This window comes from Marinomonas pollencensis (genome assembly GCF_003387375.1).
GTDB lineage: Bacteria > Pseudomonadota > Gammaproteobacteria > Pseudomonadales > Marinomonadaceae > Marinomonas > Marinomonas pollencensis.
This window is the reverse complement of the sequence record NZ_QUNG01000010.1, coordinates 57672-115342: the sequence shown is the minus strand read 5'-3', so window position 1 is coordinate 115342 and position 57671 is coordinate 57672. Positions and strand designations below refer to the sequence as shown.

The 57671-nt window shown below is 45.0% G+C and carries 62 protein-coding genes (1 of these 62 only partly in view); 53 read left to right on the top strand and 9 right to left on the bottom strand.

The features are described from left to right. Window positions 1-9: 9 nt before the first annotated feature. The 10 genes from ndk (at window position 10) to DFP81_RS13915 (ending at window position 10437) form a co-directional block, all read left to right on the top strand. Window positions 10-417: a nucleoside-diphosphate kinase gene (ndk, locus tag DFP81_RS13960; RefSeq protein WP_115898507.1), complete on the top strand. Its 408-nt coding sequence runs from the start codon at window positions 10-12 to the stop codon at window positions 415-417. Window positions 418-561: 144 nt separating this feature from the next. Continuing rightward, window positions 562-1677 carry a dual-specificity RNA methyltransferase RlmN gene (rlmN, locus tag DFP81_RS13955; RefSeq protein ID WP_115898506.1) on the top strand — a complete coding sequence of 372 codons (1116 nt, stop codon included), beginning with the start codon at window positions 562-564 and terminating at the stop codon, window positions 1675-1677. Between the two features lie 44 nt (window positions 1678-1721). Continuing rightward, on the top strand, window positions 1722-2450 hold the full coding sequence (locus tag DFP81_RS13950) for a hypothetical protein (protein ID WP_115898505.1): 729 nt from the start codon (window positions 1722-1724) through the stop codon (window positions 2448-2450). A 1-nt stretch (window position 2451) separates the two neighbouring features. Then, on the top strand, window positions 2452-3465 hold the full coding sequence (locus DFP81_RS13945; protein WP_245959174.1) for a RodZ domain-containing protein: 1014 nt from the start codon (window positions 2452-2454) through the stop codon (window positions 3463-3465). 8 nt (window positions 3466-3473) lie between these two features. After that, window positions 3474-4586, top strand: coding sequence for a flavodoxin-dependent (E)-4-hydroxy-3-methylbut-2-enyl-diphosphate synthase (gene ispG / locus DFP81_RS13940; protein WP_115898504.1), 1113 nt, complete (start codon window positions 3474-3476; stop codon window positions 4584-4586). 9 nt (window positions 4587-4595) lie between these two features. Continuing rightward, on the top strand, window positions 4596-5879 hold the full coding sequence (hisS, locus tag DFP81_RS13935; RefSeq protein WP_115898503.1) for a histidine--tRNA ligase: 1284 nt from the start codon (window positions 4596-4598) through the stop codon (window positions 5877-5879). Between the two features lie 40 nt (window positions 5880-5919). Continuing rightward, the gene (locus DFP81_RS13930; protein ID WP_115898502.1) at window positions 5920-6561 is read left to right on the top strand and encodes a YfgM family protein; all 642 of its coding nucleotides are present in this window, start codon (window positions 5920-5922) and stop codon (window positions 6559-6561) included. A gap of 2 nt (window positions 6562-6563) precedes the next feature. Next, on the top strand, window positions 6564-7697 hold the full coding sequence (gene bamB / locus DFP81_RS13925) for an outer membrane protein assembly factor BamB (RefSeq protein ID WP_115898501.1): 1134 nt from the start codon (window positions 6564-6566) through the stop codon (window positions 7695-7697). An 89-nt stretch (window positions 7698-7786) separates the two neighbouring features. Next, the gene (gene der / locus DFP81_RS13920; protein WP_115898500.1) at window positions 7787-9124 is read left to right on the top strand and encodes a ribosome biogenesis GTPase Der; all 1338 of its coding nucleotides are present in this window, start codon (window positions 7787-7789) and stop codon (window positions 9122-9124) included. 200 nt (window positions 9125-9324) lie between these two features. Continuing rightward, window positions 9325-10437, top strand: a complete 1113-nt coding sequence (locus tag DFP81_RS13915) for an enoyl-CoA hydratase/isomerase family protein (protein WP_181903099.1) — start codon at window positions 9325-9327, stop codon at window positions 10435-10437. Here DFP81_RS13915 and DFP81_RS13910 read toward each other — a convergent pair. Further along, window positions 10430-10585: a DUF2496 domain-containing protein gene (locus tag DFP81_RS13910; protein WP_115898498.1), complete on the bottom strand. Its 156-nt coding sequence runs from the start codon at window positions 10583-10585 to the stop codon at window positions 10430-10432. The genes DFP81_RS13915 and DFP81_RS13910 overlap by 8 nt on opposite strands. A 157-nt stretch (window positions 10586-10742) precedes the next feature. On the opposite strand from DFP81_RS13910, the gene DFP81_RS13905 reads away from it, so the two are divergent. From DFP81_RS13905 to DFP81_RS13895, 3 genes are all read left to right on the top strand, one after another. After that, window positions 10743-11405 (top strand): class I SAM-dependent methyltransferase, encoded by a 663-nt coding sequence (locus DFP81_RS13905; RefSeq protein ID WP_245959173.1) that lies wholly within the window; start codon window positions 10743-10745, stop codon window positions 11403-11405. 146 nt (window positions 11406-11551) lie between these two features. Beyond that, the gene (locus DFP81_RS13900; protein WP_115898497.1) at window positions 11552-13825 is read left to right on the top strand and encodes a YgiQ family radical SAM protein; all 2274 of its coding nucleotides are present in this window, start codon (window positions 11552-11554) and stop codon (window positions 13823-13825) included. 294 nt (window positions 13826-14119) lie between these two features. Then, window positions 14120-14719, top strand: coding sequence for a DUF6198 family protein (locus DFP81_RS13895; RefSeq protein ID WP_115898496.1), 600 nt, complete (start codon window positions 14120-14122; stop codon window positions 14717-14719). Window positions 14720-14871: 152 nt separating this feature from the next. On the opposite strand, the gene DFP81_RS13890 is transcribed toward DFP81_RS13895, so the two are convergent. Beyond that, on the bottom strand, window positions 14872-15984 hold the full coding sequence (locus DFP81_RS13890; protein ID WP_115898495.1) for an SO_0444 family Cu/Zn efflux transporter: 1113 nt from the start codon (window positions 15982-15984) through the stop codon (window positions 14872-14874). Between the two features lie 5 nt (window positions 15985-15989). Continuing rightward, complete coding sequence (gene zntR / locus DFP81_RS13885; RefSeq protein ID WP_115898494.1) at window positions 15990-16433, bottom strand: Zn(2+)-responsive transcriptional regulator; 444 nt, start codon at window positions 16431-16433, stop codon at window positions 15990-15992. Between the two features lie 460 nt (window positions 16434-16893). Between zntR and DFP81_RS13880 the strand changes: the two genes are divergently transcribed. From DFP81_RS13880 to DFP81_RS13830, 11 genes are all read left to right on the top strand, one after another. Then, the gene (locus DFP81_RS13880; RefSeq protein ID WP_115898493.1) at window positions 16894-18660 is read left to right on the top strand and encodes an ATP-binding protein; all 1767 of its coding nucleotides are present in this window, start codon (window positions 16894-16896) and stop codon (window positions 18658-18660) included. Continuing rightward, window positions 18657-20003: a cobyrinic acid a,c-diamide synthase CobB gene (locus tag DFP81_RS13875; RefSeq protein ID WP_115898492.1), complete on the top strand. Its 1347-nt coding sequence runs from the start codon at window positions 18657-18659 to the stop codon at window positions 20001-20003. Before DFP81_RS13880 ends, DFP81_RS13875 begins: the two co-directional genes overlap by 4 nt. Before the next feature lies 1 nt (window position 20004). Continuing rightward, window positions 20005-21168 (top strand): cobalt-precorrin-5B (C(1))-methyltransferase, encoded by a 1164-nt coding sequence (locus tag DFP81_RS13870; protein WP_115898491.1) that lies wholly within the window; start codon window positions 20005-20007, stop codon window positions 21166-21168. Beyond that, window positions 21165-21941 (top strand): precorrin-6A/cobalt-precorrin-6A reductase, encoded by a 777-nt coding sequence (locus DFP81_RS13865; RefSeq protein ID WP_115898490.1) that lies wholly within the window; start codon window positions 21165-21167, stop codon window positions 21939-21941. Before DFP81_RS13870 ends, DFP81_RS13865 begins: the two co-directional genes overlap by 4 nt. After that, window positions 21938-22630, top strand: a complete 693-nt coding sequence (locus DFP81_RS13860) for a precorrin-8X methylmutase (RefSeq protein ID WP_425453667.1) — start codon at window positions 21938-21940, stop codon at window positions 22628-22630. The genes DFP81_RS13865 and DFP81_RS13860 overlap by 4 nt, the downstream gene beginning before the upstream one ends. Further along, entirely contained in the window at window positions 22630-23949 is a 1320-nt protein-coding gene (gene cbiE, locus DFP81_RS13855) for a precorrin-6y C5,15-methyltransferase (decarboxylating) subunit CbiE (protein WP_115898489.1), read from the top strand. Before DFP81_RS13860 ends, cbiE begins: the two co-directional genes overlap by 1 nt. Then, entirely contained in the window at window positions 23949-24698 is a 750-nt protein-coding gene (cobI, locus tag DFP81_RS13850; protein WP_245959172.1) for a precorrin-2 C(20)-methyltransferase, read from the top strand. Before cbiE ends, cobI begins: the two co-directional genes overlap by 1 nt. After that, window positions 24695-25453 carry a cobalt-precorrin 5A hydrolase gene (locus DFP81_RS13845; RefSeq protein ID WP_115898488.1) on the top strand — a complete coding sequence of 253 codons (759 nt, stop codon included), beginning with the start codon at window positions 24695-24697 and terminating at the stop codon, window positions 25451-25453. The genes cobI and DFP81_RS13845 overlap by 4 nt, the downstream gene beginning before the upstream one ends. 235 nt (window positions 25454-25688) lie before the next feature. After that, complete coding sequence (locus tag DFP81_RS13840; RefSeq protein ID WP_115898487.1) at window positions 25689-26000, top strand: 4a-hydroxytetrahydrobiopterin dehydratase; 312 nt, start codon at window positions 25689-25691, stop codon at window positions 25998-26000. 144 nt (window positions 26001-26144) lie between these two features. Further along, window positions 26145-26813, top strand: coding sequence for a PAQR family membrane homeostasis protein TrhA (trhA, locus tag DFP81_RS13835; protein ID WP_115898486.1), 669 nt, complete (start codon window positions 26145-26147; stop codon window positions 26811-26813). A gap of 12 nt (window positions 26814-26825) precedes the next feature. Beyond that, window positions 26826-27164, top strand: coding sequence for a thioredoxin family protein (locus tag DFP81_RS13830; RefSeq protein ID WP_245959171.1), 339 nt, complete (start codon window positions 26826-26828; stop codon window positions 27162-27164). A 7-nt stretch (window positions 27165-27171) separates the two neighbouring features. On the opposite strand, the gene DFP81_RS13825 is transcribed toward DFP81_RS13830, so the two are convergent. Then, window positions 27172-27429, bottom strand: a complete 258-nt coding sequence (locus tag DFP81_RS13825; RefSeq protein WP_115898485.1) for a hypothetical protein — start codon at window positions 27427-27429, stop codon at window positions 27172-27174. 257 nt (window positions 27430-27686) lie between these two features. On the opposite strand from DFP81_RS13825, the gene DFP81_RS13820 reads away from it, so the two are divergent. The 21 genes from DFP81_RS13820 to DFP81_RS13725 all read left to right on the top strand — a co-directional run bounded on the left by DFP81_RS13820 (window position 27687) and on the right by DFP81_RS13725 (window position 44257). Next, a complete protein-coding gene (locus DFP81_RS13820; RefSeq protein ID WP_115898484.1) occupies window positions 27687-28169 on the top strand; it encodes a MarR family winged helix-turn-helix transcriptional regulator in 483 nt (160 codons plus the stop codon). An 80-nt stretch (window positions 28170-28249) separates the two neighbouring features. Next, entirely contained in the window at window positions 28250-28999 is a 750-nt protein-coding gene (locus DFP81_RS13815; protein WP_115898483.1) for an RIO1 family regulatory kinase/ATPase domain-containing protein, read from the top strand. A gap of 162 nt (window positions 29000-29161) precedes the next feature. Continuing rightward, on the top strand, window positions 29162-30169 hold the full coding sequence (locus DFP81_RS13810) for a hypothetical protein (protein ID WP_115898533.1): 1008 nt from the start codon (window positions 29162-29164) through the stop codon (window positions 30167-30169). Between the two features lie 28 nt (window positions 30170-30197). Next, window positions 30198-31241: an NAD(P)H-dependent flavin oxidoreductase gene (locus DFP81_RS13805; RefSeq protein WP_115898482.1), complete on the top strand. Its 1044-nt coding sequence runs from the start codon at window positions 30198-30200 to the stop codon at window positions 31239-31241. Between the two features lie 154 nt (window positions 31242-31395). Then, on the top strand, window positions 31396-32961 hold the full coding sequence (locus tag DFP81_RS13800; protein WP_115898481.1) for an ABC transporter substrate-binding protein: 1566 nt from the start codon (window positions 31396-31398) through the stop codon (window positions 32959-32961). Continuing rightward, window positions 32961-34016, top strand: coding sequence for an ABC transporter permease (locus tag DFP81_RS13795; protein ID WP_115898480.1), 1056 nt, complete (start codon window positions 32961-32963; stop codon window positions 34014-34016). The genes DFP81_RS13800 and DFP81_RS13795 overlap by 1 nt, the downstream gene beginning before the upstream one ends. Beyond that, window positions 34013-34858, top strand: coding sequence for an ABC transporter permease (locus tag DFP81_RS13790; RefSeq protein WP_115898479.1), 846 nt, complete (start codon window positions 34013-34015; stop codon window positions 34856-34858). Before DFP81_RS13795 ends, DFP81_RS13790 begins: the two co-directional genes overlap by 4 nt. After that, window positions 34848-35684, top strand: coding sequence for an ABC transporter ATP-binding protein (locus DFP81_RS13785; protein ID WP_115898478.1), 837 nt, complete (start codon window positions 34848-34850; stop codon window positions 35682-35684). Before DFP81_RS13790 ends, DFP81_RS13785 begins: the two co-directional genes overlap by 11 nt. Beyond that, window positions 35681-36367 (top strand): ABC transporter ATP-binding protein, encoded by a 687-nt coding sequence (locus tag DFP81_RS13780; protein WP_115898477.1) that lies wholly within the window; start codon window positions 35681-35683, stop codon window positions 36365-36367. Before DFP81_RS13785 ends, DFP81_RS13780 begins: the two co-directional genes overlap by 4 nt. 47 nt (window positions 36368-36414) lie before the next feature. Beyond that, the gene (locus DFP81_RS13775) at window positions 36415-37074 is read left to right on the top strand and encodes an NADPH-dependent FMN reductase (RefSeq protein WP_115898476.1); all 660 of its coding nucleotides are present in this window, start codon (window positions 36415-36417) and stop codon (window positions 37072-37074) included. Further along, window positions 37064-37519 (top strand): gamma-glutamylcyclotransferase family protein, encoded by a 456-nt coding sequence (locus DFP81_RS13770; protein WP_115898475.1) that lies wholly within the window; start codon window positions 37064-37066, stop codon window positions 37517-37519. The genes DFP81_RS13775 and DFP81_RS13770 overlap by 11 nt, the downstream gene beginning before the upstream one ends. A gap of 175 nt (window positions 37520-37694) precedes the next feature. Next, window positions 37695-38366, top strand: a complete 672-nt coding sequence (locus DFP81_RS13765) for a phosphatase PAP2 family protein (protein ID WP_147299455.1) — start codon at window positions 37695-37697, stop codon at window positions 38364-38366. Window positions 38367-38590: 224 nt separating this feature from the next. Continuing rightward, entirely contained in the window at window positions 38591-38893 is a 303-nt protein-coding gene (locus DFP81_RS13760; protein WP_115898473.1) for an ElaB/YgaM/YqjD family protein, read from the top strand. A gap of 97 nt (window positions 38894-38990) precedes the next feature. Beyond that, window positions 38991-39371, top strand: coding sequence for a hypothetical protein (locus tag DFP81_RS13755; RefSeq protein WP_115898472.1), 381 nt, complete (start codon window positions 38991-38993; stop codon window positions 39369-39371). 21 nt (window positions 39372-39392) lie between these two features. Next, a complete protein-coding gene (locus tag DFP81_RS13750; RefSeq protein WP_115898471.1) occupies window positions 39393-39770 on the top strand; it encodes a hypothetical protein in 378 nt (125 codons plus the stop codon). An 82-nt stretch (window positions 39771-39852) separates the two neighbouring features. Next, on the top strand, window positions 39853-39975 hold the full coding sequence (locus tag DFP81_RS18520; RefSeq protein WP_281272041.1) for a hypothetical protein: 123 nt from the start codon (window positions 39853-39855) through the stop codon (window positions 39973-39975). A gap of 287 nt (window positions 39976-40262) precedes the next feature. Next, the gene (locus tag DFP81_RS13745) at window positions 40263-41873 is read left to right on the top strand and encodes an ABC-F family ATPase (protein WP_115898470.1); all 1611 of its coding nucleotides are present in this window, start codon (window positions 40263-40265) and stop codon (window positions 41871-41873) included. Between the two features lie 149 nt (window positions 41874-42022). Further along, window positions 42023-42412: an MmcQ/YjbR family DNA-binding protein gene (locus DFP81_RS13740; protein WP_115898469.1), complete on the top strand. Its 390-nt coding sequence runs from the start codon at window positions 42023-42025 to the stop codon at window positions 42410-42412. 28 nt (window positions 42413-42440) lie between these two features. After that, window positions 42441-42851 carry a GFA family protein gene (locus DFP81_RS13735; protein WP_115898468.1) on the top strand — a complete coding sequence of 137 codons (411 nt, stop codon included), beginning with the start codon at window positions 42441-42443 and terminating at the stop codon, window positions 42849-42851. Window positions 42852-43112: 261 nt separating this feature from the next. Further along, window positions 43113-43865 (top strand): NUDIX hydrolase, encoded by a 753-nt coding sequence (locus DFP81_RS13730; protein WP_115898467.1) that lies wholly within the window; start codon window positions 43113-43115, stop codon window positions 43863-43865. A gap of 74 nt (window positions 43866-43939) precedes the next feature. Continuing rightward, the gene (locus DFP81_RS13725) at window positions 43940-44257 is read left to right on the top strand and encodes a DUF1294 domain-containing protein (protein WP_115898466.1); all 318 of its coding nucleotides are present in this window, start codon (window positions 43940-43942) and stop codon (window positions 44255-44257) included. A 102-nt stretch (window positions 44258-44359) separates the two neighbouring features. Here the strand turns inward: DFP81_RS13725 and pstB are convergent, their stop codons facing one another. Genes pstB through pstS form a run of 4 tightly spaced genes read right to left on the bottom strand, consistent with a single transcriptional unit; the run spans window position 44360 to window position 48109 of the window. Then, window positions 44360-45178: a phosphate ABC transporter ATP-binding protein PstB gene (gene pstB / locus DFP81_RS13720; RefSeq protein WP_281272040.1), complete on the bottom strand. Its 819-nt coding sequence runs from the start codon at window positions 45176-45178 to the stop codon at window positions 44360-44362. 14 nt (window positions 45179-45192) lie between these two features. Continuing rightward, a complete protein-coding gene (pstA, locus tag DFP81_RS13715) occupies window positions 45193-46038 on the bottom strand; it encodes a phosphate ABC transporter permease PstA (protein WP_115898465.1) in 846 nt (281 codons plus the stop codon). 9 nt (window positions 46039-46047) lie between these two features. Beyond that, a complete protein-coding gene (pstC, locus tag DFP81_RS13710; protein ID WP_245959170.1) occupies window positions 46048-47052 on the bottom strand; it encodes a phosphate ABC transporter permease subunit PstC in 1005 nt (334 codons plus the stop codon). Window positions 47053-47056: 4 nt separating this feature from the next. Next, on the bottom strand, window positions 47057-48109 hold the full coding sequence (gene pstS, locus DFP81_RS13705) for a phosphate ABC transporter substrate-binding protein PstS (protein ID WP_115898463.1): 1053 nt from the start codon (window positions 48107-48109) through the stop codon (window positions 47057-47059). Window positions 48110-48676: 567 nt separating this feature from the next. Between pstS and DFP81_RS13695 the strand changes: the two genes are divergently transcribed. Next, entirely contained in the window at window positions 48677-50845 is a 2169-nt protein-coding gene (locus tag DFP81_RS13695) for a malate synthase G (protein ID WP_115898461.1), read from the top strand. A gap of 66 nt (window positions 50846-50911) precedes the next feature. On the opposite strand, the gene DFP81_RS13690 is transcribed toward DFP81_RS13695, so the two are convergent. Next, complete coding sequence (locus DFP81_RS13690; protein WP_115898460.1) at window positions 50912-51811, bottom strand: ArgP/LysG family DNA-binding transcriptional regulator; 900 nt, start codon at window positions 51809-51811, stop codon at window positions 50912-50914. Between the two features lie 123 nt (window positions 51812-51934). Here DFP81_RS13690 and DFP81_RS13685 point away from each other — a divergent pair, with 123 nt between their 5' ends. The 7 genes from DFP81_RS13685 to DFP81_RS13655 all read left to right on the top strand — a co-directional run. Further along, window positions 51935-52711, top strand: coding sequence for an ABC transporter ATP-binding protein (locus DFP81_RS13685; protein WP_115898459.1), 777 nt, complete (start codon window positions 51935-51937; stop codon window positions 52709-52711). Window positions 52712-52765: 54 nt separating this feature from the next. Next, window positions 52766-53536, top strand: a complete 771-nt coding sequence (locus DFP81_RS13680) for a transporter substrate-binding domain-containing protein (RefSeq protein WP_115898458.1) — start codon at window positions 52766-52768, stop codon at window positions 53534-53536. 45 nt (window positions 53537-53581) lie between these two features. Further along, complete coding sequence (locus tag DFP81_RS13675; protein WP_115898457.1) at window positions 53582-54532, top strand: ornithine cyclodeaminase family protein; 951 nt, start codon at window positions 53582-53584, stop codon at window positions 54530-54532. A 42-nt stretch (window positions 54533-54574) separates the two neighbouring features. Beyond that, entirely contained in the window at window positions 54575-55648 is a 1074-nt protein-coding gene (locus DFP81_RS13670) for a 1-aminocyclopropane-1-carboxylate deaminase/D-cysteine desulfhydrase (RefSeq protein ID WP_220342980.1), read from the top strand. Window positions 55649-55721: 73 nt separating this feature from the next. After that, window positions 55722-56411: an ABC transporter permease gene (locus DFP81_RS13665; RefSeq protein WP_181903098.1), complete on the top strand. Its 690-nt coding sequence runs from the start codon at window positions 55722-55724 to the stop codon at window positions 56409-56411. A gap of 4 nt (window positions 56412-56415) precedes the next feature. Next, window positions 56416-57141, top strand: coding sequence for an ABC transporter permease (locus tag DFP81_RS13660; RefSeq protein ID WP_220342978.1), 726 nt, complete (start codon window positions 56416-56418; stop codon window positions 57139-57141). Window positions 57142-57315: 174 nt separating this feature from the next. Continuing rightward, on the top strand, window positions 57316-57671 hold the 5' end (the start) of the coding sequence (locus tag DFP81_RS13655) for a leucine-rich repeat-containing protein kinase family protein (protein ID WP_115898529.1). 892 nt of this gene lie beyond the right edge of the window; the window shows 356 of its 1248 coding nt (coding positions 1-356); the start codon lies at window positions 57316-57318; its stop codon lies off the right edge, out of view.

Here is a 57671-nt window from a genome sequence, read left to right as displayed (position 1 = left end):
AGTTATATCATGGCGTTGGAACGTACTCTTTCTATCATCAAACCAGATGCTGTTGCAAAAAATGTAATTGGCGAAATCTACACTCGTTTTGAGCGTGCTGGTCTTAAAATTGTTGAAGCTAAAATGATTCAACTAGACGACGAATTGGCTGGCGGTTTCTACGCTGAGCACAAAGAACGTCCATTCTACAAAGACTTGGTTGGCTTCATGACATCTGGTCCTGTTGTTGTTTCTGTTCTTGAAGGTGAAGGCGCTGTTCTTCGTCACCGTGAACTAATGGGTGCAACTAACCCTAAAGAAGCGGCTGCTGGTACTTTGCGTGCAGATTACGCGGCTTCTATCGATGCCAATGCGGTTCACGGTTCTGATTCTGCTGAATCAGCTGCTCGTGAAATTGCTTACTTCTTCGGTAAGTAATTGACTGCTAGGACCTTTATGTCCGAACTGATTTGTAAAAGCGGGCGCTAGCCCGCTTTTTTTCAGAGGCTTCTGAAAAGATCTTTCTTTTCAGAGGCTTTTTTCGTTTACACTTAATGCTATACACAGCAAGCGATCTTTATTATGACTGACATCAAAAAAGTAAACCTATTGGGTTTATCTCCAACAAAACTGATTGAGTATTTTGAATCTATTGGTGAGAAAAAATTCCGTGCCACTCAAGTGATGAAATGGATTCATCAAAAGGGCGCTGAAAGTTTCGAAGAGATGACGGATGTCAGTAAAGTTTTGCGCGCTAAGTTGGAAAAAACTTGCGAGATTCGTGCCCCTGAAATTGTTTCTCAAAATATTTCAACGGACGGTACCCGTAAGTGGATTATCCGTACCGAAGGCGGCAAGAATGATTGCGTTGAGACGGTGCTTATCCCTGACGGTGATCGCGCGACCTTGTGTGTCTCCTCTCAGGTTGGTTGTTCTTTGGATTGCAGCTTTTGCTCAACAGGTAAACAAGGCTTCAACCGCAACTTAACGCCAGCGGAAATTATTGGTCAGGTGTGGATTGCGATTAAATCTTTCGGACCGATGGATCCAAACGGTCCTCGTCGCGTGACTAACGTGGTGATGATGGGCATGGGTGAGCCTCTGATGAACTTTGAGCCTGTGGTTGATGCAATGATCTTAATGATGCATGACCATGCTTATGGCTTGTCTAAGCGCCGTGTCACTTTAAGCACCTCTGGTGTCGTACCAAAAATTTATGAGTTAGTTAAACGTACCGATGTGTCTTTGGCTATTTCTTTGCATGCACCAAACGATGCGTTGCGTAATGAGTTGGTGCCCATCAATAAAAAGTATCCGATTGCTGAGCTGATTGAGTCGTGCCAGCATTATTTGGCGAACCTCCCTGATAAACGTCATATTACGATTGAATACACCTTGATGTCCGGTGTGAATGACAATGAAGACCAAGCTCATCAGTTGGCCGAGTTGCTGAAAGATTTAGAGTGCAAAATCAATTTGATTCCATTCAACCCTTTCCCTAACTCTGGCTACGAAAAACCATCGAACAACCGAACGCGCCGTTTCCAGAAAATTCTGGCAGATGCAGGCTATACTGTAACCGTACGAACCACTCGCGGTGATGATATTGATGCGGCTTGTGGCCAATTGGTCGGTGATTTTCACGATAAAACACGTCGTAGTCAGAAATACATAGAACTGCGCGAAGTGAATAGTTAGCCGAATCATTCAAGGCTCATTTAATGTAAGACAAGGATGTCTTCATGAAAAATCACTTAGTAATGACAATGATGGTGACATCATTGCTGCTCTCTGCCTGTGCCTATCAGCCTGTTAGCCAGAACACACAGAGCTATTCTGATCAGCAACGCTTATCTCTAGTGCAAGCTCATCTATTGTTAGGACAGCTGCCGTTGGCGAAAGCGCAACTGGAGCAGATATCTGATACACATCAGCAGCGAGAGTATTGGCGTCTGTTGAGTCTTTATTGGCTGCGCATAGGAGATCAATCAAACGCTTTACAGGTGCATCAGCAAGGCTTGCAGCGGTTTCCAAATGATGACTTTCTATTGAATAATCTAGGGGTTCTACTTGGGGGGGAGCGACAATGGTTTGAAGCTTGTCTTGTGTTTCAAAAAGCCACCCAGAAGGGACTGTCAAGACGCCAGTCAGTGTGGATTAACTTTTCCCGCTGTGAATTACGTCAAGATGACGTAAAAAACGCATGGCAGGCTTTAAAACGAGCAAAAGAAATCGCAGATTTGCCTCTTATTGGTTTGATGACGGAGCTTAATCTTGTTTTAATACAGGGTAACCTTAGTAAGGCTCGCCTCATTTTAAATAATATCCAGGCTGAAACAGAAAATGCGCAAAACACCGCGTATTTTGATGAATATAACTGTCTGTCGCGGCAGATTATCGCACGCGAAACTGACCCTACAATTTATTCATTCGCGAGCACTTCGATTTGCTTGGATAGCTCAAGGTATTAACATGACAACTGAATTTCAAACTGATGTTTCTCTTAACGACAGTAATACAACGAATATCGATATAGGTAAGCGCCTCCAAGCAGCTCGAATTGAGCGCCAACTTGATGAGCGACAAGTTTCGACAGAGTTGAAAATTCCAATCGATCAGGTTCGTGCGTTGGAAGACAATCGGTTTGACTATTTCAGGTCAACGACTTTTGCCCGAGGCTATCTCAAAGGCTATTGTCGTTTGCTGGGCTTAGATGTGAACGAAATCTTATCTGCCTTTGACGCATTAACGATGACCAAGGCAGAGTCCAATATTAAACCTGTTGATAAAGTCATCAATAAACAAGCTGGCTTTGGCGATCCCTTTGTCATTCTTATCTCTATTGTCATCATTGCGGTATTGGTTTTCTTGGCGTTTTGGTGGCCCTCCTTTTCGAGTAGCAATTCTGCCGTCATTGATAAAAGCGAGACACCGGATCAGGCTCAAGTTGAAATGCAAACGGATCAACAAGAGACAACACCTAATTTAGTTTCGCCAGCCCAAACGGAAACGACTGATCAGGATGATACACAAAGCACATTGTCGCAAAATGCGGATCAAGCTGCAGTGGACAGTGCCGTGGCGAAAGAAGACTTGCCAGTACAAGAAGAGACGGTCAGCACAGGCCTCTCTGCTGAAACCATCGCAATTTTAGAAAAAGCTGGGGTGAACCCAGAAAAAGTGGAAGAAGCTACAAAAGAAGTGCCTACAGAAGAGATCGTTAGTACTCCTCAAGAGCCGTTGTACAAGGATGATATTGACGTAGCATTTAGTGCCGACTGTTGGATAGAAGTCCGTGATAGTAGCGGTAAGATTTTATATTCAGGGGTAAAAGCGGCGGGCAGTAAATTAGCCGTTACTGGTACGGCACCTTATCGAGTTGTTGTTGGTTATGCTCGTGGTGTTTCCTCGTTTAAATTTAAAGGTGAAGTCTTCGACTTCTCTTCATACACTCACAAAGATCTGGCTCGTTTCGAGCTCAAGTAGAGAAAACTATGCATTTTGAATCGCCAATAAAACGTCGTCAATCGCGTCAAATTATGGTGGGGAATGTGCCTGTTGGTGGCGGCGCCCCTATTAGTGTTCAGAGTATGACGAACACAGAAACCTGCGATGTGGATGCTACCGTTGCTCAAATTAGATCCATTGTCGATGCCGGTGGTGACATTGTTCGTGTGTCTATTCCATCGATGGATGCCGCGGAAGCATTTAAAGAAATTCGTAAGCAAGTATCTGTTCCTCTCGTAGCTGATATCCATTTTGATTATAAAATTGCTCTTAAAGTGGCTGAGTATGGGGTCGACTGCCTACGTATCAATCCAGGCAACATAGGCAATAAAGATCGGATTCGTGCAGTGGTCGATTGCGCGCGCGACAAGAATATTCCAATTCGTATTGGTGTAAACGCCGGCTCGCTCGAGAAAGATCTGCAGAAAAAATACGGCGAACCGACACCTGATGCCTTGGTTGAGTCTGCTTTTCGTCAGCTTCAATATTTTGATGAATTGGATTTCCATGAGTACAAATTAAGCCTTAAAGCGTCAGATGTTTTTATGACGGTTGAGGCTTACCGTAAAATAGCCAGTCAGATTGATAACCCTTTGCATTTGGGTATTACCGAAGCTGGTGGGTTGCGCTCTGGCACCGTGAAGTCATCTATTGGCCTTGGGCTTTTATTGATGGATGGGATTGGCGATACCTTGCGTGTATCGCTGGCGGCGGACCCTGCGCAAGAAGTAAAAGTAGGTTGGGATATGTTGCGCAGTCTTAAATTGCGTAATCGAGGCATTAACTTTATTGCTTGCCCAAGCTGCTCTCGGCAAAATTTTGATGTCATCAAAACCATGAACCAGTTGGAAGAACGTTTAGAAGATATTGTTGTTCCGATGGATGTGGCTGTGATTGGCTGTGTGGTAAATGGGCCAGGTGAAGCGAAAGAAGCGGATATTGGTCTGGCTGGTGGCTCGCCAAATAACCTGGTGTATTTGGACGGCAAGCCAAACAGCAAATTTAAGAATGAAACATTGGTTGACGACCTGGAAAAAATGATCCGTCAGAAAGCCGAAACTAAAGAACGTGAGATGGCGAATATCATCGCTAAAATTTAAGGAATTGTAGTGGCTCGTAAAATTCAAGCTATCCGAGGAATGAATGACATTCTTCCAGGCCAATCTTCTATTTGGCAATATCTAGAAAACACCGTTGCTGATGTTGTTAAGTCTTATGGCTATCAGCAGATTCGTTTTCCGATTGTCGAAAATACTGACTTATTCAAGCGTGGCGTGGGTGAAACCACAGACATAGTTGAAAAAGAAATGTACACCTTTGAAGATCGTAACGGTGAGTCTCTTACCTTGCGCCCAGAAGGTACAGCAAGTTGTGTGCGAGCAGCAGATCAAGCTGGACTTCTGTTTAATCAGGTTCAGCGTTTGTGGTACACAGGTCCGATGTTTCGCTACGAGCGCCCGCAAAAAGGTCGCTATCGCCAGTTTCATCAAATTGGTGTTGAAGCGTTTGGCATGGCGAGCGCCGACGTAGATGCTGAACTTATTATTTTATCTGCACGTCTATGGAAAAAACTGGGTCTTCTAGAGCATGTTGAATTGCAGCTTAATACCATAGGTTTGGCGTCTGAACGTGAAGCTTATAAAGCGGCTTTGGTTGAATATTTAACGGAGTTTAAAGACCAGTTAGATGAAGACAGCCAACGTCGTTTAGAAAGCAATCCGTTACGTATCCTTGATTCTAAAGATAAAGCGACTCAAGCGGTGCTTAATGATGCCCCTAGTTTAGAAGACTTTATGGGGGAAGAAACAAGTGCGCACTTTAATCGTTTGCAAGCGATTCTGACCGCAAATGATGTGCCTTTTGTTATCAATCATCGTCTAGTTCGAGGGTTAGATTATTACGGTAAAACCGTATTCGAATGGGTGACAGAGCATCTTGGCTCACAAGCGACAGTGTGTGCCGGTGGCCGTTATGATGGATTGGTTGAGCAGCTAGGTGGTAAGGCAACGCCAGGCATTGGTTTTGCGATGGGGATTGAGCGCCTAGTGTTGCTACTAGAAACCCTTGAGCTGATCCCTGAAGCCGCCAAGGCATCAACGGATGTATTCATTGTTAGCCTAGGTGAAGAGGCTGAGATTACCTCGACTGTGTTGGCGGAAACCTTGCGCTCTCAGTTAGCTGGTGTGACAGTGTTGCGTCATTGTGGTGGCGGTAACTTTAAAAATCAGATGAAAAAAGCCAATAACTCTGGTGCTCGTTTGACTCTTATTTTGGGTCAGGAAGAGGTGGAGCAAGGTATTTGTCAAGTCAAAGATATGCAAACCGGCGACCAAGAATCTTGTAAGATCGCTGATATCGCAAACTGTGTGAATACGAAATTACAGTTGAATTAACTCTGGCGCCAGTGACGGCATCTTAAACGAGGAATAAAACGTGTCTGAATTAAAGACTGAAGAAGAACAAATTGAAGCGTTTAAAGAGTGGTGGAAAAAGAATGGCACTGTCTTAATTATTGCGATTGCCGTTTGTGTCGGTGGTTATTTCGGCTGGCAAGCATGGCAAAAAAGCCAAGCTGATCATTTAAGTGAAGCGTCTGCTTTGTATCAAAATATGATTGAAGCCGCTGCCGATTTGAGCAAAGAAGACAATCAGAAAACGGTTGCCTTTATTGCTAAGCAACTAACAGATGATTATGACGATACTGGTTATGCCATGTTTGGTCAGTTGTTTTCTGCTCGACTAGATGCTCAAAAAGGCAACTATGATGAAGCCATTGCAGATCTAAAAGCCGCCATTTCAAAAACGGAAGATGCGTCTTTTATCGCTATTGCCAACTTACGTATCACTAAACTTCAGATACAAAAAGAAGACTACAGTGCTGCATTAGCCACCCTAGAACAGGTGACGCTTGCTGAATTTCTTGCACAACGTCAAGAACTTGCCGGTGATATTTATCTCAAGCAAGGTAAGCGTGAGGAAGCGAGAGTGGCTTATCAAAAGGCCAGTGAAGCGTTGGGCAATAGTGTGAAACACCCATTGCTAGACATTAAACTCAAAGACTTGGTTAAAGGTTAATTATGAGTAAAACGCTTGTTACTGGTGTTATATTAGCGGCTTTAATGCTTCAAGGTTGTGCCAGCTCCCGTCCAGATCTGCCTAGCCCTGCTTCCATTGATAGCGAGGTGGATTTAGACACTTCGTGGCGAACTGGTGTTGACGGTGATTTTGGTGAGACGAGCGAGCGTTATAACCTAGTCGCGCAAGATAACGATTTATTCTTCGTTACTCGAGAGGGTTCGGTTTATCAGTTGTCTCAAAAAGACGGCGATGAAGTGCTTCATATCGAAACCAAATATAACCCCAGCTCAGGTGTGACTCGTGATGCCGATAATGTTTATTTCGGTACTTATGAAGGTCAGCTAGTTGCTGTTTCATTGAACAAAAAAACAGTGGAATGGACTCAGAAACTAAGTTCTGAAGTCCTGTCTGAAGCCGCGTACTATGATGGTAAATTAGCAGTGCAAACGGCCGATGGTTGGTTGAGTCTTTTGTCTGCCAAGGATGGGCAGGTGCTATGGCGAGCAAAAGAGGATTTGCCTGCATTGACAGTCCGTGGTACAAGTGCGCCTATTATCATTAATGGTAAGGTATTAGCAGGTTTTTCAGATGGCAAAGTAAAGGCATTTGACCTGCAAACCGGTAAACAGCTTTGGGCCTATGAAGTAGGCAAACCAGAAGGCCGTTACGAAGTTGAACGCTTGAGTGACGTAGACGGTCGTTTGGTGGTTAAAGATGGTGTGGTATATGCCGCGGCGTACAATGGCACAGTAACCGCCTTGTCGTTGCAAAAAGGCAGTCCGATCTGGCAGCGTAGCATTCCGAGTGCGGTAGGCGTTGCAGTGCGAGATGGTCTTCTTGTTGCAGTGGATTTGGACAGCAATGTGATTGCTTTAAATGCCAAAAATGGCTCGCAAGTGTGGGAAAACAAAACCCTTGCAAAGCGAGACCTGATTACACCAGAGTTCTTTAGAGATTATGTTGCGGTGATGGATCGCGGTGGTTATGTTCATTTACTTGATCTGAAAACAGGGATAGTAAAAGGGCGTGATATTGCGAACGATGATGTTGCTCCAGGCAGTCGTATGGTAGCGGATGGTAATCAGCTGTTTATATTGACACCGGACTCAGATGTCACGGCATTGAGCTATTGAAATCGACCTGATTTCTTTTTTAGCGATTTTAAAGAGGCTGCCACTCCTAAAAGGAGTGGTGGCCGCTTTGTATTTTTATAGGTAAAAAAATGATCCCAGTTATTGCATTGGTAGGTAGACCCAATGTTGGAAAGTCGACCCTTTTTAACCGTCTGACACGCTCGCGTGATGCCTTGGTAGCCGATTACCCAGGTCTAACGCGAGATCGTAAATATGGCGATGGTAAAGCGGGTGAGCATGAGTTTATCGTTATTGACACTGGTGGTATCAGTGGTGACGAGCAAGGTATTGATGAAAAAATGGCGCGCCAGTCTCTTCTCGCAATAGAAGAAGCGGATGCGGTACTTTTTCTGGTAGACGGTCGTCATGGCCTTAACCCTGCTGATGAAATGATTGCCAACCACTTACGCCGTTCGAATAAGCCTATTTACCTTGTGGTCAATAAGACGGATGGCATTAATGAAGATATTGCCTTAGCAGATTTCTATTCATTGGGGCTTGGTGAACTGCTGCCAATAGCCGCGGCTCACGGTAAAGGCGTGCATATCTTAATTGATAAAGTCATGCTGCCGTTTGCTGAGCAAGTTGAAGAAGCGAAAAACCAAATTCAGCTTGGTTCTCGTGGTATTCGTATTGGCGTGGTTGGACGCCCCAATGTGGGTAAATCCACCCTAGTAAACCGCATGCTAGGTGAAGACCGTGTTGTGGTTTACGATATGCCTGGTACGACTCGTGACAGTGTTTATATTCCTTATATTCGTAATGAAAAGGAATACACCTTGATCGATACCGCAGGGGTGCGTCGTCGTAAACACGTTAAAGAAGCTGTCGAGAAATTTTCCATTGTCAAAACCCTGCAAGCGATTCAAGACGCTAACGTAGTGATTGTTGTCATTGACTCCCATGAAGATTTGGTGGAGCAAGACCTGCACATGATAGGCTATGTATTGGATGCCGGTCGTGGTGTTGTTATTGCTGTGAATAAATGGGATGGTTTGGCGAAAGATGAGCGTGAGCACATTAAGAGTGAAGTAGAGCGTCGTCTCGGCTTTGTTCCCTATGCGAAAGTGCATTATATCTCTGCTTTACACGGAACGGATGTCGGTAATTTATACGATACGATCGAATCAACTTATGAGTCTTGTTACTCTAAGTGGTCGACAAACCGTCTAACTCGTATTTTAGAAGATGCGGTTTCTGAGCATCAGCCACCTATGGTAAATGGCCGTCGTATTAAATTGCGTTATGCTCACCAAGGGGGATCTAATCCGCCGCGTATTGTGGTTCATGGTAACCAGACTAATTCGCTTCCTGGCAGTTATAAAAAGTATTTGGAAAACAAATTCCGTACTATTTTGAACATCACTGGGACGCCTATTTCGTTTGAATTTAAGTCATCGGAAAACCCGTTCGCACCGAAAAAATAGTGGTGTAAGCTTGACTGATGTCGCGAAAACCTCTTCATTTAAATGAAGGGGTTTTTTTGTTTTAGGGCTTGTCTTTTCTAGCCACATTAAGGAATCGCTGAGTGCGACTTTTGTCTTAATCAATCATTGTTTCGTTGCTTGCCAATTAAGCATGAGGTAGTTTCTTAATGAAGCCAATAACAATAAAAAAGGAGGGCTTTATGGTTAGTCCTGTTGAATTCCAGACTCAGTCTTTTGCTGGGCATTATAAGTTAGGGGTTATTCGCCTTAACCACGCTGCGTCATTGAATGCTTTAAGCATGGAAATGATTACGCTAATGCTAAACCAGCTAGAGAGTTGGCGAATGGATCAGAATCTCGTCGCAGTGTGGCTGGAGGGAGCAGGAGACAAAGCATTTTGTGCTGGCGGTAATGTGGTCGATGTTTATCGCAGCCTAGAGGCCTCTAACGATACGTGTTTTGCCCATCGTTACTTTGAAGATGAATATGCATTGGATTACCTCTTAAAGAGCTTCCCTAAACCGGTTATTTGTTGGGGGGATGGCTATGTGATGGGAGGAGGGATGGGCTTGATGATGGCTTCCCGTTATCGAATAGTGACGCCATCGAGCAAGCTGGCAATGCCAGAGATTAGCATTGGCTTATACCCAGATGTGGGCGCGAGTTATTTTTTAAATCAGCTCGAAAGTAAAGAGATGGCGCGTTTTCTTGCCTTAACGGGTTATCAAGTGTCTGCCACTGATGCGTGTGAGTTAGGGTTAGCTACCCATTATTTAATGGCAGAAGACCGTGATCATTTAATGGCGGCTTTCTCACAAGCGAGTATGGCGGAACTCGACCCGAAAAAAGTCACAGCGATTATTGAGCAGATCTTATTTACCTACTCACAATCCGATGAGTTGCCACTGCTGAAGCCGGAGCTGACAACACAACAATCAACAATTAAGGCCTTAATGTCTGGGACCATTGAGAACGTTTATGCTGCCATGTTGTCTTATCTTCCTGAATGCCCCAGCATGCAAAAAGCCAAGCAGAACTTTTTACATGGCAGTCCATTGTCCGCTCACATTATTGTCGAGCAATTGGAGTGGGCTCAGGACAAAAGTCTAGAGTCTGTGTTTGTACGTGAACTTCAGCTCTCAGTCGCATGTTGTGCGCATGGCGATTTTAAAGAAGGCGTTCGCGCATTATTAGTGGATAAAGACAAACGTCCGCGATGGCAATATGGGCATATTTCAGATGTCCCTAAAAGTGTGCTTGTACGCTTTTTTAGCGATGAGCACCCAGTAGAACAGATACCAGCATCTAGTTAGCGGCCAGCTTTTGCTTTTTGGCTTCAAAGTCTTTTAAAGCGAGTGTTAAGGCATCAATTGCTACCTGATTGTCGATTTGGTTGTCTTCAAGAAGAGCAATTAAATCAATCGCTAACTTGATATGGGCTGGTGCATTTTCTAAAGACATAATTTTTCCGTATAAAAAGTGTCGTATTTAAGGTGTAAAAATAGAGATTTGAAGCAATATTATTTGTTAGGATTAGATAGGTTTACCCATTTTAACCTATTGTCGAAGATATAATAATCGGCGACAAGTGCTTAAAGTTGCCTAGGATAGAGATAAGATGATGCTGAATGAAACCGGTGTAATAACAAACGAATTTTGGTTGGACCGCTGGAAAACAGGGCGAATTGGTTTCCATAAAGAAGGGGTTAATCCTCGGCTGATGGATTACTGGGCTGATTTGCCAAAAGGCAGCCAAGTGTTGGTCCCATTATGTGGCAAATCAAATGATATGATCTGGTTGGCTGAGCAGGGTTATCAAGTGACAGGAGTCGAGCTATCTTCTTTAGCAGTGGTACAGTTTTTGGGTGACAATGACTTGGTGTATAGCACGCACCAAGAGGGTGATCTTAAAATCCATACGGTAGAAGGCTTGTCTTTAAGGATTGTAGAAGGCGACTTCTTTTCCTTCACTGAAACAGGTTTTGATGCCTGTTATGATCGTGCTGCTATGGTGGCTATGCCTGCGGATAGACGAGCAGAATATGTCTCTCATACCCTTTCTTTGCTCACCGCTTCTGCTTTCGTATTGCTCATCTCGTTGCGTTACGATGGAGACAATCAAGGGCCCCCATTTTCTGTAACTCATGAAGAAATTGGTCAAATGTGGGGGGATAAAATTCAAAAAATTGCCTCTGAAGATTTGGTGCAAACCAATACCCAATATAAAGATCAAGGCTATGGTTTCTTTGAAGAGAGCATTTGGCATATTGTGCCAGCGTAACGACTTCTGAACAGCTTTACACATTGGCGCTGTATACCGAAGAGCTTTTCTGGGATAATGCCGGAAAAATCCCCCGATAACCTATGTATCTTCGTAATGCACATGTCGTGATGTCATCGTGATTACGTCGATACCAAGAGCTGCCAATGACAAAACGACATAAAACTGCCGCCGATCTTTTTTCATACCCAAGTTACTGGGCTGAATGTTACGGTGTTTCCCCATTTTTGCCGACCACCCGAGAAGAGATGGACCAGCTTGGCTGGGACAGTTGTGATGTAATTATCGTCACAGGGGATGCTTATGTGGATCACCCAAGTTTTGGTATGGCAGTACTGGGACGTTTGTTAGAGTCTAAAGGCTATCGAGTCGGTATTATTGACCAGCCAGACTGGCGTAATACGGAAGATTTTATGCGTCTGGGTCGTCCTAACCTGTATTTTGGTGTTACGGCAGGGAACATGGATTCCTTGATAAACCGTTATACCGCAGATCTTAAAGTTCGTAACGATGATGCTTATACCCCTTACGGTGTAGGCGGTAAGCGCCCCGACCGAGCTGTTATTGTTTATTCTCAGCGTTGTAAAGAAGCATTTCATGATGTGCCGGTGATGATTGGTGGCATTGAAGCCAGCCTGCGTCGTATAGCGCAATATGACTATTGGAGTGATGAAGTTCGACGTTCAGTTTTGATTGATTCTACTGCGGATATTTTGCTTTACGGTAATGCTGAACGTGCCATGCTGGAAGTCACGCATCAAGTTGCAATGGGTAGAACGATCAAAGAGCTAACCAATATTCGCGGAACCACTATTGTGCGAGATGCACCTCCAGGTGGTTATACAGAAATTGACTCAACGCGAGTGGATTGGCCTGGTAAAGTCGATCAAATTTACAGCCCTTATGAATACATTCCAGAAGGCAAATGTCAGACAGGCGAGAGCGATCAAGATCCTGATGTTATGCCAATCCGAGTGATTCCCGCACCCTTGCGTCGTGGTGAAAAGTTGGATGCCGAAACGACTTACATCCGTTTGCCGTCGTTTGAAAAAGTCTCTAAAGACCCTGTTCTTTATGCGCACACTTCGCGTATTTTGCACCTTGAATCGAACCCGCACAATGCTCGCGCTTTGATCCAAAAGCACGGCAAAAAAGAAATTTGGGTCAATCCACCTCCGATTCCATTGGAAACACCTGAAATGGATGGAGTGTTTGATTTGCCTTATGCTCGGGTGCCACACCCAAAATACAAAAAAGCGCGTATCCCGGCGTATGATATGATCAAAACGTCGATTAATATTATGCGTGGTTGTTTTGGTGGTTGTACTTTTTGTTCGATTACTGAGCACGAAGGGCGGGTTATTCAAAGCCGTTCACATGAGTCTATTCTTAACGAAATAGAAGACATTAAGGCGAAAGTGCCAGGCTTCACCGGTCATATCTCTGACCTAGGTGGACCAACGTCGAACATGTACACCCTCAATTGTAACGACGATGAGGTTCAGGCCTCTTGTCGTAAGTTGTCCTGTGTTTACCCAACGATTTGTTCAAACTTAAATACGGATCATAGTCCTACCACTCAGCTGTATCGTAAAACACGAGCTGTAGAGGGGATTCATACGGTTTCTATTGCCTCTGGATTGCGTTATGACTTAGCCGTTGAGGACCCTGAATACGTCCGTGAGTTGGTCACTCATCATGTGGGTGGCTTATTAAAGATTGCCCCAGAGCACTCTGAAAAAGACACCTTGTCGAAAATGATGAAGCCCGGCATGGGCACCTATGATCGCTTTAAGCGAATGTTTGATAAATATTCTAAAGAAGCGGGCAAGAAGCAGCATTTGATTCCGTATTTTATAGCGGCTCACCCGGGCAGTTCAGACGAAGATATGATGAATCTCGCTCTTTGGCTGAAGACGCATGATTTCAAACCGGACCAAGTGCAAACCTTTTACCCGTCACCAATGTCATTAGCCACGGCTATGTATCATTCAGGTAAGAACCCGCTAAAACCGGTTACTTATAAGAGTGAAGATGTTTATACACCAAAGGATTATAAGCAACGCACAGTGCAAAAAGGCTTCTTACGCTACCATGACCAGAATAACTGGAAAGATTTGCGTAATACTCTGATAAAAATGGGGCGCGCAGATTTGATCGGTAATGGTGACAATAAGTTGGTGCCATCCGAAGACAAGGATAAGCAAATGCCACGCCGCCCAACGAAGCCAAAAGCGGGACAACAAACAGGGGCTTCTCATACCTCGAATCGTCCAACTATGGCGAAGAATGCGGCGGCAGCGAAAGCGCGTCATAAGTCAGGTAAAGCATCTGGAAGTGCGTCTTCTCGAGCAGGCTCGGCACCTAACAATGGCAGCCCAGCAGCGAAGCGCCGTAAGTCCAAGGTAAAAGCACGTTAATCAAGACGCTATTGTGTCTTTTAAAACCCTGTAGTGATGCTTCACTACGGGGTTTTTTTATGGTCTAAATGCACCTCTATTGGGCGTTAAAAAAGTAAAGGTCCATGGGTGGGGCGCAATAGGTGATAAATGCCTCAGTTTGTGGATAATACAGCGATCAATTTTGGTATGTGTTATGCATACGTTGCAGAAATGCTGGGTGAATATTTACTCAGCGTTAAGCGCTTTCACAAGAAGCGAACGCTAGCTATTCCGTGATTAATCAAAAGTTAATACGGGCATTGAGGACTTATCATGAACGTAACACACCGTTGGCTTTCTATCTTTGAAGGCTGTGTATTGGTTGCTTTAGGCATACATATACTAAACTCTGCTGGTCTACTGATTAGTGGTACCGCTGGTATCGGTATGATACTGCGGCAGCTAACCGATCTGTCTTTTGGGCAGTTATTCTTTTTGCTCAACACTCCTTTTTATATACTCGCATGGCGTACCCTAGGCCGCACTTTTACCATAAATACTTTTATTAGTATCAGCTTGCTATCGGCGCTTTCTGAATTAATGAGGCACTTTGTTTCGATTGATATGAACCCTATTTTATCCGGCACTTTAGGTGGCTTGCTGGTGGGGTTTGGTCTGATTATTTTATTTCGACACAATGCCTCTTTAGGGGGATTAAATATCCTCTCAGTATATTTAGAGCGCCGTTATGGTATTCATGCAAGTAAAACCACTTTACTGGCTGATTTGCTGGTTTTTGCAGTGGCGATAGTGGCGTTAAAAGCAGAAAGTATCGGATATTCTTTGTTAGCCTTTGCTTTTCTGAGTTCTGTGGTCGGACGCTATCATCGCCCGCCAAAGTGGGCTAAGGCGCAGGAAATTAAGCCAGCATAACCGTCTTACCTTTGCCTAGCAGATTGATTCATAAACTGTAAAACTAATCTGCTAGGCGGGTGTGAGTGGCTACTATGTTAGCTGGCGAAGCAAGCCTGATATTACTATTCAAATCGACTCAGGCTGTTGCCTTAGTGCAAAAGAGAGTGCTGTTAGCTGAGCTTTTTGGTCAGCTGCTTTGTTAAAGAAATAACCATGAGAAACGCGAGTAGAATTCCTGTCGATAACGTTACCCAGCCGGGTAATAAGGAGAGCTCAGGCCCAATCTGAGGCACCACTGAAATATCAAACTTGGTGATAAGGAAATCGATGAGGAAAGCAAACAGAAAAGCCCCACCTAACACACCAGTTAAATACCCCACTAATGCTTTGTTACCGAGCTCTTTGGCGACAATACCCAAAGTCGCAATGTTAGTGGCAGGGCCTGCCATCATAAAAACCAATACTGGACCTGGTGCCACACCGGCTAATAAAAGGCCTGCCGCGATGGGCGTCGATGCGGTCGCACAGATATACATGGGGATGGATATCAACACCATAACAAACATGGCTAATAAGCCATTCCCCCATGAAGCCAGAAAGTTATCAGGAATGTAGGTTTGTACTAGGGCAGCAAAGCCCAAACCAACTAATAACCAAAGTGCGGTATCGTCTAATAGCTCTGTGGCGGCATAGTGAAGACTTGAGCGAATTTTAGCCATGATGCTGGCAGACTTTACTGGCGTATCATGGCTTGAGCAACAAGAGGCTTCAGCTGTGCTGGCTGTGCCACAGCAAGACGGCTCTGCGGTTGTGCTAGTTCCACAGCACGAGCTCCCTTCCTTGTTATTAACTGGCGTGGCTGATTTTGTATTAGGGGCGCCATCATTGTCATCTCGACCCACCAATAACCCTGCCAGAATGGCACTAAACACCGCGGCGATAGGGCGAATAATAGCCATAAAAGGCCCGAGTAACACGTAGGACACGGTAATTGAGTCAATACCTGTTTCAGGTGTCGATACCAAAAAAGACGTGGTTGATGCTTTGGAAGCTCCCGCGCGACGTAGCCCTACTGCGGCGGGGATGACTCCGCAAGAGCATAACGGCAATGGCGCACCAAGAAGCGCAGCTTTGACTGTGGCTTTCATTCCGTGCCCGCCAAGTTGTTTGTTTATCCAGCTCATAGGGACAAAAGTTTTTAGCAAGCCTGCCAGAATAAACCCTAACAACAGCCAGGGTGCCGACTCCAAGAAAAGATCAATGAAATGCGTTAATAAGGACACAGTGTTCACTCCTGTTCATCATGATGATGTTCTGGACGAAGGTTATTTATGTCCGATTCCAGCGCTTCAAGTATGGTGCACTGAGCCGCGCTTCCAGAGCCTCCACAGCAGGCATCAGACAGCTGTTTTAATGATTTCTGGAAGTGACTAAGTTCGGCGATTTTTCTTTCAACTTCTTCCAGTTTAGCATCGACAACTATTTTGACATCGGCGCAAGCGTTGTTGTCTTTGTCTACTTCAATAGACAATAGCTCATGAATATCGGCTAGGCTGAAGCCAACGGTTTTGGCGCGAAGGATAAAAGACAATATTTTTTTGTCTTGCTCTGTATAAAGTCGATAGCCAGACTCAGAACGATGGGAGGGGGTTAAAAGCCCGTGCTTTTCGTAAAACCTTAAAGTGTCATTTTTTACCTTGAAGCTGCTTGCAAGTTCGCCAATACGGTACATAAGACTGTCTCTTTAAAAACGATTTAGCTAAGTATAAACCTTAGACATTAGTCAAAGGTCAAGGGGGTCCATCACTTCTTGGACGGTCGTGATGAGTGCCTATGTTGATAGAAACCAGACAAGCCATTGTTTTAGCTCGCCTGATGGTATGAACAACACCATGCATTGTGCTCTCGATGGGTGAAACTGACTGGCAGTGTACTAAAGCGATATCGGTCAAAAGGGTAAGGCTGTTTGTCTAGAAGGACGCGCGAAGAAAGTGGATCCACAGCGCCGCAGCTGTGAAAGCTTAGTCGCTGTGATAGTAAGTTGTTTTTGATTCATCTTTAGCCTCATGTTTTGCGTTTGACATAATTTCAGGCCACGGATAAGGTTCAAACGAGACAACATAGAGTAAAAACGCCTACAATAGGCGGTTTTACTGGATTCCCTTTACATTCACTTAACCACAGGTAATACCATGAGCAGCCTAGCCCATTGCAACTTTCCTTTTACTGCAGTCGCAGGGCAAGATTGTTTAAAACTGGCGCTTATTCTAGCGGCCATCAACCCTAAAATAGGCGGTGTTTTGATCAGTGGTCCGCGAGGTTCTGCGAAATCGACGCTGGCCCGTGGCTTAGCCGGTGTGATGCCCGCTTTACAAGGCAATGAGCTGGTGCCTTTTGCGACGCTTCCATTAGGCACCAGTGAAGACAGATTGCTTGGTGCGCTAGATTTAGAGCAGGTGTTGCAAGAGAAAGAAGTGGCGTTTAAACCGGGTTTATTAAGTCGTGCCCATGGTGGCGTTTTATATGTTGATGAAGTGAACTTACTCAGTGATCACTTGGTCGATCAACTGCTCGATGTGTCTGCCAGTGGGGTTAATCGGATTGAGCGCGATGGTGTCAGCCACGAGCATGAAGCGCACTTTTTATTAGTGGGTACTATGAACCCAGATGAAGGGGAATTACGCCCGCAATTGCAAGATCGCTTCGGCTTGATGGTGGCTTTGGATAACCAATACAGCCTGGAAGAGCGAGTGCAGATAGTGCGCCTACGGGATGAATATGACCAAGACCCCAAAGCCTTTTGTGAAGCCTTCAAATACAAACAGCGCAATTTAAAAAACAGCATTCAAATCGCACGAGATGGTTTGTCAAAAGTGCGCTGTACTGACGATCTGCGGATGGAGGTTGCGAGCCGCTGCCAAGACGCTCAGGTAGATGGCGTGCGCGCGGACATTGTCTGGGTAAGAGCTGCGATGACCCATGCCGCATGGCGAGGTGCGAGTACTGTGTCGATTGATGATATTCAAGCAGTAGAAGCCTTGGTGCTGGCCCATCGTCGTCATGACAGCCCAGCTCAACCGCCAGCACCTAGGTCTTCTCCTCCACCTTCAATGCCGCCATCGCGACGTCCACAAAATTCACGGCCAGATAATACCGCTGCGTCTTCAGAAGAGCCGAATTCGCAAGGCGATTGGGGAAGTATGCCAACAGAGCAGCAAGCCACGAGTGAGCGTATTAGTGTGACTACAAGTCGCTCGGCAGACGCGTCCACGCTATCATCGGCGGCCTTAAGCGAGGTGACGCCGGGAAAGCAACGAGGTAAGGCATTGGGCGGCTATCGACCTGATGCGACTATGGCGGGGGAGGGCGTTGATTGGTTTAGAAGCATTATCCGCCAGCCACAGAATTGGCCCCCGAGTCAGTTATTGGCTAAAAAACGCCATGCCGGTTTACCTGTTTTGCATCTGGTTTTGATAGACACCTCGGCTTCCACATTGGCACAAGGTGTTTTTGCTAATGCCAAAGGGGTTATTTTAGACATAGCACAACGAGCTTATTTGGCTCGAGAGCAAATGGCTATTCTTGGTTTTGGGCAACAGGAAGTATCGTCAATATTGCCGAAAGTGCGTGCTCCCAAAGAAATTTTGGAGCGGCTTAATCAGTTGGCCGCGGGAGGGGGAACGCCGTTTCGTCTGGCGATTGAGAAAGTCAGTCAATATTTGGCGCAACAGCACAAAGCGACGACGGGCTTGGTGAGTCAAACCTACATACTGACCGATGGTAGGACGCAAGCGGATGTGACGGAGTTTTCAGCCAACGGCCCTAAGGCACTGCTCGGGCAGTGCACCTTGATTGACACTGAAAAGGCACAGATTAAACGCGGCCGAGGCGCCGAAATCGCGCAGCAGCTTGGCGCAGATTACCTATTATTAGATTCGCTTTTAGAGACAACATCATGAGTCAAGAAACCATCTATTGCCCGGCTATTTTTCTTACCGCGCCAGCATCGAACCAAGGCAAAACAACCATTACAGCTGCCTTGGCAAGGTATTTTACTAAGCAAGGTAAAGTGGTGCGTGTATTTAAAACCGGCCCAGATTACTTAGACCCACAAATACTGGCTCAAGCATCGAAACAACCCGTTGAGCAATTAGATATCTGGATGGCCGGGGATGATTATTGCCAAGACCGTTTGTATCAAGCGGCACAAGTCGCCGATTTGATTCTTGTTGAGGGAGCTATGGGCATGTTTGATGGAGACCCATCAAGCGCTGATCTGGCCGCTCGTTTTGGCATTCCTATGGCGATTGTGATGGACGTAAAAGGCATGGCGCAAACCGCGGCAGCGCTAGCGACCGGTTTGGCCAACTTTCGCGATGATGTCTCCGTGACTGGGCTTATTGCTAACCGTTGTGGCAGTGAGCGTCATGCTGAACTAATCCGTGACGCCTTGCCTGAGTCATTGCCGTTATTAGCGACCCTTAAGCGCGATGAAGAAGTCACTCTTCCGGAGCGTCATTTGGGCTTGGTGCAAGCAGAAGAAGTCGCCGATGAGCTTGAAGTGCGTTTTGAAGCAGCAGTGGACTGGTTGCAGCAATCCAACGACCTAGGCTTATTGCGTTTACCTGAGGCGGTGGCGTTCCATCCTGCTCAGCAAGATTATTCCCAGCCTCCTGCCAAGCAGTCTTTGCAAGGTAAAACCATCGCAGTAGCAAAAGACGCTGCCTTTAGTTTTATTTACGATGCCAACCTTAATGCGTTAAAAAGTTTAGGGGCGAATATCGTCTTTTTCTCGCCATTAAAGGACGCCTCTTTACCGCCAGCCGATGGCCTTTGGTTGCCAGGTGGTTACCCAGAATTACACGCAAAGGCCTTGTCTGAAAACACCGCCATGCGCACGGCCTTGCAGGCGTTTTTTGCCACGGGCAAGCCGATCCTCGCAGAGTGTGGTGGCATGTTGTACAGCTTAGAAGAGCTTACGGATTTAGAAGGGCATTGTTACCCTATGCTAGGGATATTACCTGGCCAAGGGGCAATGCGCGGTAAGCGTGGTTGCCAAGGTATGCAGACAGCGGTTATTCCTCAAGGGGATATTCGCGGCCATGCTCACCATAGATCGCGCAGTGAGAACACGCCTGAGCCAGTGGGTCATGGGCGACGCCAACGTCATCCAGCCCCGGGCGAGGCGATATATCAACAACAGGGTCTAACCGCCAGCTATCTGCACTTGTTCTTCCCATCGAACTTGGAGGCCGTGGCAGCGCTTTTCTCAGGTGTAAAAAGTTTGGAAGAGAGCGCCTAGTATGTGGCCTGAAAGCGCTGAAACTCCCGCCCCATTACGTACTGGATTGACCACAGGTACCTGTGCGACAGCCTGTTGCGTGGCGGCGGCTCAGGCGCTTTTCTCCCAGCGACAAGACCCAAAAGTCAGCGTCACCTTGCCCAAGGGTCAGGTGGTAGAGCTGACGATTGAACATTATCGTCGCAACGACACCTGTGTGCGCACCGCCACCATCAAAGACGCGGGGGATGATCCTGATGCGACCCATGGTGCCACTATTTTTGTTGAGCTTAGTTTGTGTGCTGAATCAGGTGTGCGTTTTCTGGCCGCAGAAGGGGTCGGTACTGTGACGCGCAGCGGCTTGTTATTAGACATAGGCGAGCCGGCGATTAATCCGGTGCCGCGAAAAATGATGACAGAGCACTTAGAATCGATTGCCCAGCTGTATGATTATCAAGGGGGCTTTGAGGTGTCGGTGGGGGTGCTGAACGGTGCCAAGATTGCCGAGAAAACCATGAACCCGCGGTTGGGAATCCTAGGGGGGATTTCTATCTTAGGTACCACTGGTATTGTGCGGCCGTTTTCTTGTGCCGCCTACATCGCTTCTATTCATCAGGGGATTGATGTTGCACGCTCTAATGACATTACTCATATTGCGGCCACCACAGGTAATGCCAGTGAAGACGCTATTAAAGCCCATTATCAGCTGGATGATATGGCCTTGATTGAAATGGGAGACTTTGTCGGCGCGGTATTAAAGCACGTGCGAAAATTAGAGCGTGACGGCAGTGCAAAATTAACCAAGCTGAGTTTATGTGGTGGCTTTGGTAAAATCAGTAAGTTGGCACAGCAGCATATGGATTTAAATAGCCGAGTATCAAGCATCGATCTTGCGGCTCTGGCGGCTTTGGCACAAACGCTGGGAGCAGATGATGAGCTGGCAGAGAGAATGAGCCAGTCTAATACCAGTGTTGAAGCGCTCAAGTTTGCGCAGCAAGTAGGTCTTCCTTTGGCAGATGCTGTGTGTGCGGAGGCATTGAGCTTTGCTCGTCATTACATTCCTGCGCATATGGATTTAGAAGTGTGGGCGATAGATCGTCGCGGCCAGTTTGTCGGCTATGCCAGCGATCACCACCAATCTAATGAGGTTTCCTCAGAAGTCCCACAAGCGAGAGGCTCCCGATGAAGGTTTTGTTATTAGGTGGTACCGCGGATGGCCGACGTATGGCCGATGCCTTGCATCAAGCGGGTGTGCGTGTGGTTTATAGCCTAGCGGGTTTAGTACGCGTGCCGAAAGTAGATTGTGAGCTGGTGGTGGGCGGATTTACTCAGTTTGGCGGTTTATCCCAATACATTAAAGATCATCAAATCACCCTTATATTGGATGTGACCCATCCCTATGCACAAACCATGAGCGGCAAAGCCGTTGCCGCAGCGCGTGCAAGTGGGATTCCTTGTTGGCGCTTTCACCGTCCAGCTTGGCAACCGGTAACTGGGGATGATTGGCGCTATTATGACGATGACACCCAGCTCCTGTCAGCGTTAAAAGAATTTCACACGCCTCTACTCAGTGCCGGGCAAGTATCTGAACCTTTATTGAGAATGATTCTCAAAAATGATAATCTCACGTCTGTTATTTGGCGTACTGCAGTGGCCGCAAAATTTGCTTTGCCAGAGCGAGTTCAATGGATTAAAGCCATCGGCCCCTTTGCCTTAGAAGATGAGCGTGAGTTGCTGCTTGGCCATAATGTCGACGTGATAGTGAGCAAGAACAGCGGTGGTTTGGCCACCTATGCCAAGCTTGAGGCTGCCCGTGAGTTAGGCATACCTGTGTTGCTCCATGAACGTCCTGAGTTAGCCGTGGCCGATGAAGAATTTAGTGACACTAAGGCTTGTTTGCAAGCCTGTTTAAGTGCTTGTGGTGTGTCCAACCTTGGTCAAAAAGACAATCAACAGTGACCCATTCAATTAACCAAATAGCCAGTAAAAAAGGTCCAAAAGTGCCAGATCAACAAGACTATGAGCATAACCCTCAAGCCATTGAAAAAGACAGCTTTCGCCAAATTCGAGAACTCACTGACCTGTCTTCATTGACGCAAGATCAGCAGCAAGTAGTGATGCGAGTTGTCCACAGTTTGGGCTTGCCTGATGTGGCCGGGTCGGTGCGTTTTAGTGCCAATGCGACCCAAGCAGGGCGTCAGGCCTTGGCCAATAACGGGGCGATTTTGTGCGATGTGGAAATGGTCAAACAAGGGGTGACTAAGCGCATGATAGAGCGTGAACCCTTGTGTTTTCTGAATGATCCTACGGTGGCCATGCTGGCAAAAAATCGTAATGAAACCCGTTCTATGGCGGCATTAAGTTTGTGGACTGATTCATTAGCAGGCAGTGTGGTGCTGATCGGCAATGCGCCAACGGCGTTATTTCGATTGTTAGAAATGATCGAGCAAGGAGCGCCAAAACCGGCGCTTATTATAGGCATGCCGGTGGGCTTTGTGGGCGCCGCTGAATCCAAGCAAGCCTTGTGGGACGCCCATGAGAAGTTAGGCATTGAATGCATTACTTTATTAGGGCGTATGGGCGGCAGTGCGGTTACCTCAGCGAGTTGTAATGCGTTGTTACGCTGTAATTTGGGCGAGTACTATTAATGCAGATTCATGTAATTGGTCTAGGAGTTGCGCAGTACGTAACGTTAAACCTTCAAGCGCAAAGTGTGCTCTCGAATCTAACGCCACAAGATATTGTGTTAGGCTCACCAAGGCAGCATGACACACTGGCTAACTATCGTCACCAAGCCAAGATTGAAGTGCTGCCTAAGTTATCTCAATTGGCTGCCAAGTTTGAGCAATGGCAACACCAAGGTGCGTCGCAAGTGGTGGTATTGGCTTCTGGAGACCCTTTGTTTTATGGCGTAGGGGCGTGGCTTGAGCGTAATTTTGCTGGTGAGGCATCTTCCCATACACTAAGTTTTTACCCTAATGTATCCAGTATTCAAGCCGCTTGTCACCGTTTGGGAATGTCGCTACAAGATGTACATGTGGTGAGTCTACATGGCCGTCCTCTGTCAAATTTACGCCGCTCATTACAGGCCAATAAACGCCTTGTGTTGTTAACCGATCAATACAGCCAGCCAGCGCAAATTGCTGCTGAGTGTGTGGCCGCAGGGTTAGACCAAAGTGAGCTCATTGTTTGTGAAGCATTGGGCTATGAAAAAGAACAAGTACGCCATTTTTCTGTGGCGGATTTGCTTGCTAAAAGTGCACCGTCATTTGACCCATTAAATGTGGTTGTGGTGAAAACCAGCAGTTCAAATAAAGTGCAAAGCAGTGTTTACCCTAGCGCACCAGGGATACCGGACAACGCCTTTGTCACCGACAAAGGTGATGGCAAAGGGATGATTACTAAGCGTGAAGTCAGGCTAGTTATTTTGTCTTATTTGTCACTTCAAGATGGTGACACCGTTTGGGATATTGGTGCTGGCTGTGGTGGTGTAAGTGTGGAGTTGGCGTATTGGCACCCCAACAGCAAAGTGATCGCCATTGAACATCATGCCAAGCGTTTAGCCTGTTTAGAGGCAAATCAATCACGCTTCGGGGTTACTCAGAATTTAACCCTTGTGGCTGGGCGTGCACCGGCCGCATTAGCGGATTTGCCATTGCCAGACAAGGTCTTTATTGGTGGTAGTGATGGCGAGTTGAGCGATTTGATGGCACAAGTATGGTGTTGCCTACCACTGGGTGGCCGTTTAATGGTGAGTGCTGTGACTGAGGATAGCAAGTACCAGCTAATGCACTTTTCGACACTACGTGAACAAGCCGAAGATGCAGAAGAACAGAGTGTGCAACTGGCTGTCGCAAAGCAAGACCTGTTAGCCGGACAACGGCTCTACCGCCCCAATTTGCCTGTGACTTTATCTTTATTTATAAAAACGTCAACGGCAACCAATATACAAAAGGACACCAAGTAATGAGCGTGGTCGAAATGACATCAAATGAACAAACAAAAGGACGCTTTATAGGGGTTGGTGTGGGTCCAGGAGACCCTGAATTAATTACTTTAAAAGCACTGCGTTTGATTCAGCGTGCTAGCGTAGTGAGTTACCTTGCAAATGCTGAAGGCAATTCACAAGCAAAGAATATTGCCAGCGAGGCGTTCGCAGAGGTAACTCGTCAACAAAATGAAATTGCCATTGTGATGCCCATGTCGACGGACCGTGAAGAGGCGAATAAAGCCTATGACGCAGGGGCTGATGCGATAGCTTCTGAACTAGAAAAAGGTCGTGATGTGGTCTTTTTGTGCGAAGGCGACCCATTGTTTTTTGGCTCTTTTGCGTATTTATTAGAGCGTCTCGAAGGCCAGTTTCGTTGCCAAGTCGTGCCAGGCGTTTCCTCTATTAACGCCGCATCATCAGCTTTAAATCACCCATTAACAGTATTGAAAGAGTCATTTGCCGTGGTCAGTGGGCGTCATTCAGCGTTGCAAATTGATACCGCTTTAGAGCAACACGATAGCGTCGTTATTATGAAGGCGGGTCGTGCGCGACCTCGTATTCTGGCCGCTCTGCGTAAAACCAATCGCCTACAAGACGCCAAGTATCTTGAATACATAGGTCGAGACAATGAGCGCATAGTGCCAGACGTTAGCGTCTTAGAAGACAAAGCGGGGCCATACTTTTCCTTATTTGTGGTAACCAAAAGTGAGCGGGGCACACGTTGATTCGTATTATTGCCTTGACGCCAGCCGGAGAACAGCTAGGGCGGCGCATAGTGCGTCTGTGGCCTGATGCCGTGCTGACTTACAAGCCCAAGCCCTTTGCTGACAAGGTGCAAACGGCGTTTCAGCAAGGTGAACGTTTGGTGTTTATTTGTGCCACGGGAATTGTCATGCGCACCTTGGCACCTGTGATACAAGACAAGCGTCAAGACCCGCCTGTTTTGGTGTTAGATGAACTGGGCAAATTTGTTATTCCTCTGTTGTCTGGTCACGAAGGCGGGGCGAATGATTGGGGGGCGCAACTGGCTGATGGCCTTGGTGCCCAGTTAGTAATGACCACAGCAAAAGCCTATTTAAATCCTGTTTATACCCTAGGTATGGGGTGTGAGCGTGGTTGTCCGTTGGACTATATCGAAGAGTTAATGTTGCAAGCTTTGTCCCAGCAAGGCTTAACCCCGAGTGATATAGACTCTTTGAGTAGTATTGATATCAAGGCCGATGAAGAGAATTTAATACGCTTGGCAGAAAAATATCACTGGGCATTTCATACCTACAGCGCTCAGCAATTAGCGCCTATGGCGGATTTGTTGAGTACCCGCTCTGACTATATTTTTAAAACCGTTGGGGTATATGGTGTGGCAGAATCTGCGGCGTTATTTGCCGCAAAAGAGGCTACCTGTAGTGAGCCAGAGCTTGTGTTAAATAAGATTAAAAATGCAAAGGCGACTGTCTCTATTGCAAGAGCATTCAAAGCGTAATAGGTTCGTAGTAGAGGTAAAAATCAGGGAGATTAACGTTTTAGAAAGATTTGTAATATAAAGTGACGGGGTCACCATATAGCCTCCCAAGAGGCAAGAAAACGGCAACTAGAGTGATCTTTATAACAGGTGATTGAATTCATGTTTTGGAACTCCAATACTTCATTTATAGCTGGAGAACAAAATGACAGCCTGGATAAAGAGATGCATATAAGAACAGCCTTTGGAGGTATTTATGCCATTAAGAGCACTGACACAAGAAGAGATCGAAAGCTCCCTAAGCGAGCTTAATAAATCGACCCAGGGACATTGGATTATCAAAGATGGAAAGTTAACATCCAGTTTCACTTTTCGAAACTTCCAACAAGCCTTTGGTTTTATGACGCAGTGTGCATTGATTTCGGAGCGAATGGATCACCACCCAGATTGGTCTAATAACTATAATGAAGTTTATATACAACTGACCACAGAAGATGTTGAAGGCCTATCTGAGAAAGATTTTTTGCTTGCCGAACAAATGGAAGTGCACGCTTCCACAATAGATTAAAAAGACAATCTATTATTAAAAGTGCAATACATTATCTTAATAATGGAGCGTGATTAAGGCTTAGCAAGACTAAGCCTTAATCTGAATAGTCTGTTTATTAAGAGCAAACCCAAAAAAGGGTTTAGAGATCGATGGAGAGCACCAATGGAAGATGTGTTAGCTCCCGCCAAAAGAGAGCAATCGCTTGGCGAAGAAATCGCCAACAGTATCAGTCATGGAATTGGTTTGTTAGCTGCATTAATAGGGACGCCGTTTCTGATTATCAATGCGGTTAATCATGCCGACACAAGCTTTGTCGTTGGCGTCAGCATTTTTTCCGCAACCATGATTTTATTGTACCTTTCTTCTACCTTGTACCATGCTGCGCCCGCAGGATCGGTTAAAAACCTGTTTCGAGTGGTGGATCATTCCGCCGTGTATTTTTTGATTGCTGGCACCTATACCCCCTTTATGCTCGGGGTGTTGAGAGGAGCTTGGGGCTGGTCAATTTTAGTTTCTGTATGGGGACTTGCTGCTGTGGGGGTGCTGTTAAAGGCCTTTGGTAAAGCCAAACATCCTTTTGTGTCGACGGTTTTGTATGTGCTGCTTGGTTGGCTGATTGTGATTGCGATCAAGCCATTAGTCGAGCTTATGGCTCCCCAAGGTCTGATACTGCTGGTGTTAGGTGGTGTTTTGTACACCTTAGGCGTGTTGTTCTATGCGCTTGACTCGCGGGTACGTTATGCACACCTGATTTGGCACCTATTTGTCTTATCAGGGACAGTTTGCCACTTTTTTGCCATTCTTTGGTATGGCGCTTACGGCGCAGTTTAATAGGATTATGTGATGACTGAGATGTGTGCGGCAAAACAGGGATTTAACCCTGAGTATTCAGAGCAAGCCCCAACCATAGAAGAAATTGAGCAATTAACGGCTGATGCTGTGCTTGAGTTTGGTGCTCCTTGGTGTGGGCATTGTCAGGCCAGTGCTCCAGTGATTGCCGCTGAGCTCTCTGCTCGTTCTTTATGCCATATCAAAGTATTTGATGGCAAAGGGAAAAAGCTAGGAAGGGTATTTGGTGTAAAACTTTGGCCAACGTTAATATATTTAAAAGAGGGCAAAGAAATCGCTCGCGTGGTACGTCCTTTAGCGGCTGAAGACATGGCCGATTTGTTGGCAGGCTAACTGACGGTCAAACTCGAATATCAATTAATGAGCCAATAGCTTGGTCTGCACTGTTGATTACACGAGCATTTGCTTTTGCATTTAGCTCGCTTTCTTTTGCCTGAATCAAACCATCTTGAATTTGACTGCCTGATCGGTTGGATGGATCACTGCTGGTGGTTTGTGTCGCCGCATCAGCCACTTTTTGACTTGCTTCATTTAGCCCAGTCTGACTATTGGTAAGTCCTGTGTGGGCATAGTTAAATGGCGAATTGGTGATTTGCATACATCTGACCTTGGGCTGAGAGTCGCCTTTTCTAGTACATCAATAAAATAGATTGATGCAATCTTAACCAACTTCTTGCTGACTGTCAGTAATCTTATGTAGCCGTTTTTTTAATCACCGCCACCAGGTGGTGTTTTGTGAGTCCTTATTTTGCTGATGCGTGTGGGTTAACATTTTTTTCGCTTTCTGTCGTTTACCCTATGTTTATCAAGTTTGTGGAGTGCCACACGTAGACAAGCATTAGGTTATAGTGAGGAATGAGATTGAGGCCATTTGAGTTACGACATAATCTGCCAGAAAAGCGACAAGCAGTAGCGGATTTCGGATTATTGATTTCAGCGGCCAAAGCGGACGTTGTTGCTTCAATAGATGCCGCGCTTGCCACATTAGGGTTAACCGCTGCCCAATATCGTGTGGTCATGATTTTGGCCTACAATGGTCGAACTACCCTTGCGAATTTATCTGCCGAAATGGATTATGATCGAGGCGCAATGAGCCGATTACTGTCTCGTCTTGAGGGGAAGGGCTTGTTGGATAAAAGTCCGTCTGCAACGGACAAGCGCTCAATGTATTTGAGTTTAAGCGCCAAGGGGAATGCACTGCTGCCTAATATTAGGCCTAAGGTAAATGATGTGTTTGAGAAAGCGTTGGGCGGTTTTTCTTATCAAGAGAGAGATCAATTAAGCACGCTTCTGCTAAGGTTTTTGAACAATTTGAAAGAAATCAGTAACAAAGGGTAACTCTCACCTTGCTGCCTACTTAGTCTCATTTACGTTTGTTAACATTGTTGTCTAGGCAATTACTTACGTAGATTTAGACAATGAACGAGCAAATACTGATTTCACAATTAGGTGAATGTTTTCCAGGTCGTGACTTTCACACGGACAATTTAACCGTCCTCCACAAAGGGCGCTTTGCCAATGCCATTGTGTACCGTTATAAAGATGACGAAACAGATCTAGTGATCAAAGATTTTCAGCACAGCCCTTGGCTTGTTCGCAAAACATTTGCGCGTTTGTTTATTAATCAAGAGTATAAAGCGTTAGCACGCTTACAAGGTATGGATGGTGTGAGTGATGAGTTTCATCGCTTATCTTCGATTGGTATTGCCTATGCTTTCATTGAAGGTGTGCCATTACGCACCTTGAGTAAAAAAGGCGAAACTGTGCCGAAAGCCTTCTTTAATCAACTGGAACACATGGTCTCTGAAATGCACCGCCGTGGTTTAGTTCATTTAGATTTACGTAACCTAGGTAATGTGATTTTAGGAAAAGACGGTAAACCCTATTTTATTGATTTTCAGTCTTCGATGACTTTCTCTCGCTTTCCAAATTGGTTACAACGCTACATGCGTGGTGCTGACTTATCGGGTGTTTACAAAGGTTGGAATTCCGTTTGTGATCAACCTGTAACAGGTCATAAAGAGGCGTTTTTCAAAAACTTTAATCAACTTAGAAAACGTTGGATCTTTCGCGGTTACCCATTACACAGATCCTATGTTTGGCTTTGTGGTCTAGCCAGTCAGTTGCCTGGCGCAGAACTGATTCGAAATTTGTCTGATCGGCTTTAGAATCCCTAAGTGTAAAGAACAGAATCAACTTAACTTCTGTTCTTTACACTCCTTTCCGATATCTTCTTTTTTTCTACTAGATACAACTTGTAAAAACACTTCTTACAGGCAGTGAAAAGCGCAATAATGGTGGCCTACCTCATAACAAAGGCCAAGCGCTTTATGTACACGGATGAAGATTTAAATTATGCCGTAAAGAAGGGCGTATTTACCGATGCTGCCGTCACTGAATTTCGATCTTTATTAGCAGAAGAAAAACACACCCGCTTTGAGGATGAAGAGAACTTTCGTTTAGTCGGTGGTTTTAATGATATCTTCGTGGTGATTGCGTGCAGCTTATTGTTGTTTTCATCAGTTTGGGTTGTTAGACCAGTAAGTAACACGCTGGCTATGCTGGTTTTTGCGGCTTTATCCTGGGGGTTAGCAGAGCTTTTCGTGCGCAAACGAAAAATGGCGTTGCCTGCGATTGCCTTGTTGCTTTCTTTTATGGGAGGGGTTTTTTGGTGTGCATTCTCAATTAGCTCAGTGATTCCATCTTTTAGCGTACAAGCGTCTTCATTAATTGCCGCTGCGATCACCACTGTGTGTGCTTATTTTCATTGGCGTCGATTTAGAGTGCCGATTACCGTTGCGATGGGAGTCGGTAGCCTTTTTGTGTTTTTCCTTTCTTTGCTATTGGTGATTTTCCCAGCCGCGCAAGAGGGGCTAATGACCGTGCTTTTCTTATGTGGCATCACGGCATTTGTGTTAGCAATGTGCTGGGATGCGTCTGATACAAAGCGGATAACTCGCCGCTCAGATGTGGCGTTTTGGTTGCATCTACTTTCAGCCCCTTTAATTATTCATCCTATTTTCTCGAATTTGGGGATTTTAAACGGCAATGAAAGCATATTAAGTATGCTGGTTGTGGTCTTTTTATACTTATTAATGACGTCCATCTCCATAGCAGTAGACCGCCGAGCCTTTATGGTTTCTTCGTTAATTTATGTGATCTATGCAGTATCGGCCATTATTGAAAGCTATGGTGGGATTGGCTATAGCTTTGCTCTTACTGGCGTGCTGATTGGCGGAGGGTTATTACTCTTGTCGGCAAAATGGCATTTTATGCGCGCTAAACTATTACAAGTGCTGCCCAGTTCAATCCAAAGTTATTTGCCGAAAGTAAGATGACTTTCGTTTCGCTTAAGGAGTAGCAAAGATGAATAATACACTTGCAGTGCAGCTACTAGGTTGTGAATACCCTATTATTCAAGCGCCGATGGCAGGAGCCCAGGGCAGTGAAATGGCGATTGCCGTGTCTAACGCTGGTGGCTTAGGGTCACTGCCTTGTGCCATGTTAAGTATTGATAACATGGTCAGCGAAATCAAACGCATTCAAGCTGCGACCGATAAACCTTATAATTTGAATTTCTTTTGTCATCAAGAGACGGCCTATGATGATACACGACAAGAAGCTTGGCAAAGGCTGTTAAAACCGTATTTCGCCGAATATGGAGCGACGCCTAAAAGTAGGCCTAATAGTGCTAATCGCGCTCCTTTTAGTCATGCCATTGCGGACGCGATTGAGCCATTTTCACCTCCCGTCGTTAGTTTTCATTTTGGTCTTCCGAATGCCGAATTAATCCAGCGAGTAAAATCGTGGGGCAGTAAAATTCTCTCCTCTGCCACCACGCTAGAAGAAGCACTCTGGTTAGAAGCAAGAGGGGTTGATGGCATTATTGCACAAGGGGTAGAAGCGGGCGGTCATCGAGGTATGTTTTTGTCTGATGACATAACGACTCAAATGGGGTTGTTGTCTCTGGTTTCACAACTGACTCAAACCGTAACGATACCAGTGATTGCTGCAGGGGGCATTGCGCACCACAGAGACATACAAGCACTATTGTCCTTAGGCGCCACAGCGGTTCAAGTTGGAACCAGCTATTTGCTTTGTGATGAATCCCAGATTAGCCATGGTCATCGACAAGTGCTGCAAAGTGAGGTCGCACAACATACTGCATTAACCAATGTGTTTACCGGGCGTCCCGCTCGTTCTGTGGTGAATCGAGCAATGACAGAGTTGCACTATATGTCGCCATTCGCGCCAGCCTTCCCTCACGCTGCGATCGAAATGACACAATTAAAAGCATTAGAGGCTCAATCAGGTGGAATCAACTTTGCCTCACTGTGGTGTGGTCAAAACCCTTCTGGTTGTAAACCTATCTCCGCGTATGCCCTAACCAAGCAATTGGCACAAGGCTGAGACTAGCCTTGTTTACGTCCCAGTTTGAACAAGCAATTTCATCAAGCTGGTTCAAATGTGAAGATAAAAAGCCTATTGCTTTAACTCACTTCCGCCTATCGGTAAGCTCACTTAAAATGCAACAAAATTGATGATTTCGCTAGGAAAACACCTGATGATTAAGAAATGGATTGCCACTGGCATATTACTAACTGGGAGTATTGCGGCTATGGCAGCCACTCCGCCAAATGTTTTAGTGGTTGCTCAATCGCTTGACGATATTACCAGTCTGGATCCTGCTCAAGGGTTCGAGCTGACCTCGGTACAAACCTTTACCAATATTTATCAACGTTTGGTTCAGTCTGACCCTGAAAATCCCACACATTTGAAGCCAACGTTAGCGAGCAGTTGGGAATCGACACCTCATAGTTTGACTGTAACCTTGCAGGATAATGCCCAGTTTGCAAGTGGCAACCCGATTCGACCTGAAGATGTTATTTTCTCTTTAGGCCGCGTAGTGAAGCTGAATTTAGCACCATCGTTTATTTTGACTCAATTAGGTTGGAATAAAGACAATGTAGACAGTCACCTACAAAAAGTAGGCGACAATAAAGTGAAAATAACATGGGACGTTAACGTTGGCTCTGCCTTTGTTTTGAGTCTTTTGTCCGCTCCTGCAGCCTCCATCATTGACCAAAAAACTGTCGCAACGCACGCCATCAATGGTGATTATGGCCATGCGTGGCTAAATAGCCACTCGGCTGGTAGTGGGCCATTTAAAATTATGAAATACACGCCCCATGAAGCCCTGGTATTAACTGAAAATACAACGGCCCCAGGTGGCGGGCCTAAAATGAAAATGGTATTGATGAAAAATGTACCGGATGCGGCGACACGCCAGTTACTGATTGAACAAGGTGACGCGGACATTGCGCGTAACCTAGGCTCAGATCAATTCGAGTCATTGCAAGGAAAGCCTGGTGTCAAAGCTCTAGCGCTGCCTTATGCGTCACTGTATTACATCATGTTTAATACCAAAGCCAAAAATAACCCAGATTTGGGTAATCCAAAATTTTGGGAAGCAGCACACTGGGCATTTGATTATAAAGGCATTGCCGTTGACCTGATGCGTGGTCAATTTCAGGTTCAACAATCCTTCCTTCCGCAAGGGTTTAGTGGCGCATTGAGCGATCAGCCTTATCATTATGATCCACAAAAAGCGAAACAGATCTTAAAAGAGGCAGGAATCAAAGACCCACATTTCAAACTTGTGGTATCTAATCAACCGCCATATCTTGATGTTGCTCAGGCACTGCAAGCCAGCTTTGCTAAAGCCGGTATTCGAGTGGAGCTGACTCCAGGCATTAGCAGCCAAGTGTCTAGTCAGGTGAAAGAGCATAACTATGAAGCCAACGTATCGTCTTGGGGGCCTGACTATTTTGACCCAAATACCAATGCGTCTTCGTTTGCTTATAACCCTGAAAATGGTTCGAAAACACTTGCTTGGCGTGCCAACTGGCAGATTCCAGAGCTCAGTAAAATGACCATCGCTGCACGGGCCGAAACAGACCCAGCAAAACGAACTGAAATGTACCAAGAGCTGCAACGTCGTGTGCGTGAAAGTTCACCAGTGGTCATTGGTCTACAGAATAAAAAATTGGTTGCCATTCGAGATAATCTAAAAGGTTATGTCCAAGGTATTACGCCAGACATGGTTTATTATAAAAACGTTTCTAAATAATGCATGATAATGAGAAACCAGCCGGCGTGATGCGTCGGCTTTGGATAGGCCGCAGCCAATATTTGGCGAGCGGCCTTATTTCCTTGGCGCTGACCTTATTAGGTTTATTGGTATTTACCTTTTTACTGTCTCGCGCTGCACCAATCGACCCTGCCCTACAGCTGGTGGGGGATCACGCCAGTGAAGAAAGCTATCAACAAGCACGCCATGAATTAGGCTTAGATAACCCCTTACCAATGCAGTTTTTGCACTATTTAGGGCGCTTGAGTCAGGGGGATTTAGGCACATCTCAGTTAAGCCAGCAGCCGGTGCTTGACGATCTAATGCGGACTTTTCCTGCCACCATAGAATTGGCGACTTGCGCTATGTTGTTTGGCGCCTTTTTTGGCATATTGTTCGCTACTTTAGCTGTGTATAAGCCAGGCAGTTGGTTAGATCACTTTGCTCGTTTTATTTCTTTATTAGGTTATTCCGTGCCCGTTTTTTGGCTCGGGCTACTGGGGTTATTGCTCTTCTATGCGACCCTGCATTGGTCAGCAGGCCCTGGACGACTGGATGATATTTACACCTATACGATGACGCAAAATAGTGGTTTTGTGCTACTGGATGCGTTTCGCAGCGGTGACATAAACATTGTTAAAAATGCTATTGCTCATTTATGGCTACCGGTCGCTGTATTGGCACTGTTATCAATGGCGTCTATCACTCGATTGCTTCGGGCTGTGATGTTAGAAGAAAGCAACAAAGAATATGTGATATTGGCACAAGCCAAAGGTGCCAGTCGTTTGCGCATCTTGTTGGTGCATGTTTTTCCTAATGTACTAGGCACCTTGATCACCATTTTAGCCTTGTCTTACACCGGATTATTAGAAGGCGCGGTGTTAACTGAAACCGTATTTGCTTGGCCAGGTTTAGGACGTTACTTAACCAGTGCCTTGTTCGCTTCAGATACCGCGGCGGTACTGGGTGCCACGCTGTTAATTGGCACCTGTTTTGTACTGCTCAATGCACTGGCCGATATATTGACTAAATGGGTGGACCCAAGAACACGATGATCATTTCACAAACCTGGCGCGGGTTGCCGTTAAGGCAGCTATTTAACACCTTTAATATCGGCTTACTCTTGGTCGTTTTGTTGGTGGTATTGGCATTGCTTGCGCCATACATATCGACTTTTGATCCCAATGTACAAAATATTCAAGATCGCTTGCTAGCGCCCAATGCACAACATTGGTTTGGAACCGACCGTTTTGGTCGAGACCTTTTTTCACGGGTTTTACATGGTGCCCGTCCTACCTTGCTGTTGGTCAGTCTGGTGATTTTATTAACGGTGCCGATTGGCTTAACTGTGGGTATTTGTGCTGGCTATTTTGGTGGCTGGGTTGAGCGTATTTTAATGCGTTTAACTGACATTGTAATGTCCTTACCAAGCTTGGTTATTGCCCTAGCCTTAGTGTCTATTTTAGGGCCAGGTTTAATGAATGGGGCACTGGCATTGGCTTTTACTAGCTGGCCATCTTTTGCGCGTCAGGCGCGAACAGAAACCTTGTCTATTCGCCGCAGTGATTATCTGACGGCGGCAAAAATGCAAGGGGTTAGTGGGTGGCGCTTAATATTTGGTCATATCTTGCCGTTGATTTTACCCAGTGCGATTGTCCGTGCAGCGCTAAATCTAGGGGGCATTATTTTGTCTGCAGCAGGCTTGGGCTTCTTAGGCATGGGGATTCAACCTCCCGCTGCCGAATGGGGCTCTATGGTTGCCAGTGGAAGCCGCGTGATCTTTGATCAATGGTGGGTGGCAGCGGTGCCGGGCGTAGCCATCTTGTTAGCCAGTCTTGCTTTTAACCTGCTCGGAGATGGGCTAAGAGATAAAATGGATCCACGTCATGACAAATAATACATCGTTAGTGGACGTTCGCGGCCTGCGTATAGGGCTTGATGATGGTACCGAATTGGTGAAAGGCATTGATTTTTCAATGGGACATGAACGCGTTGCTTTAGTTGGAGAATCTGGTTCTGGTAAATCCCTAACAGCACGCTCATTGATGGGCTTATTGGCCGACTCTTTAGTGGTTGAGGCGGACCATTTCCAACTGCTCGGTCATCCGGTATTAAGCTACCGCCAGAGCCAATGGAATCGCCTACGTGGCCAGCAAGTTTCCATGGTGTTACAGGATCCGAAATACGCGTTAAACCCGACCCAGAATATTGGTCGTCAGGTAGCAGAACCATTGGTATTGCATCAGTCTATGTCCAGCAAAGCAAGGCTAGAAAAAGTCGAATACATGTTGGATGCCGTTGGCCTTGCTAACCCAGCTAAGCTCAGAAAAATGTACCCACATCAATTGTCAGGAGGGATGGGGCAAAGGGTGATGCTAGCGATCGCCTTGATCAATGACCCGCAGCTTTTGATTGCCGATGAACCCACCTCAGCCTTAGACCACGCGGTTCGAGACCAGGTGCTGGCGCTAATCCATTCCTTGGTCGAAGAGCGTAATATGGGCCTGTTATTGATTAGCCACGATTTGCAACAAGTGGCTGATTATTGTGAGCGAGTGATGGTCATGTATCAGGGGATATTAATTGATCATTTGCCCGCAGAAGCGTTACCAAACGCGACCCACCCTTACACTCAAACCTTATGGTCGTGCCGCCCTAATATCACTAAGCGTGGGCAGCCACTGCCAACCTTAGACCGCCAGCATTTGGAGACCTTGAAGTGAACCAGCTAGAAGTTAACAATGTCAGTGTGAGTCATGCCCAAGGTTTACAGCGCAATACCGTGGTGCACAATGTCGATCTTAGCGTACAAGCCGGTGAATGCTTTGGTTTAGTGGGACCGTCTGGTTGCGGTAAATCGTCCCTTCTTTGGGTACTGGCAGGATTGAACCCATACTGGGAAGGCGACATTAGCCTATTTGGGCAACCGTTAGAGTCTGGTAAGGTTTTCACTGGCGAGCTACGCCGTCGGGTACAAATGGTATTTCAAGACCCTTATGCGTCGCTACACCCTAAACACCGATTGCGCCGAACGCTCGCTGAGCCCTTAAAGTTATTGGGTTTACAAGATATCGACGACCGTCTGAGTGAAGGTTTTAAGCAAGTGGGTTTGGCGGAAAACATGATTGACCGCTACCCCCATCAATTATCGGGAGGGCAGCGTCAGCGAGTAGCGATCATTCGTGCCTTATTGCTGGAGCCAAAATTATTGTTGTTGGATGAGCCAACCTCGGCGCTAGATATGTCGGTGCAGGCTGAAATATTAAATTTACTAAATGATTTAAAAGCCAGCCGTGATTTGACTATGATCATGGTAAGCCATGACCCAGATGTGATTGATTATATGTGTGATCATGCGGTGACTATGAAGGCAGGACGCATCGATCAAGAAAAGTATTATCGCTAGGTTGTTTTGTTCTGCTCAACGGTCAAATTTGTTGCAAGGAGGGAATAATGAAGTTTTTGATCTTTTTAGGATCAGTAAGAACCAGTACACCACCACGCCCCGCGCGCCTAGGAGAAAGGGTTAGTAAGGCGTGCTTGTCTTTCTTCTCGTCTTGTTATCCTGAGCATGATATTGAATTAATCGACCCGTTAGATTATGAATTAGGGGCGATTTTCAAACCGCATTTTGCTTACTCCAAACGCACCGTGCCACAGGATTTAGACGTTTTAGCGGATAAAATTCGTGCCGCAGATGGCTACATTATGCTGAGCCCTGAGTACAACCACAGCCTCAGTCCAGCGCTGGCTAATTTATTAAACCACTTTGGCAGCTCGCTGTTTTCTTATAAGCCTAGCGCCATTGTCACTTATTCCTCTGGACAATGGGGAGGGATGCGTGCAGCCGTTGGCATGCGCGTATTCTTAAGTGAACTTGGCTGTTTACCTGTCTCCTCCATGGTGCATATCCCACATGCCCAAGACGTCTTGGAAGAAGACGGTCGCATTCAACCTGGCCAAGATGAGAAGCGTTGGGAGAACTATGTGAATCGTACTTTTAACCAGTTGGTATGGTGGGCTGAAGCTTGTTCTAGACAAACTGAGCAAAGCGACCCTCATGCACTGATGTCAGCGTTTACCCGTGCACCTACGGATCGAGATGCCCCTTAGTTTGCAAAGTGATCAGCCACACAGTCACTATGTCTTTGTGTTCGGCACATTAAAAGAAGGTTTTCCTAATTTTGAACGCAACCAAGGTGTACGTATGCCTGGTGTGTTCAAAACCGTAGAACCTTACCCTCTGCTGTTGGTTGGCGAACGTTATTCTCCTTGGCTGGTGTTAGCGGCTGGAGAGGGGCACCCGGTGATAGGGCAGGTGTTTTGTGTTGACGATGTAGCATTGGCTGAGATGGATGCATTAGAGCGCATCACACAAAGTGATGGCTATCGCCGTTTAGAGATTGAGGTGGCCAATTTAGACAGCGGGCTTAAGCAAACCGTATGGGTTTATGGTAAACCGACAGCGAGCCTGCTAACAGCCGATGTTCGTGTTGAGCTAGAAGGTGATTACTTATTAGAGCATGCGGCGCTGTATTGCCATCGGCCCCACTCCTAAACTGAAACAGCGAAGCAAAACCGAGACCATCAGATTAGGCCACTAAGCACATTGAGCGTGCGCTTTAGTGGCTTTTTTTGTTGCGTTAAACTTGGTGCCCATTCGGCTTTTATCCTTTTGCTTATCCTCGATAACGAATGAAAATGATAGCCAGTTTTTTAACGCGAAGGTGTTTATGAATAATGATCTCTTTTTGGAAAGTAAAGTTACTCGGTCGAACCTTGTTTTATTGTCCGTTCTCTTTTTTGGTTTTGTGCTCTTAGCCACCTTGGTTCATACACCAATAGTTGCTCATATTGATAGCAGCCTGTTGTTTGCCTTGCGAGACAGCCATGATGTGCGCCAAGGTTGGGGGCCTGATTGGGTCGGTTCGCTGATGAGAGATATTACTGCGTTAGGCAGTAATTGGCTGCTGGGCTTTTTTAGCCTGGTGTTGGCTGGGTATCTGGCTTTGATAGGAAAAGGCCGCTTAGCCTTGTATTTCCTGATCGTTATTGCCTCGGGCATGGTGTTTTCATTCTTATTGAAATGGGGCTTCTCTCGACCACGCCCTGAGTTAGTTCCCCATGCAACCAAGGTCTATACCAGTAGTTTTCCTTCTGGCCATGCTATGTCTTCAGCGCTCTTTTTTCTGTCCTGTGCTTTGCTGCCAGATTGGCAATACCCAAAGCGTTCAGCGGCACGTTGGTGGTTAGGTGTTGCTGTGCTGATCCCGCTGTGTGTGGCGTTAAGTCGAGTCTACCTGGGAGTGCATTGGCCAACTGATGTGATCGCTGGTCTGTGTGCTGGCTTCTTTTGGGCGCTGTTGTGTTTTGTGCTGGCGAAGCCTCATTTAGAACGGTGTTAGGTAAACCATGAAGAGTAAGTTTTCTTGCGGATAGTGTCGGTCGAATCCGCTCTTATTTGCTGCAATATTCCCCATGAATTTTTTACACGCAAGTGTGTAGTAAGTTTCTTCTGTTGTTTTTCTTTGTTATCTGATTTTTATAAAACTATTAAATATCAAATAGTTATGGATTGGCATGATGTTGGCAAAGGAATAACTACATTCAAAAATCATGGAGAAGAATCATGGCTACAGCAAAAAGCACGACTCAATCCAAGGCCCATGAAAAAGTGGATCAAGCGGCGGAAGCGGCTCATAAGGGCGTTGATGGTGCCTCAGAAGCAGCAAGCAAAAGTGAAGAGCGAATCGAAGAAGTAGCTCATCAAATTAGTGAGCAAGCGCACAAGATGGCAGATACCGCTAAGCAGCAGTCAGAGAAGGTGACAAACGTAGTGGGAGATTATGCCAAAGAACATCCAGTTAAAACCGTCGGCATTGCTTTTCTTGCTGGTGCCGTAGTCGCAGGTCTGTTGTGCAAGCGTAAATAGCAAAACACCGATGAACTGCCCACAGCGAGTCGTTACAGTGAGTTAAGGTAGCGACCAAGGCGTAACTATTCCCTTGATCAATCAGCAGGTGAGAGTGATGAAAACAACCCAAGCAACCGAGCAAGCCGATTTTGCAGAGCTAGCGTTAAGTCATAAAAAGTGGTTGAAAAGTGTGCTTGGGTTAGGTGCTCTTGAGGCCAAAATCTGGGTAACTTCCAGTGCGCAGCTATTGGCTTTAATTGGCGGTATTGTTTTCTTATTAATTACCGCTTGGCTGTTATTGATTGCCAGTGCAGCGGCACTGGCATGGAGTTATGGTTTTTCCTTGGTTAGCATCTTGCTGATGGCTACCCTTGTCACCTTGTTGAGTGCCGCTGGGCTTATGTACGTGGCACGCAACACTTTAAAGCAGATGAATTTTACACGCACCTTAGATGCCTTGATCCCGAATGATCAAGACTCATCTGAGAATGCATAAGCTTTTGCTGAGGAAACGATTATGTTTGGTCTAAGCAGAATGCGTCGACAGCGAGAGCTGTTATACCTAAAAACTCAAGCATTAGAGGTGAGAGCAGCCAAATCAAGAGGGAATGCTCGTCGGTCAGTGCTTACCAACTTGGTTCGCCCTGAAGGTTTGTTAGCGAGCTTTATGTTAGGTCTAACAACCCAATGCTCCATTTTAGACAAAGAGCGGGCAAGGGTATTAAAAATGGCCTGTGATGAATGTATTGAGCTGTGTAAGGCTGGCTTTATGACCTTTGCAGAAAATAATCATAAGGATGCTCAGGGCGACTTAAGTGAGACGCCTGATGCTCAAAGTGGTTTTTCTGAAACAAAAACGACGCTGTCATTGGATGGAAATAGAATGACGCTATGATGGCGTTAGTAAAAGGTGATTTTATTAGGAAAATTGATCTTGATAGAATTTTGCTATTAAAAATTCAAACAGGAAAAGCACAATGAATTACTTAATCAATAAATTCAGCAACACATCATTGGTAAAGCGTTTTGTGGTAAATGCGGTAGAAAGTGATGAATACGAATGGAAAGGCTGGGATGCATGGGTTGATGTGGAAAAATGATAGGCTGTGTTAGCGCATATTCTTATCTTTTAAGGTTAGTAAATAGAGTCTCAGACAAATAAACCTCGTGTTCTTATTTGTTGAGCGCTCTATTTTTGTTTTTAAGCGACAGTAGATAGCCGCAAGTGATTTGCCTTGTTTTGGCTATGGTGTACAAATAATCCATCTAAACCTCGACTTTAGCGCGATAAATCTCTATATTCGCCGCCTTTGTGCTTATCTTTTGTACGGCTTTTGGGCTGTCAGCAATAAGCGAATTCTTCTCCTTCTTTCTCAGGGTATTCTTTTTGATTTCCACAGCTAATATCACCATGCAATTTGGCGCAACGCCATTGTTTGAAAACATCTCTGCAAAATTCGGCAACGGCAACCGTTATGGTTTGATTGGCGCGAATGGCTGCGGAAAATCCACCTTCATGAAGATCTTAAGCGGTGCACTGACACCTACATCGGGCAATGTATCCATTACGCCAGGTGAAAAAGTCGGTACCTTGAGTCAGGACCAATTTGCGTTTGAAGAATACTCCGTTGTTGACGCTGTGATCATGGGTGATACCGCTCTGTGGAAAGTGAAGCAAGAGCGTGATGCTATCTATGCGAAACCTGAAATGAGTGAAGAAGACGGCATGCGTGCCGGTGAACTTGAAGCCGAGTTTGCTGAGATGGACGGTTACAGTGCAGAAAGCCGTGCCGGTGACATTCTACTGGAAGCAGGCATTGAAGAGTCTTACCACTTTGGTTTGATGAGCCAGGTGGCGCCGGGCTGGAAGTTGCGAGTCTTGTTAGCACAAGCCTTGTTTGCTAACCCTGATATCTTGCTATTGGATGAGCCAACCAACAACTTGGATATTCATACCATTAACTGGTTGGCCGGTGTATTGAATCAGCGTAAATGCACCATGATCATTATTTCCCATGACCGTCACTTCTTAAACTCTGTGTGTACTCACATGGCCGATATCGACTTCGGTGAATTGCGTATTTACCCTGGTAACTACGAGTACTTCATGGAAGCCTCTGCTTTGATTCGTGAGCAATTACTAACAGAAAACGCTAAGAAAAGCGCGGAAATGGAAGACCTACAGGCCTTTGTAAACCGTTTTTCTGCAAATGCCTCAAAAGCCAAACAGGCAAGTTCTCGCGCCAAAAAGCTGGATAAGATCGAACTGTCTGAAGTAAAGCAGTCGAGTCGTATGACGCCTTCTATTACCCTTAAGCAAGACAAGAAACTGCATCGCCAAGCGCTAATATTAGAAGACCTAGGGCATGGTTTTGAAGAGGGCATGCTCTTTAATGGTGGCAATATGATCCTAGATGCAGGCTCTAAATTAGCCATTATCGGAGAAAATGGTGCCGGTAAAACCACCTTCTTACGCTGTTTAATGCGCGAATTAGAAGCGAAAAAAGGCGAAATTAAATGGGCGGAAAACGCCGTCATTGGTTATTGCCCACAAGACAGCACGGAAGATTTCAACTGCGATTTGACCTTGTTTGACTGGATGTCGAAATGGCGTACCGCCAAACATGATGACCTAAAAGTACGCGCTATGTTAGGCCGCTTATTGTTCACGGCCGATGACTTTAATAAGAAAGTAAAAGTGTGTTCTGGTGGTGAGAAAAACCGTCTCTTATTCGGCAAGTTGATGATGATGGACCTAAATGTATTGGTCATGGACGAGCCAACTAACCATATGGATATGGAGGCAATTGAAGCACTTAATAATGCTTTATTGGAGTTTGATGGTACGCTGATTTTTGTCAGTCATGACCGTGCGTTCGTTTCTTCTCTAGCGAACCGAGTGATTGAAATTAAAGATCAAGAAGTGATTGATTTCCAAGGTACTTATGACGAATACCTTGCCAGTCAGCAAGATCTTAAACAGGTTGTAAACGGCTAGCTTTGAAAGCGCGTTAAGCTTTTCAGAAAAGACCCTGACAATGCCTCTAAACGCCCGCCCACTAACCTAAGTGGGCGGGCGTTTTGGTTTTTATCTTTTATAAAAAGCGCTAGCATGGTCGCTAGATGATTATTTAGGCGCAAGATTGAATGTTTGATGAGGCGGTAAAACAGTATCTACTCGCAAAACCCGAAGCGGTAGAAGAATACCCATTTGGGCCTGACGCCATGGTGGTTAAAGTTCAGCAGAAAATGTTTGCTTTATGTATGGTGCGTAATGGGCAGCAGGCAGTGAATTTAAAATGCGACCCAGATGAGGCGCAGCAGCTAAGAGATATCTTTAGTGCGGTGAGTGCGGGTTACCATATGAATAAACGTCATTGGAATACCGTGTTGTTAGACGGTTCTTTGCCGCCGAGTGAAATTGAACGTATGATTGATAATTCATACAGCTTGGTTGTCAAAGGGTTAAAAAAAGCTGACCGAGAAGGCTTAGAAGCTCGCCATGGTCGTCAGCGTATTTATGCACCCAGCAACTAAAAATTTATGCAGGTAAGGGAGGAAGAGAATGAGCACAGTATTGAAAGGAAGTTGTTTGTGTAATGGCATTCAGTACGAAGTACGCAGTGAGCTCGGGGCGATTATGCAATGCCATTGTCAAAAATGCCGCAAAGCTAATGGCACTGCGTTTGCTACCAATGCCGCGATTCCTACTGAAGCCTTTGTGTTTATTAGTGGTGAGTCTTTGGTTGGCGAATATGAGTCCACTCCAGGTGTGTTTCGAACTTTTTGTACAAAATGTGCGTCGCCTTTGTACAGTCGTCGCCCGAGTCAGCCAGAATTACTTCGTTTGCGAATCGGCACCTTAGATAGCAAGATAGAGAAGCGCCCATCAATGCATATCTTTGCAGCATCAAAGGCAGAGTGGGACAGCATTAATGATGACGCCCCGCAATATGATGAGCGCCCAGCAAACTAGCTAGTTTGTTATGCTTGTATCATCTATTTAACAACAGCGTGAAAGGAGCCCACTACACAGGCTCCTTTAATACTGGAAAAAGCCTTCTTTTCATCTATGCTTAAAGTTCCTCCGTAGATGTGTTTGAAGAGAGCTTTGGGGCTGCTGTAGGCGTGATTCATTCCACGCTTGCCTCTTTTTTTTAAGACCACAACAGCTTATTTTTCCTTGCTATAAATAACACCTTCTGTGTTTATCTGATTGCCTTTTAAGGATCTCATTATGTCGTTTATTCTGCCCCATCAAACAGACGCTTTTGGTGGCATCATCATCGACGCTCACGGTTTGCCGGACACTGTTAATCTGTTTGAGCAAGGGTTAGCAGCCTTATTAAAAAAAGCAAAACAGCACAGCTATCGCTTGATTTGGGTAACGCTTGATCGTCGTGAAACCGCCTTTGTTCCAGTGTTGGCTCAGTATGAGTTTGTTTTTCATACCTGTAGTGAAGATGCTTTAACCATGATTTGTCGCATCGAGGAAAGCAGTTTTGCTCCCTTTTCCCCAACCCATACATTAGGCACGGGGGCGATTGTGATTAATGCTAAGGATGAACTGCTAGTAATGCGGGATAACTGGTCTGCTTATCGGGGTTATAAGCTGCCTGGAGGCTACCTTGAACAAGGGGAAAATATCGAAGAGGCAGTGGTTCGAGAAGTGCTTGAAGAAACCGGTGTACACACCGAATTTGACGCTGTTTTAGGGTTAAGAAGCCGTCATCCAGTGCAATTCGACAAATCGAATTTATACATTGTGTGTCGTTTGACGCCCTTGAATGAAACCATTGTGATTACGGATACCGATGAGGTAGCAGAAGCCTGTTGGATGCCAGTTAATGACTATTTGGCAGACGTTAATATCAATGCCTTTAACCGAAAAATGGTGGCAGAACTCAGACATTGCTCTGGTTTACAGCGCATTCATGCGGAGATCTCACTGGCGCCCAATGCCCGTCATGAAGTCTTTTTTGCTAAATAGGCGTTTGTTGTGGGCGCTTACGCTTAGGGAGCACATTAGCCCTGAGAGCATTAAGTTTAGACTAGGAACCCCCAGTGTCTTTATCAATTATTCTGTTTATCTACTATTTGCTTATAAGCCTACTGACGTTTGCTCTGTATGGTTGGGACAAGGGAGCAGCAAAGCGACAAGCGTATCGAATTCCAGAGTCTAGGCTGCATTGGTTCGCTTTGTTAGGTGGCTGGCCGGGCGCTTTGTTGGGACAAAAATATTACCGTCATAAAACCCTTAAAACCCGTTTTCGCCTGGTATTTTGGTCGACCTTGGTCATCAACCTGATGCTGTTTTCGCTCGGCTGTTTTTTGGCGGTGAGGGGAGTACAGGGTATGAATGCGATTTTAAGCTGGTTTTGAAGGAAGGTTTTAAAGCGTAGCTGACCGATTTGATGCCCATTTTGTTTCGGGCACCAAATCATCTTATCGTAAGGCGAACATTGAGTTCGCCTTATTTTTTTACTAACCGAAACGACCAGTAATGTAGTTTTTAGTACGTTCTTCTTTCGGACGTAAAAACATTTCATCTGTTTCGGCTACTTCGACCACTTCACCTAAGTACATGAAGACTGTCTTCTGAGAGACGCGAGCCGCTTGTTGCATGTTGTGCGTTACGATAACGATAGTGTACTCGTCACGCAGTGTGTCCAACAAATCTTCAATCTTAGAAGTAGAAACTGGGTCAAGAGCAGACGTTGGCTCATCAAGCAATAGTACTTGAGGTTCCAAAGCAATGGTTCTGGCAATACACAAACGCTGTTGCTGGCCACCAGAAAGACTTTGACCACTTTGATGTAGCTTGTCTTTTACTTCGTCCCACAATGCTGCACTGCGCAAGGCTTTCTCGACTCGAGCATCCATTTCACGGCGCGATGGTTTCTCATAAAGACGAATACCATAAGCAATGTTGTCATAGATCGACATAGGGAAAGGCGTTGGTGATTGAAACACCATACCCACGCGAGCTCGTAATGCAGACACATTGACCTTCGGATCCAGAATGTTCTGGCCATCCATCATCACTTCCCCTCTCGCTTCCTGACCTGGGTAAAGTGTATAGATGCGATTCAGAATACGCAGTAATGTGGATTTACCACAACCTGATGGCCCAATGATTGCCGTGGTTTCATTACGGCCAATCTCAAGGTTTATATTCTTTAGAGAGTGATTGTTACCGTAATAAAAGTTCAAATCACGAATCGAAATATCAACCTCATTGGCAGACTCTGATTTGCCTGGCTCAATGTTTGTTAAATCTGCTGGAGTCATGGTCATTTCCATAGTCTTTTCCAAAATTAGTGTTGTTCATTCGCTGAGCGTAACACCACTCGCGAAATAATAGATAGAGCAAGGATGGTTAAGGTGATTAATAATGCACCAGCCCATGCAAGAGCTTGCCAATCCGGATAAGGGTTCATTGCATACTGGAAGATCATCACTGGTAAGTTCGCAATCGACGAGGTCATATCAGTGGACCAGAATTGGTTGTTCAGTGCGGTAAATAGCAATGGTGCTGTTTCCCCTGCAATACGCGCGACAGATAAAAGGATACCTGTTGTCATACCCACTCGGGCGGCACGGTAGCTCACAGATAAAATAACTTTAGAGCGACTCGCACCCAAAGCGTAAGCGGCTTCTCGCATGCTGTTTGGAACAAGGTTAAGCATATCTTCTGTGGTACGGACAACAACTGGGATCGCGATAACGGCCAAAGCGGCAGAGCCAGCCCAACCAGAGAAGCTTCCCATTGGCGCCACTATAATCTCGTAAATGAACAGGCCAGCCAGAATAGATGGTTTTGCTAGTAGAACATCATTTACGAAACGAATAGTAGAGGCCAACCAAGTGCCTTTACCATATTCGTTTAAATAAGTGCCAGCTAAGATACCAACCGGTGTTGCGAACAACATGGCGACACCCACGAGCAAGAAGCTACCCACGATTGCGTTCGCTAAGCCACCAGATTCACCAGGAGGAGGCGTCATCTCAGTAAATAAAGTAGGTTTGAATGCTGAAAAACCTTCGTATATCAGCACAGAGCAAATCCAAATGAGCATTGCCACAACCAAAATAGTGGCAGCAATGATAAGAACGCGGGCGAATGCGTTAGAGAAATGGCGACGTCTAATGACAGCGTTCACGGACAGCTCCTAGGACGAAATTCGATTAAGCATCATGCGCGCAACAGCGAGAACGATGAAAGTAATAATAAACAGTAACAAACCTAGTGCAATCAAAGACGAGGAGTGAATGCTTGAGTAAGCTTCCTGGAATTCGTTTGCAATAGTCGATGCAATTGTGTTGCCGGGTGCAAAAATAGCGGCGGTAATACGGTTCGCGTTACCAATGATAAAGGTAACGGCCATGGTTTCCCCTAATGCACGGCCTAAGCCTAGAAAAATAGCCCCTGTCATGGCTGTTTTACAGTGAGGAATAATAATCGCACGAGTTACTTCCCAGTCGGTGGCGCCAATGGCATAACCACTTTCTTTTAAGCGTTTTGGCACAGTGTCAATTACATCGCGCATCACGGAAGCAATAAAAGGCAAAATCATAATGGCCAATACAATACCAGCCGTTGCCATACCAATACCTATCGCAGGACCAGCAAAGATAGTTGATAAAAATGGCACGTTTTCAAACGCATCAATAACGGGTGCTTGAATGAATTCGGCAAATATCGGAGCGAAGAAGAAAAGTCCCCACATACCATAAATAATACTTGGAATAGCGGCCAAGAGTTCAATTGCAATGCCTAGCGGATGACGTAACCATCTTGGAGCCAATTGAGTAATGTAAATAGCAATGGCGAACGCAAGAGGCACAGCAATAATAATGGCGATCCCAGAAGTAATGAGCGTGCCGGCAATGGCTGGCAAAGCACCAAACTGTTCGGTAACTGGGTTCCAAGTAGAGGTCCAAATAAAGGACAAGCCAAATTTACTTAGGGCAGGCCATGCACCTACGGTTAAGGAAACAAAGAAGCCACCTAAGATAACCAGAATAAAAAGCGCGGAACCAATAGAAAGCCATTTGAATGTGCTGTTAAAAGCCTCACCATTCATGAAGCGAGGAGACCGCTGGAATGATCCAGCGGCCTCTTCATGAGCTTTCGTATTAGAGTTTTCGACGAGAGTCATGTTGGGTTTAGTCATTCGCTTAAGAACCCATGTATACGGACTTGCCGTCAGCTGTTTTTAGTTCTTTCGCCCAAGCATCGCGTACTAGAGATTTTACGCTGCCAGGGAATGGTACATAGTGAAGCTCTTCTGCAGCAGCGTCACCGTTGTTGTATGCCCAATCGAAGAAGTTAAGCGCTGATTTGATAGCTTCTGGGTTTTCAACTTTCTTATGAAGAAGGATGAAAGTCGCAGCAGTCATCGGCCAGCTTTTCGCACCAGGTTGGTTAGCAAGAATCAAGTAGAAGCCATCAGAGTGCGTCCAATCAGCACCGGCCGCCGCAGCTTGGAATGCTTCCATGGTAGGCGCTACTGTGTTGCCTTCTTTGTTTTTCATTTTTGAGTAGGTTAGGTTGTTTTGTAGTGCGTAAGCATACTCAACATAGCCCACTGAGTTTTTCAATTGTGAAACGTAGTTAGCAACACCTTGGTTACCTTTACCACCGGTACCTGTTGGCCATTGTACAGAGGCATCAACACCAACATTCTTTTTCCATTCAGGAGAAATGTCAGCTAAGTAGTAAGTGAAGTTAAATGTTGTACCTGAACCGTCTGCACGGTGAACAACAGAGATACGTTTGCTAGGTAAGCTAACGCCTGGGTTCAACGCTTTGATCGCTGCGTCATCCCATTTTTTGATCTTGCCTAGAAAGATGTTCGCAAGCGTTTCGCCATCAAGAACCAATTCGCCAGGTTTGATGCCTTCTACGTTAATGATTGGAACAATGCCGCCCATTACCATTGGGAACTGCATCATGCCTTTTTCTTCAAGAACTTTTGCAGTTAATGGTTTGTCAGATGCGCCGAAATCAACGGTTTTTGCTGAAATCTGTTTGATGCCGCCACCAGAACCGATTGATTGGTAGTTCAATTGAACGCCAGTTTCTTTGTTGTAAGACTGAGCCCATTTTGCATAAATCGGGTATGGGAATGTTGCGCCAGCACCAGTGATGTTTTCGGCAGCGAAAGCTGATGTAGCAGTCAATGCGGTTGCGGCAGCACAAACAGCCAAGCTTGCAAAAATGCGTTTCATGAGAGCGTATCCTTTATAATGTTCAGCGTGAATTATCATTTTGTAACTAAGATGCTAGGCGTTTTTGCCCGCATCTTTTCTCATCGTTATGTCTGCTAGACAATGAATGTTTTTGGCTTATCACTCTTGTCTGGAAAGACATATTGCACAGGTTTTATGACAGTTTGGTTACCAAACGTGAAAAATGCCTCTTCTCGTCGCATTTTATCTTGCTGAAAACCATTCAAATGCCGTTTTTTTGGGCTAGTGTTTTTTATAAGTTGATGAATTTAAATAATATTTTTTTGATCGCTTCACTTTTTATCTTGTCTTTTCAAATGATCATGAATTTGGAAGAAAGTGTCATAAAATTAGTGCATAAGCGTTTTTAGAAGTGCTATCCGAGGCTTTTTGATGTTTTTTTAGCGCTTTGTGACAGGCTTATATGACACTTTAAGTCGCTTTTATGACAAGCACAGTAGAAAGCGTGGAGAGAAATATTGTCTTGCTAGGCGCCGTAACAGCTGTTTCAGTTTTTAATAAAGTGATATAAATAATTCATCAGCAGTTAATAATAAGGACAAAGCGATGCCGACACGAATTCAGCAAGGTGGTCTACAGGTAGCGGAAAATTTATGGCGTTTAGTCAATGAAGAGATAGCCCCTGGTACAGGGATAGATGTCAAAGATTTTTGGCAAGGTTTAGAAGAGAGCTTGGAACAGCTTGCTCCTAAAAACCAAGCCTTGTTAGCAAAGCGAGATGCATTACAGACGCAAATTGATGAATGGCACCGAACGAATAGAAGCCATGCCCACAATGCCAGCGCCTATAAAGCCTTTCTAAAGGACATTGGTTACTTACTGCCAGAAGGGCCTGCCTTTAAAGTCACCACCCAGAATGTAGACCAAGAGATCGCTGAACAAGCTGGGCCGCAGCTTGTCGTGCCGGTTAAAAATGCGCGCTTTGCATTGAATGCCACCAACGCCCGTTGGGGGAGCCTATATGATGCCTTGTATGGCACCGATGCGATTTCAGATAGCGACGGCGCAGAGAGGGGCGCTGGCTACAATCCACGCCGTGGCGATAAGGTCATCGCCTTTGGTCGGCAGCTGTTAGACCAAGCGGCACCGTTGCAAGGCGTCTCTCACCAAGACGCAACAGGTTATCAGGTAGTGGACGGCCATTTGCGTGTTTCCTTGCTCTCAGGGGACAGTGTTGGCTTAGTGTCGCCCGAGAAGCTGCTGGGCTTTAAGGGTGATGCGCTCACTCCTAGCGCTATCTTGCTAAAAAATCACGGCTTGCATATTGAGATTCAAATAGATGCCAATTCACCGGTTGGCAAAACCGATAAAGCGGGCGTCAAAGATTTATTAGTGGAAGCGGCGATCACCACCATCATGGACTGTGAAGACTCCATTGCAGCGGTAGACGCAGAAGATAAAGTCGAGGTGTACCGCAATTGGTTAGGCTTAATGAAGGGCAGCTTGCAAGATCAGTTTGAAAAAGCGGGCAACACAGTAACGCGTACCATGAACCCGGATCGAACGTATACCAGCCCTACAGGTGAAACCCTGACGTTACCTGGCCGTAGCTTGCTATTCATTCGTAACGTCGGACATTTGATGACCAATCCAGCGATTTTAGACCGAGAAGGCAATGAAATACCGGAAGGTATTATGGATGGCTTTATCACGGCGTATGCAGCGATGCATGACTTAAATGGCGCCACAACACGTAAAAATAGCCGTGCTGGCAGCGTTAATATCGTTAAGCCTAAAATGCACGGCCCTGAAGAAGTTGCTTTTGCTGTTGAGCTGTTTGCTCGCATCGAAGAGGTGCTACAACTGAAACGTAATACCTTGAAAATCGGCATTATGGACGAAGAGCGTCGAACTACGGTGAATCTTAAAGAATGTATACGTGCCGCCAGCGAGCGCGTGGTGTTTATTAATACTGGCTTTCTGGATCGCACCGGCGACGAAATCCATACCTCCATGCAAGCGGGTGCGTTTGTCCCCAAATCCATCATGAAGCAACAGCCCTGGATTCAAGCCTATGAAGACTGGAATGTCGACATTGGCATTGAATGCGGCTTGCCGGGCAAGGCGCAAATCGGCAAGGGTATGTGGGCAATGCCGGATGAAATGGCCGCCATGTTAGAGCAAAAAATCGGCCACCCTATGTCTGGCGCCAACACGGCATGGGTACCGTCACCCAATGGTGCCACCTTGCACAGCACACACTATCATCAGGTTAATGTACGGCAACGTCAGCAAGAGTTAGCCGCCCGCCAGCGAGCCAGTCTGGATGATATTTTGCATATTCCTTTAATGGATGACCCAAGTTCGCTTAGTGCAGAGCAAATCAAATTCGAGTTGGATAATAACGCACAAGGGATTTTAGGCTATGTGGTGCGCTGGATAGATCAAGGTGTCGGTTGTTCTAAAGTGCCAGATATTAATAATGTCGGCTTAATGGAAGACAGAGCGACATTGCGAATTTCGTCCCAGCATCTAGCCAACTGGTTAGAACACGGCGTTTGCAGCGAAGCACAGGTGATGGAGGCTTTAAAGCGCATGGCCGCGATTGTAGACACACAAAATGCGGGTGATCCCTTGTATCAACCCATGGCACCGGGTTTTGATGGCATCGCCTTTAACGCCGCGTGCGATCTAGTGTTTAAAGGCAAGGAACAGCCTGCTGGCTACACAGAGCCTTTACTGCACGCTTATCGTATTGCTAAGAAAGCGCAATAGGTTTTAATTAACTTATGGCTATTTAAGACCCTTAATAGTTGGATGGCCAATATTAGGGGTTTTAGACTAACTATTAGTATCCGGCAAGTTTTGCAGGAGGTGGCTACGGGCTTCTTGGAGTACTATTTGGCTAAAGTTGTGGATAGTTAATGACGATAACTCCCAAGTTTTCCAGAATAGCTCAACAGTAAAGACATGAGGATCAAAACAGATTAGGTCTTCTTCACTGTATTTTTCTAGCGAAAATCTAGGTAAGGGAGCCCAGCCTACATTCGCTTTAACCATTTCAATGATGCCGTCAGTCTCAGGAACAAAGTACCTTCTAATATCTTCAGGTGAGAGGTCGAATTTTTTCAAAAATGAATTTCCTGAATAATCTTCATTTGAGAAGTAGATTGCAGGAACCTTCAATAATGACTGTTTGGATACGCCTTTCTTAAAATTTTCTTGATAAAACTGACGTGAGCAAACAGGTAAATATTCTAGCGCACCTAAGCTAACCGCCTTACACCCTGGAATGATTTCTGGAGAAGGTGTTACCGCGGCAATAACAGTCCCATCTTTTAATAACTGTTGCGTGGCGCTTTTGCTAGTGGTTTTGATGTCCAATAAAATATCAGTCTCCACACAAGATCTAGTAATTACTTTTAAAAACCAAGATGTTAGAGAGTCATAATTAACCGCGATGGGGATTGATGCTCGCCCTTCTTTTTTCGCGCTTAATACGTCAACAACCTCCTTTTGTAGTAATGATATTTGTCTGGCCAATAGCATAATTCTCTCCCCATTCTTGGTTAGTTTTGGAGGAGAGCTACGGATTATGATTGGTGCTCCGAACTTATTCTCAAGCGATTTAATTCGCTGAGATATCGCCCCTGTTGTAACAAATAATGATCTTGCCGCAGACTCGAAACTACCCTTATCTATGACAGCAATCAATGTTAGAAGCTCTTGATTATTAAACATATATTTCTCTTAGTTTAGTTTTACTAAAGATTGTATATTTTTTATAGGTTTATTCAACTCACTGCTTTATCTATGCTTTTTTTGACTTCAAAACAAATATTTCTATTCGCTCTGAGGATAACCATGGCACAGATTACACCAGCACTTGTTGTGCAAGATATATATAAAAATTTTGGCAGTTTAGATGTGCTTAAGGGTGTGAGTCTAACCGCAAACCAAGGGGATGTAATTTCGATACTGGGTGCGTCCGGCTCAGGAAAAAGCACCTTTTTAAGATGCATTAATTTATTGGAAACCCCTTCATCCGGCAGTATCTCCGTAAATGGAGAAGAGATTCAAATGAAGAAGAATCGAGCGGGTTTGTTAGTGCCTGAAAATATCCGTCAAGTAGAGCGAATAAGAACGAATTTAGCCATGGTGTTTCAAGGTTTTCATCTTTGGTCTCATATGACGATTTTAGAAAACATCATTGAAGGCCCCGTTCATATATTAGGAAAAAATAAAGCGGAGGCTACTGAAGAGGCTCATTCACTTTTGGAAAAAGTAGGTATTTATGATCGTTCTGACTATTACCCCAATCATTTGTCAGGAGGTCAGCAGCAGCGTGTGGCTATTGCAAGGGCGCTTGCGATGAATCCTAAGGTAATGCTGTTTGATGAGCCAACGTCAGCGCTAGACCCTGAGCTTGTAGGGGAAGTGCTGACTGTTATGCGGGACTTAGCTGAAGAAGGACGAACTATGGTGGTGGTCACCCATGAAATGGGTTTTGCGCGAGATGTGTCTAACCGCTGCATCTTTCTTCATGAAGGTCGGATTGAAGAGCAGGGCTTATCTAAAGATATTTTCATGTATCAAAAATCAAAACGTTTTCAGCAATTTCTAAACAGCACAAATAACTAAGTTTTAAGCACTATAAGAATATTATTAAAAAATGAAAATCCAAAAGGAAATATTATGTTGAAGAAAATAACATTCTCAGTAATAGGTGTTTTATTCGGTCTTTCTGTCAATATCGCGAATGCGTCCGATACTTTACGTATAGGAGTAGAAGGTGCTTACCCACCATTCTCAGAAAAAACATCTGATGGAAAGCTCATTGGCTTTGATGTCGATATTGCATTTGCGCTTTGTAAGGAAATGAAGAGAAGCTGCGTCATGGTGGAACAAGGCTGGGATGGCATGATACCGGGCCTGTTAGCGAGAAAATATGATGCCATTATTGCTTCAATGACAATTACAAAAGAGCGTCAGAAGATAATTGACTTTTCTAAAAAATACTATGCAACACCAGGTAAATTCGTCGCTAAAAAAGGTGAATTTTCCGATGATAAACCAAGCACACTTGCCGGAAAAATAATCGGCGTTCAATCCTCCACTCCTCATGCAGATTTTTTAAAGTTCACTTATCCAAACTCCACCATTAGAGAGTACGGCTCTCAAGAAGAAATTTATTTGGACCTTACCGCGGGGCGACTTGATGCGATATTAGCGGATTCAATAGCGCTGTCTAAAGGTTTTTTGCATACCGACTCTGGAAAAGGCTTTTCATTTTTTGGTGAAAACCATGAAGAACGAGACTTCTTCGGAGAGGGGTTAGGTATTGGGGTAAGAAAAGGCGATACTTTAAAAGATGAGTTCACGAAAGCTATTGAGAAAATTCGTGAGAATGGCGTCTACAAAAAAATTAATGATAAATATTTTGACTTTGATGTTTATGGTGAATAACAAAATCTATTTTTAACTTCAAAGAAAATATCAGGATTAATTTTTATGAAAGACAGTATAAAATTATATGATGAAGAAATGGTACTAAATAAACTTGACGTTTCTTTAGTGAAAAATGCATTGAAAGACGCTTTTAAAGGACTAGCAAACCAATCAACTGTTCAGCCTGGCCAAATGGTAATTCCATTTCCTAAAGGCGCTGGAGATTGTATTTTTTATCCAGGTCTGATTCACGATCTTAATATTATGGGGGTGAAAGTATCCCCATATATTCAAGCCCTAGCAGAACAAAATAAACGGCCGGTCACAGCTTATACATTATTAATGTCTACTGCTACTGGAACACCGCTATTGCTCTGTGATTCCTATGCATTAACGACCATTCGAACTGCAGCAACAACGGCGCTGGCTTTGGAGTATTTGACACCTAAGTCGGCAAAAAAATTAGCGATTATCGGTTCTGGGGCGGTAGCAAAAAAACATCTTGAATACGTCGCCGCTCAGCATGACTGGGAGGAAATTAATATTTGGTCTCTTTCTCTTAATAATGATGAAAGTGAAAAACGTATTATGGATGAATTTTGTTCAAATCATAATATTAAATACGATGTTCCTTTATCCGCAGAAAAAGCAGTAGAGAATGCTGATGTTGTTATGCTTTGTACTTCTTCTGGAACCCCAGTTATTGAATACGAATGGCTAAAAGAAAATGCAGTGGTTACTTCTATTAGTACTAATGTAGTCAATGCTCATGAAATATCACCAAGGGATCTCAAGCATTTCAACGTGTTCTGTGACTATAAAGAAACAGCACCCATTACCGCAGGGGAAATGATAATTTCCATAGAAAATGGTACCTGGGAGGCAGGAAGCATTAGTGGTGATTTAATGGATTTATGTAGCTCTTCTGTTAAACCGCCTAAAGAAGGGAAAATATTTTTCCGCTCAACAGGGCTTGGTTTAGAAGACCTTGCTATTGCTAGCTTATTGATTTGATCGACACCAAACTGTTTTAAATAAAATAAATTGATATGGGAAATGAAAATGGAAGTGAATTCAGTAGAAATTAAAGCGTTACGTGAATTATCTGATTGGCCTAGAGCTTCACTAGCGCAACTACCGACACCAATGCACAGACTGAAAAACTTTGCTGAACACCTAGGTGGCCTCGATTTATGGATAAAAAGAGACGACTTAACAGGCTTGGCTGGCGGTGGAAATAAAACTCGTAAATTAGAATTTTTAATTGGCGATGCTATTAGTAAAAAACACGACGTGTTGGTAACGGTCGGAGCTATTCAATCAAATCATACGCGCCAAACAGCTGCTGCAGCGGCAAAGTTAGGTATGAGATGTGCTTTGATGCACGCTGGTTGGACAGAAGACAGTGGTCCTTTTTATCGAGAGGCTGGCAATATTTTATACAGCAAATTAATGGGTGCTGAGCTATATGAAGACACTGTAAAAAGACCGATTGAAGATGAAACACCGCTTGATGATTTAGTTCAGCATTTAAAAGACAAAGGGGATAACCCGTATTTGATTCCAGGAGGAGCATCCGATCATCCGTTGGGAGGGTTAGGGTATGTCGTGTGTGCAGCAGAGATTGTTGAGCAAGCAGCGGCAGAAGGAAAACAGTTTGATTATGTTGTTCATTGTACCGGTAGTAGCGGCACCCAAGCAGGGTTAGTTGCTGGATTTTCAGCATTAAATGTAAAGACAAAAGTCATTGGGATTCCAGATGACGATGAAACAGAAATTAAGAAAAAGCGCGTACGACGCATTGCTAATGACACCTTAGAGTTACTAGGGAAGTCGCCAGTGATTACTGAATCTGATATTGAGATTGTTGTCGGTGATACTGGTGATTATGGCATATCGGATAAGGATACTTTCGAGACAATTAAACTTTTTGCCAGTACTGAGGGGCTTATAGCAGATCCAGTGTACGAAGGGAAAGCGGTTCGAGGTTTGAGGCAATTAGTCAAAGAAAACCGCTTCGAAAAAGGCAGTAAAGTGCTTCTTATGCATCTAGGTGGAGAGCCAGCAACGCATGGTTATGCAAATAAGTATGGCGAAATAAAACTAAAAAATATCCCAAGTTTGAAATAAAAATCGACTGTTCATGATATCAAAAGGGAGCGCATTCTAAACTCCCTTTTGATCTTAATTTTAGGAGAGGTCAATGGAGCAAATTTGGGAGTTTAGAAGCATTCTTCTTCAGGGAATGCTTTGGAGTATTGCGGTAGCAGTGTCTTCACTGATGTTGTCTGTGATTTTAGGATTGATTGGTGCTTGGGGAAAATTAAGCAGTAATTCCACAGCCAATCGCCTAGCGAATATGTATACGACGGTTGTTCGTGGTGTTCCTGACCTAGTTCTTATGCTGCTGATTTTTTATGGAGGTCAACAAACATTAAATCATATAGGGCAGAGCACAGGGCTCTGGGGCTATATTGAAATAGGGCAGTTTACTGCGAGTGTTTCTACTATTGGCTTGATCTTTGGTGCTTATATGACCGAAACCTTTAGAGGTGCAATTATTGCTATACCCCAAGGGCAAAGAGAAGCTGGTATTGCTTGCGGTATGTCTAAAGTATTGATATTTAAACGCATAATTTTTCCACAAATGCTGCAGATAGCATTACCGAGCTTTACTAATAACTGGCTTGTGTTAATAAAAACAACATCGCTTGTTTCCGTATTGGGTTTACAGGAACTTACTTATGTTTCTAAAGCGATAGGCTTGAAGTATCAATCCCCATTTACATTTCTGATTTTTGCATTTTTTGCTTATCTTATATTAACCATGATTTCAGAGCTTATTTTCTATTTTCTTAATCGAAAAAATAGAATGGTAAGTAGAGGTATATAGTATTATGGAAAAAATAAACTGGCTTGACTGGGGGGTTATTGATTGGAATCTTCCTCTTAATCATTGGGATCTTTTTATTGTTGGCACTTTTAATACAGTTTTGCTAACGATACTTGCTCTTTTTGTTGGCTGGGTTTTGTCTATCCCTCTGGCTTTTTTAAGAGCGAATAGAAATAAACTTTTTAATTATCCTATTCTGTGCTTTACCTATGTCTTTAGAGGGACGCCATTACTTATTCAATTGTTTCTAATTTATTATGGTGCAGGCCAGTTTGATATTATTAAAGAAAGTGTGTTTTGGGTGATTTTGAAAGACCCATGGTGGTGTGCCTTTATTGCATTCTCATTAAACTCAGCGGCCTATCAGACGGAGATTCTAAGGGGGGCTATTGAAACAATGCCTCAGGGAGAAAATGAAGTTGCAGTATCAATGGGGATGCCAGTGTTACTTCGATTGAGAAGGATTATTCTCCCCAGTGCGACCCGACGAGCACTTCCAATGTACTCAAACGAAATCATTTTTATGCTACACGGCAGTGTGATCGCCAGCACTATTACCATTTTAGATATCTTAAAAGCAGGCAGAATGGTCAATGGACAGTATTATGTTGCCTATGAAGGATTTATAACCGCAGCTGTTATTTATATGGCGCTGGTCTTTATTACTACTAAGGGGTTGAAGCGATTAGAGGGCAATTGGAATGCTTATAAGCAGCCACGAACCACCTAGGTATCAAAAGCTTAAGCAATATAAAGTAAGCTTGATTACAGGTTAAAGCTAGCCTCCATCTAAAGAGGCTAGCAAGTTAAAGAGAGGCTTTAGTGGAGTGGAAGCAGCTGCGCTCATGTTACTTGGCTTTTATTGCCGCTATAATGGCGGCAATTTTATTTTGGGTAGATGGTTTTGCAGACACTTCAACAACTTAATAGCGGTGCATTAAAGGGCGTTAAACGCTTACAGCTGGCGGAAAATCTCAGCGAATTTCCTGAGGCTATTTATTCATTGGCGGATAGCTTAGAGATTCTTGATTTATCGAATAATGCACTCACTAGCTTACCTGATGACTTGGCAAGATTGAGTAATTTAAAGATCTTGTTTTGCTCAAATAATCAATTTACTGAGTTGCCAGAAGTGCTTGGTTCTTGCCCTAAGCTCGAAATGATTGGCTTTAAGAGCAATCAGATTCGTAAGGTTTCCGGGGCGGCTTTGCCGCGCATTACCCGCTGGTTGATTTTAACGGATAACCAAATTGACGCCTT

Coding starts and splice junctions, on each gene's coding strand:
- bamB (WP_115898501.1), top strand. CDS start 6,564: ATGAGTAAAACGCTTGTTACTGGTGTTATATTAGCGGCTTTAATGCTT.
- DFP81_RS13945 (WP_245959174.1), top strand. CDS start 2,452: ATGACAACTGAATTTCAAACTGATGTTTCTCTTAACGACAGTAATACA.
- ispG (WP_115898504.1), top strand. CDS start 3,474: ATGCATTTTGAATCGCCAATAAAACGTCGTCAATCGCGTCAAATTATG.
- DFP81_RS13815 (WP_115898483.1), top strand. CDS start 28,250: ATGAACGAGCAAATACTGATTTCACAATTAGGTGAATGTTTTCCAGGT.
- DFP81_RS13685 (WP_115898459.1), top strand. CDS start 51,935: ATGGCACAGATTACACCAGCACTTGTTGTGCAAGATATATATAAAAAT.
- DFP81_RS13740 (WP_115898469.1), top strand. CDS start 42,023: ATGTTTGATGAGGCGGTAAAACAGTATCTACTCGCAAAACCCGAAGCG.
- rlmN (WP_115898506.1), top strand. CDS start 562: ATGACTGACATCAAAAAAGTAAACCTATTGGGTTTATCTCCAACAAAA.
- DFP81_RS13900 (WP_115898497.1), top strand. CDS start 11,552: ATGACAAAACGACATAAAACTGCCGCCGATCTTTTTTCATACCCAAGT.
- DFP81_RS13765 (WP_147299455.1), top strand. CDS start 37,695: ATGAATAATGATCTCTTTTTGGAAAGTAAAGTTACTCGGTCGAACCTT.
- DFP81_RS13810 (WP_115898533.1), top strand. CDS start 29,162: ATGTACACGGATGAAGATTTAAATTATGCCGTAAAGAAGGGCGTATTT.
- cbiE (WP_115898489.1), top strand. CDS start 22,630: ATGCAGATTCATGTAATTGGTCTAGGAGTTGCGCAGTACGTAACGTTA.
- zntR (WP_115898494.1), bottom strand. CDS start 16,433: ATGTACCGTATTGGCGAACTTGCAAGCAGCTTCAAGGTAAAAAATGAC.
- pstS (WP_115898463.1), bottom strand. CDS start 48,109: ATGAAACGCATTTTTGCAAGCTTGGCTGTTTGTGCTGCCGCAACCGCA.
- DFP81_RS13755 (WP_115898472.1), top strand. CDS start 38,991: ATGAAAACAACCCAAGCAACCGAGCAAGCCGATTTTGCAGAGCTAGCG.
- DFP81_RS13785 (WP_115898478.1), top strand. CDS start 34,848: ATGACAAATAATACATCGTTAGTGGACGTTCGCGGCCTGCGTATAGGG.
- DFP81_RS13665 (WP_181903098.1), top strand. CDS start 55,722: ATGGAGCAAATTTGGGAGTTTAGAAGCATTCTTCTTCAGGGAATGCTT.
- DFP81_RS13670 (WP_220342980.1), top strand. CDS start 54,575: ATGAAAATGGAAGTGAATTCAGTAGAAATTAAAGCGTTACGTGAATTA.
- DFP81_RS13820 (WP_115898484.1), top strand. CDS start 27,687: ATGAGATTGAGGCCATTTGAGTTACGACATAATCTGCCAGAAAAGCGA.
- DFP81_RS13840 (WP_115898487.1), top strand. CDS start 25,689: ATGCCATTAAGAGCACTGACACAAGAAGAGATCGAAAGCTCCCTAAGC.
- DFP81_RS13675 (WP_115898457.1), top strand. CDS start 53,582: ATGAAAGACAGTATAAAATTATATGATGAAGAAATGGTACTAAATAAA.
- DFP81_RS18520 (WP_281272041.1), top strand. CDS start 39,853: ATGAATTACTTAATCAATAAATTCAGCAACACATCATTGGTAAAGCGT.
- DFP81_RS13730 (WP_115898467.1), top strand. CDS start 43,113: ATGTCGTTTATTCTGCCCCATCAAACAGACGCTTTTGGTGGCATCATC.
- DFP81_RS13910 (WP_115898498.1), bottom strand. CDS start 10,585: ATGTCTTTAGAAAATGCACCAGCCCATATCAAGTTAGCGATTGATTTA.
- DFP81_RS13795 (WP_115898480.1), top strand. CDS start 32,961: ATGCATGATAATGAGAAACCAGCCGGCGTGATGCGTCGGCTTTGGATA.
- DFP81_RS13870 (WP_115898491.1), top strand. CDS start 20,005: ATGTGGCCTGAAAGCGCTGAAACTCCCGCCCCATTACGTACTGGATTG.
- DFP81_RS13915 (WP_181903099.1), top strand. CDS start 9,325: ATGGTTAGTCCTGTTGAATTCCAGACTCAGTCTTTTGCTGGGCATTAT.
- DFP81_RS13865 (WP_115898490.1), top strand. CDS start 21,165: ATGAAGGTTTTGTTATTAGGTGGTACCGCGGATGGCCGACGTATGGCC.
- pstC (WP_245959170.1), bottom strand. CDS start 47,052: ATGACTAAACCCAACATGACTCTCGTCGAAAACTCTAATACGAAAGCT.
- der (WP_115898500.1), top strand. CDS start 7,787: ATGATCCCAGTTATTGCATTGGTAGGTAGACCCAATGTTGGAAAGTCG.
- DFP81_RS13875 (WP_115898492.1), top strand. CDS start 18,657: ATGAGTCAAGAAACCATCTATTGCCCGGCTATTTTTCTTACCGCGCCA.
- DFP81_RS13690 (WP_115898460.1), bottom strand. CDS start 51,811: ATGTTTAATAATCAAGAGCTTCTAACATTGATTGCTGTCATAGATAAG.
- DFP81_RS13680 (WP_115898458.1), top strand. CDS start 52,766: ATGTTGAAGAAAATAACATTCTCAGTAATAGGTGTTTTATTCGGTCTT.
- DFP81_RS13695 (WP_115898461.1), top strand. CDS start 48,677: ATGCCGACACGAATTCAGCAAGGTGGTCTACAGGTAGCGGAAAATTTA.
- pstB (WP_281272040.1), bottom strand. CDS start 45,178: ATGGAAATGACCATGACTCCAGCAGATTTAACAAACATTGAGCCAGGC.
- DFP81_RS13760 (WP_115898473.1), top strand. CDS start 38,591: ATGGCTACAGCAAAAAGCACGACTCAATCCAAGGCCCATGAAAAAGTG.
- DFP81_RS13770 (WP_115898475.1), top strand. CDS start 37,064: ATGCCCCTTAGTTTGCAAAGTGATCAGCCACACAGTCACTATGTCTTT.
- DFP81_RS13895 (WP_115898496.1), top strand. CDS start 14,120: ATGAACGTAACACACCGTTGGCTTTCTATCTTTGAAGGCTGTGTATTG.
- DFP81_RS13660 (WP_220342978.1), top strand. CDS start 56,416: ATGGAAAAAATAAACTGGCTTGACTGGGGGGTTATTGATTGGAATCTT.
- DFP81_RS13790 (WP_115898479.1), top strand. CDS start 34,013: ATGATCATTTCACAAACCTGGCGCGGGTTGCCGTTAAGGCAGCTATTT.
- DFP81_RS13805 (WP_115898482.1), top strand. CDS start 30,198: ATGAATAATACACTTGCAGTGCAGCTACTAGGTTGTGAATACCCTATT.
- DFP81_RS13750 (WP_115898471.1), top strand. CDS start 39,393: ATGTTTGGTCTAAGCAGAATGCGTCGACAGCGAGAGCTGTTATACCTA.
- trhA (WP_115898486.1), top strand. CDS start 26,145: ATGGAAGATGTGTTAGCTCCCGCCAAAAGAGAGCAATCGCTTGGCGAA.
- DFP81_RS13775 (WP_115898476.1), top strand. CDS start 36,415: ATGAAGTTTTTGATCTTTTTAGGATCAGTAAGAACCAGTACACCACCA.
- DFP81_RS13830 (WP_245959171.1), top strand. CDS start 26,826: ATGACTGAGATGTGTGCGGCAAAACAGGGATTTAACCCTGAGTATTCA.
- ndk (WP_115898507.1), top strand. CDS start 10: ATGGCGTTGGAACGTACTCTTTCTATCATCAAACCAGATGCTGTTGCA.
- DFP81_RS13950 (WP_115898505.1), top strand. CDS start 1,722: ATGAAAAATCACTTAGTAATGACAATGATGGTGACATCATTGCTGCTC.
- DFP81_RS13905 (WP_245959173.1), top strand. CDS start 10,743: ATGATGCTGAATGAAACCGGTGTAATAACAAACGAATTTTGGTTGGAC.
- DFP81_RS13825 (WP_115898485.1), bottom strand. CDS start 27,429: ATGCAAATCACCAATTCGCCATTTAACTATGCCCACACAGGACTTACC.
- DFP81_RS13800 (WP_115898481.1), top strand. CDS start 31,396: ATGATTAAGAAATGGATTGCCACTGGCATATTACTAACTGGGAGTATT.
- cobI (WP_245959172.1), top strand. CDS start 23,949: ATGAGCGTGGTCGAAATGACATCAAATGAACAAACAAAAGGACGCTTT.
- DFP81_RS13735 (WP_115898468.1), top strand. CDS start 42,441: ATGAGCACAGTATTGAAAGGAAGTTGTTTGTGTAATGGCATTCAGTAC.
- DFP81_RS13880 (WP_115898493.1), top strand. CDS start 16,894: ATGAGCAGCCTAGCCCATTGCAACTTTCCTTTTACTGCAGTCGCAGGG.